General features: G+C 63.6%; 52 protein-coding genes and 1 pseudogene (1 of these 53 running past the window's edge). 36 read left to right on the top strand and 17 right to left on the bottom strand.

Annotation, left to right across the window (positions count from 1 at the left end):
- Nucleotides 1–453 precede the first annotated feature (453 nt).
- The 4 genes from M1K48_RS04570 to M1K48_RS04585 are packed head-to-tail and all read left to right on the top strand — an operon-like array spanning nt 454 to nt 3,609.
- A complete protein-coding gene (locus tag M1K48_RS04570; protein ID WP_249504677.1) occupies nt 454–879 on the top strand; it encodes a DUF2231 domain-containing protein in 426 nt (141 codons plus the stop codon).
- Nucleotides 876–2,198 carry a PQQ-dependent sugar dehydrogenase gene (locus M1K48_RS04575; RefSeq protein ID WP_249504678.1) on the top strand — a complete coding sequence of 441 codons (1,323 nt, stop codon included), beginning with the start codon at nt 876–878 and terminating at the stop codon, nt 2,196–2,198. Before M1K48_RS04570 ends, M1K48_RS04575 begins: the two co-directional genes overlap by 4 nt.
- A gap of 11 nt (nt 2,199–2,209) precedes the next feature.
- Nucleotides 2,210–2,941: a cytochrome c oxidase assembly protein gene (locus M1K48_RS04580; protein WP_249504679.1), complete on the top strand. Its 732-nt coding sequence runs from the start codon at nt 2,210–2,212 to the stop codon at nt 2,939–2,941.
- A complete protein-coding gene (locus M1K48_RS04585; protein WP_249504680.1) occupies nt 2,938–3,609 on the top strand; it encodes a cytochrome b in 672 nt (223 codons plus the stop codon). The genes M1K48_RS04580 and M1K48_RS04585 overlap by 4 nt, the downstream gene beginning before the upstream one ends.
- A gap of 13 nt (nt 3,610–3,622) precedes the next feature.
- Here M1K48_RS04585 and M1K48_RS14395 read toward each other — a convergent pair.
- Nucleotides 3,623–4,330, bottom strand: a pseudogene (locus M1K48_RS14395) (c-type cytochrome); the annotation flags it as partial.
- On the opposite strand from M1K48_RS14395, the gene M1K48_RS14400 reads away from it, so the two are divergent.
- From M1K48_RS14400 to M1K48_RS04625, 8 genes are all read left to right on the top strand, one after another.
- A complete protein-coding gene (locus M1K48_RS14400; RefSeq protein ID WP_406697160.1) occupies nt 4,265–4,558 on the top strand; it encodes a c-type cytochrome in 294 nt (97 codons plus the stop codon). The pseudogene M1K48_RS14395 and the gene M1K48_RS14400 overlap by 66 nt on opposite strands.
- Nucleotides 4,559–4,560: 2 nt before the next feature.
- On the top strand, nt 4,561–5,499 hold the full coding sequence (gene coxB, locus M1K48_RS04595) for a cytochrome c oxidase subunit II (protein WP_249504682.1): 939 nt from the start codon (nt 4,561–4,563) through the stop codon (nt 5,497–5,499).
- Nucleotides 5,496–8,033, top strand: a complete 2,538-nt coding sequence (locus M1K48_RS04600) for a cbb3-type cytochrome c oxidase subunit I (protein WP_249504683.1) — start codon at nt 5,496–5,498, stop codon at nt 8,031–8,033. The genes coxB and M1K48_RS04600 overlap by 4 nt, the downstream gene beginning before the upstream one ends.
- Nucleotides 8,033–8,323, top strand: a complete 291-nt coding sequence (locus M1K48_RS04605) for a hypothetical protein (protein ID WP_249504684.1) — start codon at nt 8,033–8,035, stop codon at nt 8,321–8,323. The genes M1K48_RS04600 and M1K48_RS04605 overlap by 1 nt, the downstream gene beginning before the upstream one ends.
- Nucleotides 8,324–8,790: 467 nt before the next feature.
- On the top strand, nt 8,791–8,928 hold the full coding sequence (locus M1K48_RS04610) for an excalibur calcium-binding domain-containing protein (protein ID WP_249505178.1): 138 nt from the start codon (nt 8,791–8,793) through the stop codon (nt 8,926–8,928).
- Nucleotides 8,929–9,127: 199 nt separating this feature from the next.
- Nucleotides 9,128–9,388 carry a DksA/TraR family C4-type zinc finger protein gene (locus M1K48_RS04615; RefSeq protein ID WP_249504685.1) on the top strand — a complete coding sequence of 87 codons (261 nt, stop codon included), beginning with the start codon at nt 9,128–9,130 and terminating at the stop codon, nt 9,386–9,388.
- Nucleotides 9,389–9,921: 533 nt separating this feature from the next.
- On the top strand, nt 9,922–10,902 hold the full coding sequence (locus M1K48_RS04620; RefSeq protein WP_249504686.1) for a sensor domain-containing diguanylate cyclase: 981 nt from the start codon (nt 9,922–9,924) through the stop codon (nt 10,900–10,902).
- Nucleotides 10,903–11,032: 130 nt separating this feature from the next.
- Nucleotides 11,033–11,638, top strand: coding sequence for a PilZ domain-containing protein (locus tag M1K48_RS04625; RefSeq protein ID WP_406697163.1), 606 nt, complete (start codon nt 11,033–11,035; stop codon nt 11,636–11,638).
- 61 nt (nt 11,639–11,699) lie between these two features.
- On the opposite strand, the gene M1K48_RS04630 is transcribed toward M1K48_RS04625, so the two are convergent.
- From M1K48_RS04630 to M1K48_RS04640, 3 genes are all read right to left on the bottom strand, one after another.
- Nucleotides 11,700–11,894 carry a hypothetical protein gene (locus M1K48_RS04630; RefSeq protein ID WP_249504688.1) on the bottom strand — a complete coding sequence of 65 codons (195 nt, stop codon included), beginning with the start codon at nt 11,892–11,894 and terminating at the stop codon, nt 11,700–11,702.
- A 331-nt stretch (nt 11,895–12,225) separates the two neighbouring features.
- Nucleotides 12,226–12,690: a MarR family winged helix-turn-helix transcriptional regulator gene (locus tag M1K48_RS04635; protein ID WP_249504689.1), complete on the bottom strand. Its 465-nt coding sequence runs from the start codon at nt 12,688–12,690 to the stop codon at nt 12,226–12,228.
- Nucleotides 12,691–13,014: 324 nt separating this feature from the next.
- A complete protein-coding gene (locus M1K48_RS04640; protein ID WP_249504690.1) occupies nt 13,015–13,821 on the bottom strand; it encodes a Crp/Fnr family transcriptional regulator in 807 nt (268 codons plus the stop codon).
- A gap of 580 nt (nt 13,822–14,401) precedes the next feature.
- Here M1K48_RS04640 and M1K48_RS04645 point away from each other — a divergent pair.
- The 4 genes from M1K48_RS04645 to M1K48_RS04660 are packed head-to-tail and all read left to right on the top strand — an operon-like array spanning nt 14,402 to nt 18,683.
- On the top strand, nt 14,402–16,216 hold the full coding sequence (locus tag M1K48_RS04645) for a TonB-dependent receptor plug domain-containing protein (RefSeq protein WP_249504691.1): 1,815 nt from the start codon (nt 14,402–14,404) through the stop codon (nt 16,214–16,216).
- The gene (locus M1K48_RS04650) at nt 16,216–16,758 is read left to right on the top strand and encodes a YfiR family protein (protein ID WP_249504692.1); all 543 of its coding nucleotides are present in this window, start codon (nt 16,216–16,218) and stop codon (nt 16,756–16,758) included. Before M1K48_RS04645 ends, M1K48_RS04650 begins: the two co-directional genes overlap by 1 nt.
- Nucleotides 16,755–18,476 carry an ATP-binding protein gene (locus tag M1K48_RS04655; protein ID WP_249504693.1) on the top strand — a complete coding sequence of 574 codons (1,722 nt, stop codon included), beginning with the start codon at nt 16,755–16,757 and terminating at the stop codon, nt 18,474–18,476. Before M1K48_RS04650 ends, M1K48_RS04655 begins: the two co-directional genes overlap by 4 nt.
- A gap of 60 nt (nt 18,477–18,536) precedes the next feature.
- The gene (locus M1K48_RS04660; protein ID WP_249504694.1) at nt 18,537–18,683 is read left to right on the top strand and encodes a hypothetical protein; all 147 of its coding nucleotides are present in this window, start codon (nt 18,537–18,539) and stop codon (nt 18,681–18,683) included.
- 127 nt (nt 18,684–18,810) lie between these two features.
- On the opposite strand, the gene M1K48_RS04665 is transcribed toward M1K48_RS04660, so the two are convergent.
- Nucleotides 18,811–20,973, bottom strand: coding sequence for a sensor domain-containing phosphodiesterase (locus M1K48_RS04665; RefSeq protein WP_249504695.1), 2,163 nt, complete (start codon nt 20,971–20,973; stop codon nt 18,811–18,813).
- A gap of 1,630 nt (nt 20,974–22,603) precedes the next feature.
- Between M1K48_RS04665 and M1K48_RS04670 the strand changes: the two genes are divergently transcribed.
- Both M1K48_RS04670 and M1K48_RS04675 read left to right on the top strand, forming a co-directional pair.
- The gene (locus M1K48_RS04670; RefSeq protein ID WP_249504696.1) at nt 22,604–23,326 is read left to right on the top strand and encodes a Crp/Fnr family transcriptional regulator; all 723 of its coding nucleotides are present in this window, start codon (nt 22,604–22,606) and stop codon (nt 23,324–23,326) included.
- Between the two features lie 247 nt (nt 23,327–23,573).
- A complete protein-coding gene (locus M1K48_RS04675; RefSeq protein WP_249504697.1) occupies nt 23,574–23,783 on the top strand; it encodes a hypothetical protein in 210 nt (69 codons plus the stop codon).
- Between the two features lie 152 nt (nt 23,784–23,935).
- Here the strand turns inward: M1K48_RS04675 and M1K48_RS04680 are convergent, their stop codons facing one another.
- The 3 genes from M1K48_RS04680 to rffA are packed head-to-tail and all read right to left on the bottom strand — an operon-like array spanning nt 23,936 to nt 26,888.
- Nucleotides 23,936–24,718, bottom strand: a complete 783-nt coding sequence (locus M1K48_RS04680; RefSeq protein ID WP_249504698.1) for a GNAT family N-acetyltransferase — start codon at nt 24,716–24,718, stop codon at nt 23,936–23,938.
- Nucleotides 24,715–25,659 (bottom strand): glycosyltransferase family 2 protein, encoded by a 945-nt coding sequence (locus tag M1K48_RS04685; protein ID WP_249504699.1) that lies wholly within the window; start codon nt 25,657–25,659, stop codon nt 24,715–24,717. The genes M1K48_RS04680 and M1K48_RS04685 overlap by 4 nt, the downstream gene beginning before the upstream one ends.
- A complete protein-coding gene (gene rffA / locus M1K48_RS04690) occupies nt 25,653–26,888 on the bottom strand; it encodes a dTDP-4-amino-4,6-dideoxygalactose transaminase (RefSeq protein WP_249504700.1) in 1,236 nt (411 codons plus the stop codon). Before rffA ends, M1K48_RS04685 begins: the two co-directional genes overlap by 7 nt.
- 271 nt (nt 26,889–27,159) lie before the next feature.
- On the opposite strand from rffA, the gene M1K48_RS04695 reads away from it, so the two are divergent.
- From M1K48_RS04695 to M1K48_RS04705, 3 genes are all read left to right on the top strand, one after another.
- Nucleotides 27,160–28,614, top strand: a complete 1,455-nt coding sequence (locus M1K48_RS04695) for a hypothetical protein (protein WP_249504701.1) — start codon at nt 27,160–27,162, stop codon at nt 28,612–28,614.
- Nucleotides 28,615–29,683: 1,069 nt separating this feature from the next.
- Complete coding sequence (locus tag M1K48_RS04700) at nt 29,684–30,151, top strand: hypothetical protein (protein ID WP_249504702.1); 468 nt, start codon at nt 29,684–29,686, stop codon at nt 30,149–30,151.
- A 113-nt stretch (nt 30,152–30,264) separates the two neighbouring features.
- Nucleotides 30,265–31,713: an AMP nucleosidase gene (locus M1K48_RS04705; protein WP_249504703.1), complete on the top strand. Its 1,449-nt coding sequence runs from the start codon at nt 30,265–30,267 to the stop codon at nt 31,711–31,713.
- Nucleotides 31,714–31,778: 65 nt separating this feature from the next.
- Here the strand turns inward: M1K48_RS04705 and M1K48_RS04710 are convergent, their stop codons facing one another.
- Complete coding sequence (locus tag M1K48_RS04710) at nt 31,779–32,171, bottom strand: hypothetical protein (RefSeq protein ID WP_249504704.1); 393 nt, start codon at nt 32,169–32,171, stop codon at nt 31,779–31,781.
- Between the two features lie 191 nt (nt 32,172–32,362).
- On the opposite strand from M1K48_RS04710, the gene M1K48_RS04715 reads away from it, so the two are divergent.
- From M1K48_RS04715 to trmFO, 3 genes are read left to right on the top strand one after another with little or no spacing between them, the layout of a single operon-like run.
- Nucleotides 32,363–33,634: a nucleotide sugar dehydrogenase gene (locus M1K48_RS04715; protein WP_249504705.1), complete on the top strand. Its 1,272-nt coding sequence runs from the start codon at nt 32,363–32,365 to the stop codon at nt 33,632–33,634.
- 28 nt (nt 33,635–33,662) lie between these two features.
- Nucleotides 33,663–34,949 carry a sugar transferase gene (locus M1K48_RS04720; protein WP_249504706.1) on the top strand — a complete coding sequence of 429 codons (1,287 nt, stop codon included), beginning with the start codon at nt 33,663–33,665 and terminating at the stop codon, nt 34,947–34,949.
- Nucleotides 34,950–34,995: 46 nt separating this feature from the next.
- Complete coding sequence (gene trmFO, locus M1K48_RS04725; RefSeq protein WP_249504707.1) at nt 34,996–36,354, top strand: methylenetetrahydrofolate--tRNA-(uracil(54)-C(5))-methyltransferase (FADH(2)-oxidizing) TrmFO; 1,359 nt, start codon at nt 34,996–34,998, stop codon at nt 36,352–36,354.
- Here the strand turns inward: trmFO and M1K48_RS04730 are convergent.
- The 4 genes from M1K48_RS04730 to recR all read right to left on the bottom strand — a co-directional run bounded on the left by M1K48_RS04730 (nt 36,351) and on the right by recR (nt 38,570).
- Complete coding sequence (locus tag M1K48_RS04730) at nt 36,351–36,767, bottom strand: BLUF domain-containing protein (RefSeq protein WP_249504708.1); 417 nt, start codon at nt 36,765–36,767, stop codon at nt 36,351–36,353. The genes trmFO and M1K48_RS04730 overlap by 4 nt on opposite strands.
- A 94-nt stretch (nt 36,768–36,861) precedes the next feature.
- A complete protein-coding gene (locus tag M1K48_RS04735) occupies nt 36,862–37,203 on the bottom strand; it encodes an EF-hand domain-containing protein (RefSeq protein WP_319941202.1) in 342 nt (113 codons plus the stop codon).
- Nucleotides 37,204–37,380: 177 nt separating this feature from the next.
- The gene (locus M1K48_RS04740) at nt 37,381–37,965 is read right to left on the bottom strand and encodes a hypothetical protein (RefSeq protein ID WP_249504709.1); all 585 of its coding nucleotides are present in this window, start codon (nt 37,963–37,965) and stop codon (nt 37,381–37,383) included.
- Between the two features lie 8 nt (nt 37,966–37,973).
- Nucleotides 37,974–38,570 carry a recombination mediator RecR gene (gene recR / locus M1K48_RS04745; RefSeq protein WP_249504710.1) on the bottom strand — a complete coding sequence of 199 codons (597 nt, stop codon included), beginning with the start codon at nt 38,568–38,570 and terminating at the stop codon, nt 37,974–37,976.
- Nucleotides 38,571–38,619: 49 nt separating this feature from the next.
- Between recR and fmt the strand changes: the two genes are divergently transcribed.
- The 9 genes from fmt (at nt 38,620) to M1K48_RS04790 (ending at nt 49,320) form a co-directional block, all read left to right on the top strand.
- Nucleotides 38,620–39,522 (top strand): methionyl-tRNA formyltransferase, encoded by a 903-nt coding sequence (gene fmt / locus M1K48_RS04750; RefSeq protein WP_249504711.1) that lies wholly within the window; start codon nt 38,620–38,622, stop codon nt 39,520–39,522.
- Nucleotides 39,519–40,271, top strand: coding sequence for a tRNA pseudouridine(38-40) synthase TruA (gene truA / locus M1K48_RS04755; protein ID WP_249504712.1), 753 nt, complete (start codon nt 39,519–39,521; stop codon nt 40,269–40,271). The genes fmt and truA overlap by 4 nt, the downstream gene beginning before the upstream one ends.
- Complete coding sequence (locus M1K48_RS04760; protein WP_249504713.1) at nt 40,268–41,557, top strand: MFS transporter; 1,290 nt, start codon at nt 40,268–40,270, stop codon at nt 41,555–41,557. The genes truA and M1K48_RS04760 overlap by 4 nt, the downstream gene beginning before the upstream one ends.
- Nucleotides 41,554–42,480, top strand: a complete 927-nt coding sequence (gene cysK / locus M1K48_RS04765; protein WP_249504714.1) for a cysteine synthase A — start codon at nt 41,554–41,556, stop codon at nt 42,478–42,480. The genes M1K48_RS04760 and cysK overlap by 4 nt, the downstream gene beginning before the upstream one ends.
- A 92-nt stretch (nt 42,481–42,572) precedes the next feature.
- Nucleotides 42,573–45,248: a putative bifunctional diguanylate cyclase/phosphodiesterase gene (locus tag M1K48_RS04770; RefSeq protein WP_249504715.1), complete on the top strand. Its 2,676-nt coding sequence runs from the start codon at nt 42,573–42,575 to the stop codon at nt 45,246–45,248.
- 71 nt (nt 45,249–45,319) lie between these two features.
- Entirely contained in the window at nt 45,320–45,736 is a 417-nt protein-coding gene (locus M1K48_RS04775; protein WP_249504716.1) for a hypothetical protein, read from the top strand.
- 112 nt (nt 45,737–45,848) lie between these two features.
- Nucleotides 45,849–47,057, top strand: a complete 1,209-nt coding sequence (locus M1K48_RS04780; RefSeq protein WP_249504717.1) for a hydrolase — start codon at nt 45,849–45,851, stop codon at nt 47,055–47,057.
- The gene (locus M1K48_RS04785; RefSeq protein WP_249504718.1) at nt 47,054–48,073 is read left to right on the top strand and encodes an arginine N-succinyltransferase; all 1,020 of its coding nucleotides are present in this window, start codon (nt 47,054–47,056) and stop codon (nt 48,071–48,073) included. The genes M1K48_RS04780 and M1K48_RS04785 overlap by 4 nt, the downstream gene beginning before the upstream one ends.
- The gene (locus tag M1K48_RS04790) at nt 48,070–49,320 is read left to right on the top strand and encodes an N-succinylarginine dihydrolase (protein ID WP_249504719.1); all 1,251 of its coding nucleotides are present in this window, start codon (nt 48,070–48,072) and stop codon (nt 49,318–49,320) included. The genes M1K48_RS04785 and M1K48_RS04790 overlap by 4 nt, the downstream gene beginning before the upstream one ends.
- Here M1K48_RS04790 and dapA read toward each other — a convergent pair.
- Entirely contained in the window at nt 49,317–50,192 is an 876-nt protein-coding gene (dapA, locus tag M1K48_RS04795; RefSeq protein WP_249504720.1) for a 4-hydroxy-tetrahydrodipicolinate synthase, read from the bottom strand. The genes M1K48_RS04790 and dapA overlap by 4 nt on opposite strands.
- Before the next feature lie 93 nt (nt 50,193–50,285).
- On the opposite strand from dapA, the gene M1K48_RS04800 reads away from it, so the two are divergent.
- Entirely contained in the window at nt 50,286–52,241 is a 1,956-nt protein-coding gene (locus M1K48_RS04800; RefSeq protein WP_249504721.1) for a lytic transglycosylase domain-containing protein, read from the top strand.
- Nucleotides 52,242–52,250: 9 nt separating this feature from the next.
- Nucleotides 52,251–52,730, top strand: a complete 480-nt coding sequence (greB, locus tag M1K48_RS04805) for a transcription elongation factor GreB (RefSeq protein ID WP_249504722.1) — start codon at nt 52,251–52,253, stop codon at nt 52,728–52,730.
- 154 nt (nt 52,731–52,884) lie between these two features.
- Here the strand turns inward: greB and M1K48_RS04810 are convergent, their stop codons facing one another.
- From M1K48_RS04810 to aspS, 3 genes are all read right to left on the bottom strand, one after another.
- The gene (locus tag M1K48_RS04810) at nt 52,885–53,478 is read right to left on the bottom strand and encodes a PEPxxWA-CTERM sorting domain-containing protein (protein WP_249504723.1); all 594 of its coding nucleotides are present in this window, start codon (nt 53,476–53,478) and stop codon (nt 52,885–52,887) included.
- A gap of 109 nt (nt 53,479–53,587) precedes the next feature.
- The gene (locus M1K48_RS04815) at nt 53,588–54,007 is read right to left on the bottom strand and encodes a hypothetical protein (RefSeq protein ID WP_249504724.1); all 420 of its coding nucleotides are present in this window, start codon (nt 54,005–54,007) and stop codon (nt 53,588–53,590) included.
- A 31-nt stretch (nt 54,008–54,038) separates the two neighbouring features.
- On the bottom strand, nt 54,039–55,823 hold the full coding sequence (gene aspS, locus M1K48_RS04820) for an aspartate--tRNA ligase (RefSeq protein WP_249505179.1): 1,785 nt from the start codon (nt 55,821–55,823) through the stop codon (nt 54,039–54,041).
- Between the two features lie 108 nt (nt 55,824–55,931).
- Here aspS and rnd point away from each other — a divergent pair, with 108 nt between their 5' ends.
- Nucleotides 55,932–56,853, top strand: the 5' portion of a protein-coding gene (gene rnd / locus M1K48_RS04825; RefSeq protein ID WP_249504725.1) for a ribonuclease D. 260 nt of this gene lie beyond the right edge of the window; 922 of the gene's 1,182 nt are visible here — the first part of the coding sequence; the start codon lies at nt 55,932–55,934; the stop codon falls past the right edge of the window.

Below are 56,853 nucleotides of genomic sequence, written 5' to 3' on the forward strand. Positions count from 1 at the left end.
CGTTGGCTGCATGAGCAAGCCGCGTCGCCGGACCCCGCAAGGAAGTCAGCGCTCGGCCCGTATCAATTCCGCAGGCTACGCGGTGGCCTCCCAGAGCACAGTTCCAGAAGCGGCCATCAGTTTGCAAGGTCTTGCACCTGGATGGATGCTCAGCCGTTAGAGGCCTCGCACGAGCGAATGTCTGGTATTTGCCTCTACCGATCCAAAAGCAGACGGTCCGGTTCGCGCCAGCAACAGACTTCGGGTGAGCCGGCCTGAGTGGCGGCGAGTGGCCGGAAGCAGACAGTCTGCAATTGGTTGCGATCCAGCCATTGCCAACCCTGCTTTAGGCCCTCCTCAGTGCGCAGCCTTCAGCTTTCGTGACGGAACTGTCTTCGTTCGCCCGGCATTGGCAATCTGGCATGCTCTTACCGCCAGAGTTCAGAGCAAAGGCAATATTCGGAAGGGCCGACCTTGGAACAGAGTACCTACGCCACCCGCCCCATCCACCCGGTGCACGCGGCTCTCCTCGCCGGCGCGCTGCCGCTGTTCCTTGGAGCAATGATCGCAGACTGGGCCTATTCCAGAAGCTATCAAGTGCAGTGGATCAACTTTGCGGCCTGGCTCAATGCAGGGGCAATGGTGTTTGCCGGCGCAGCCCTGTTGTGGGCTGTCGTTGACTTCTTCCGTGGTGACCGTCGTCGCGACCGGAGCGCCGCGCTCTACCTGCTGGTGCTGATCGCTACCTTTGTCATCGGCTTTATCGCAGCATTGATCCACGCCAAGGATGCCTGGGCGACGATGCCAGCCGGACTGGTCCTGTCGCTGATCACCTTCGTCCTCGCGCTGACCTCGGTCTGGCTCGGCTTCGCCAGTTTTCGCTCGGGAGTTGGCCGATGAGAGCCGTCAATCTGTTCGCCACCGCTACCCTGACCATCATCCTTGCCGGATGTGGCGGTGATCCCGAGGCCCGGCAGTTCGGACCCAATCCGACCCTGCCTGACAAGCAGCGCGGCCTCCTTCCTAGCATGACCATCGCCGATCCGGCTGGCTGGGGTGATCGCCGCCCGGCCGTGCCAGAGGGCTTCACGATCACGCCGATCGCAACCGACCTGATGATCCCACGTCAAACGCTGGTGCTTCCAAACGGGGACATCCTCGTTGCCGAAGGCAAAGGCGGCGGAGAGGCACCAGCAATGCGCCCCAAGGACTTCATTGCTGGCTACTTCATGGGCACGGGGACGAGCAGCATTAAGAGCGGAGACCGGCTTACCCTGCTTCGTGACGCGAATGGCGACGGGACTTACGAAGGTCGCACGGTCTTCGCCGACAAGCTGAACGCGCCTTACGGGCTCGCGCTGGTCGGCAACCAGATCTACGTCGCCAACCAGGACGCGCTGGTTCGCTTCGCCTATGCGCCGGGGCAAACCAAGGCCAATGGAGCTCCGGTCACGGTTGCGGCGCTACCCGCCGCCATCAATCATCACTGGACCAAGTCGCTGACCGCCAGCCCGGATGGGCGCTTCCTGTACGTCGGCGTCGGTTCCAACAGCAACGTCGGCGAGCGCGGAATGGCGGTCGAAGAGGACCGCGCCACAATTCTGCAGGTCGACGCCCAGACCGGCGCTACCAGGCCCTATGCGACGGGTATCCGCAATCCGACTGCGCTCACGTTCCAGCCTGGTACCGGGCGGCTCTGGGCCGTCGTCAACGAGCGCGACGAACTGGGGCCGAACCTTGTGCCGGATTATCTGACGTCGGTCCGTGAAGGCGCCTTCTACGGCTGGCCATATGCCTATTGGGGCGCCAACCCGGATCGTCGCGTCCGCCCGTTCAAGGAGGAAATGGTCGCGCGAACGATCAAACCGGACTATTCGCTCGGTTCCCACCATGCGCCGCTTGGCGTGGCATTCTCGACGGCTGCCATGGGACCGCGTTTCTCGGAGGGCACGTTCATTGGCGAGCATGGCAGCTGGAACCGCGATACGCCGGTCGGCTACCGGGTGTCGTTCGTCCCATTTCGCAACGGATGGCCGGTCGGGGAGCCGATTCCCTTCGTCACCGACTTCCAGGTTGATGGCAAGACGTTTGGCCGACCGGTTGGCGTGACGGTGGATCCCAGGGGAGCCCTGATCGTGGCCGATGACCTGTCCAACACCATCTGGCGCGTCACGCCTTCTCAGAAGGTGGTATCAGCGCTGGCCCGCCAAACGCGGTGATCCAGCCCCCCGTGCGCGACTGGCTGCCTTATTGCGGCGCGGCCCCCGTCCCGGCAGACCTGCTCGGACGGTGGAACCTCGACCCCCTCCTCCTGCTCGCCCTTGCGTTGGGCAGTTGGGGGCTCTGGCGCTTGGCTCGGAACCCGTTGCAACGCCGACTGATCGTCGCATCGGCCGCCCTTGCACTGATCTTGTTCGTCTCCCCCTTTTGCGCGCTAAGCTCCGCGCTCTTTTCCGCGCGCGTCACGCACCATGTCCTGCTCGCCGCCGTTCTGGCCCCACTGCTGGTCTACGGAATGCCGCAGGAGCGAAGTCGCTTGCCCGGCTCCCTTGCGTTGTGGACCGGCCTGCAGGCCGCCACCTTCTGGTTGTGGCATGCGCCTGGAATCTACGCCGCGGCGCTGTCGAGCAACGCCGTCTACTGGTCGATGCAGTTAACGATCACCGGCACGGCGTTCGGGTTCTGGGCCGCCGTGCGCCGCGCCAGCAGCCTGTCGGCGGTGGCGGGACTGCTGGTCAGCACGGTCCAGATGGGCCTGCTGGGAGCTCTGATCACCTTCGCCGGCAATCCGCTCTATGCCCCGCATATCTTTACCACGGAGCCGTGGGGCTTCTCCGCACTAGAAGACCAGCAGACCGCAGGCCTGATCATGTGGGCGCCGTCGGCTGCTCTTTATTTGGCTGCAGCCTTGATCATCGCCCGTCGCTGGCTGGCCGATCAGGACCGGGAAGCGACCGCATGATCGAGCGGCTTCGGGCGTGGGGGAATAGTCACACCAGGCGGGGCCGCTACTCGCCCGTTGGAATCGCCTTTCACTGGATCATGGCGGCGCTGATCCTTTTTCAGATCAGCTGGGGCTTCTGGACCGACTGGATGATGCCGGGCGGCGACAAGGTGTTCGCCTATCAGGTGCACAGCGCGGCCGGGCTGCCGATCCTGTTGCTGGTCCTCGCCAGGATCGCCTGGCGCATTCTCATCACCGACCCTTACAACGATGCCGACCGGCAAGGCCTGCAGACCAAGATTGCGCATGTTACCGCCATGCTGTTCTACGTGACCTTCTTTACCCTGCCGCTGTCGGGCTGGGTGATGTGGTCTTCGGTTGCCAGCCCAGGCCCGCTGTATCTGGCAGGGATCGTGCCGTGGCCCCAGGTCCCGCTTGACGGCCTTGAACCTCTGACCCGCTACCGCATTCTCGATCTTGCCGAGGATGTGCACATCGCCTCGGTCATCGCCTTGCTCTTGCTGATTCCGGCACATGCAGGGGCGGCCCTGAAACACCACTTCTGGGATCGCCACGACGTGCTGCGGGGGATGCTGCCGGAGATCCCGGACTGGGAGGGCCGCCCGGCAAGCTCGCCGAATAGTCTGCCAGCGCCCGCGCTTCCGAAGGGGTCAGAAGCTGGCTGATCCGAAGCATCACATCGCCGGGGTCGTTGCGCCGCTTGCCGATCCGCCACAGCCGCAGCTGTTCGGCGAGGTAGGCGGGCGGCTGCCCGGCCAGCGGCGGATTGGCGGGGCCAAGCCCTTGCCCCTGTTCGCCGTGACAGGCAGCGCAGGCAAGCAATCCGCGACTGGCATCGCCCGAATGGTAGAGGGTGGATCGGGCAGCCGTGGCGGCCGCGACGGTCGCCGTTGGGATACTCGCATAATAGGCCGACACGGCGCGCCGGTCCTCGGCGCTGAGTTGCTCGGCTATCCAGCTCATCTGCTTCTGGTAGCGCCGCCCGTCGGCATAAGCTTCAAGCTGGCGTTCCAGATAGCCGGCATCGAGGCCGGCCAGCCGCGGCGCACCGGCGCCATTGCCCGCTCCGTCGAGCCCATGACAGGTGATGCAGGCATTGGCGGCCCCAGCTGCAGCACCACTAAGGGCGATGACCCTTCCTTCAGCCGAGAAGCGATCGAGCGATGTGGAATCGGCATTTGCGCAGCCGGTCAGCAAAGCCATCGTGGCCAGAAGGACGAAACTGCGCATACCGCCGCAACTACCGGTTTGCGGCGGTTGTTCCCCGTCGCCGCGCTCGCGCTCGCCGCCTGCAAGCCCCCGCCCGAGCCCAGCCAGTCCATGCCGCTGGCCGACGCCGCGCATGGCTTTGAGGTTATCGAACGCGCCGGCTGCGGAAGCTGCCATACCATTCCCGGCGTGCACTGGCCGCAGGGCAAGGTCGGGCCCGACCTCGGCGGCCTTGCCGCGCGCGGCCTGATCGCCGGCAGGCTACCGAACCGGCCCGACGTGCTCGCCGCCTACATCCGCAATGCGCCCGCACTGGTGCCCGGCTCGGCCATGCCGGCAATGCCGGTCACCGATGCCGAAGCGCGCGACGTTGCGGCCTATCTCTACGAACAGGGAACTGACTGAGTATGTTTGAAGGCTGGCCGCCCCCCGTGCTCGACCCCGCCGGGCCTTATGCGACCTCGGTGTCGCTGCTGAGTTGGATCCTATTCGCCATGGGCGCGGCGGTCCTGCTGGTCGTGCTCGCCGCGCTATATGTCGCCTTGTTCGGGCGTCCTGCAATGCAAGCCAAGGTCGGCGGCAAGACCGCGATCTGGGTCGGCGGAGTCGCTTTTCCTCTGGTCGTTCTGACGGCGCTGCTGATCTATGGCCTTTCCCTCACACGCCACCTGTCGGCGCCAATCGCCGGCAACGAGATGCGGGTCCGGATCACCGGAGAGATGTGGTGGTGGCGGGTCGCCTATCTCGATGCGCAGGGCCGCGAAAGCGTTCAAGACGCCAATGAACTCCATATCCCGGCCGGTCAGCCGGTAGTGCTGGAACTGCAATCGGCGGACGTCATCCATAGCTTCTGGGTGCCGCGCCTGTCGGGCAAGCTCGACATGATCCCCGGGCGGCGCAATTTGATGCGCATCCAGGCGGACAAGCCGGGCATCTACGGCGGGCAATGTGCCGAATTCTGCGGCGGGCCGCATGCGCTGATGGGATTCACCGTCATCGCGCATGAGCCAGCGCAATATTCCCGCATGATGCAGGCGCGGCAACAGCGCGCGGCTGCACCGGTGATGGCAGGCGCTGCCGGTGCACGATTGTTCGAGGAAACCGGCTGCGCGGCCTGTCACCGGATCGCCGGCACGGGCGCCAACGGTCTGGCCGGCCCCGACCTCACCCATGTCGGCAACCGCCGCACCCTTGGCGCGGGCATCCTGCCCAACAATCGCGGCACGCTGATGGGCTGGATCGGCAACAGCCAGGCGATCAAGCCCAACAACCGGATGCCGCCCTACACCAACCTGACCGGGCAGCAGCTGACCGAAATCGCCACCTATCTTGAGGCCCAGAAGTGATTTCGGAAACCGGCTTCGACCCGAAGCTGTTCGATCGTTTCCCGACAGCCGAGGCCCGTCCGGACAGCGAACGGGCAGAGCTGGAGCGGATATGGAAGGCCCCTACCGGCTGGGCTCGCCTGACCATCGTCAACAACAATTACGTCGGCCTGTGGTACGTCGCCACGGCCTTCTTCTTCTTCCTGCTGGCGGGCGTGCTTGCCCTCGCGATCCGGGCCCAGCTGTCGCTGCCTCTGCTCGGCGTGCTTCCACAGGAAACTTACAATCAGTTCTTCACCATGCATGGCACGGTGATGATGTTCCTCTTCGCTGTCCCGATCATGGAGGCGATCGGGGTCATGCTATTGCCGCAGATGCTGGCCGCGCGCGATCTCCCGTTCCCGCGCCTCTCGGCCTATGCCTTCTGGGCCTATTTCGTCGGCGGGCTGTGCTTTTTCGCCTCGATCTTCTTCGGTCTCGCGCCGAACGGGGGCTGGTTCATGTACCCGCCGCTGACCAGCACCACCTACTCGCCCGGGATCAATGCCGACTTTTGGCTGCTCGGCATCGGCTTTATTGAGATAAGCGCCATTGCCGGTGCGATCGAAATTTTGGTCGGTATCCTGAAGACCCGCGCGCCGGGCATGACGCTAGCGCGGATGCCGGTGTTCGCCTGGGCGATGCTGGTGTTCGCGGGCATGATCCTGATCGCCTTCCCAGCCGTCATCCTCGCCACCCTGCTGCTGGAAATGGAGCGAGCCCTGAACTGGCCGTTCTTCGATGCGGCTCGCGGCGGCGACCCAATGCTCTGGCAGCACCTCTTCTGGTTTTTCGGGCACCCCGAGGTGTACATCATCTTCCTGCCCGCGGCCGGTCTCGTCTCGATGATGGTCGCCGCCCTCGCGAAGACCGAGCTGGTCGGTTATCAGTTGATCGTCCTTGCCCTGCTCGCCACGGGCTTCATCAGCTTCGGCGTGTGGGCGCACCACATGTTCGCCACCGGCATGCCGTCACTCTCGACCGGCTTCTTCTCGGCCGCGAGCATGGCGGTCAGCATCCCCGCCGGGATCCAGGTGTTCAGCTGGATCGCAACGCTCGCCATCGGCAAGCCAAGTCACAATGTGCCGACGCTCTTCGTTATCGGTGGGCTGGTGACCTTTGTGATGGGCGGCCTGACCGGGGTGATGGTGGCGATGGTGCCGTTCGACTGGCAGGCCCATGACACCCACTTCATCGTCGCGCACCTTCATTACGTTCTTATCGGCGGCGCGGTCATGCCGGTGTTCGCGGCCTTCTATTACTGGTTCGGAATGACCAGCAAGCGGCCGCTATCCGAACGGCTTGGCCGATGGGTGTTCTGGCTGTTCTTCGCCGGCGTCCACATCACCTTCCTGCCGATGCACCTGACCGGCCTGATGGGCATGCCGCGCCGGGTCTACACCTACCTCCCCGGCATGGATTGGGAGTGGACCAACCTCATCTCCACCCTCGGCGCGGTTGTGCTTGCGATCAGCATTGTCCTCTTCCTCGTCGATCTCGCCCGCAATTTCCGCTTCACGGTCGATGAGGACGCCGGGAACACCTATGGCGGAGGCACCTTGGAGTGGCTTCCGACCGGGCTTTATTCGACGCGCAGCATTCCCGTGGTCCGCAGCCGCACCCCCTTATGGGACAATCCCGATCTTGCCAGAGAAGTAGAGGAAGGTCGCCACTTCCTCCCTTACTCCGCGACCGGCCTTCGCGAGACCCTGATCACCAGCCCGATCCGGGCCGAGCCGCAATATCTGCAGATCATGATGGGTCCGTCTGTCTGGCCGCTGCTGGGGGCCGTCTTCACCGCCGGCTTCTTCCTGTTGCTGACCGTGCAGGCCTACTTCCTCGCGGTCGCCTGCCTGCCGCTCGCCACCTTCTCGATCCTGCGCTGGCTATGGGATACCGACCGGCCGGTCGAGCAGAAGGAAGTAGACGTCGGCGCCGGCATCATGCTCCCGACCTATGTCACCGGCCCGAGCAGCCATGGCTGGTGGGCCATCATCTGCGTGCTGGTGGTTGCCGGCATGATCTTCCTCATGGCGATTTTTGGCTATCTGTTCCTGTACGGGATCCACCCCGGCTACTGGGTCGAGCCGACCCAGCGCTGGTGGGCTGCACCGATCGCGGCAACCTATGCGCTGGCCGCCTTGCTAGTGCTCTATGGCCGCCACCTGCTCGCCCGTGAGGGATCGAGCATCTGGAGCCCGACCGCCGCCATCCTCTTCGCCTCGGTCCTTATCCCCGCCGCACTGGCGACCGACTGGTTCAGCTGGCAAGCGCAAGGTATCGATCCCGAAGTCACCGCGCAGGGTGCTTTCGCCGCGGCCATGCTCGCGCTGCAGGGCCAGTTGGTCGCGGTTGTCGTCCTGATGGGCGTCTACCTCGCAGCCCGCACCTCCCGTGGCCTCGTTACCCGTCCGCGCAACGTCACCTTCGATGTGGTCAGCCTATTCCTGGTTTACACAGCAGCGCAGGGCGCCGCGACAGCACTCCTATTGCGCCTTTTCCCGGCGAGCGTCTGATGGACGCGTGGCGACATCTTCTCGGCGGCATGCTGCTGTGGACGGTGCATTTCTTCACCGTCTATGGGATTGCCAGCCTATTCCCCGGCACCAAGCTTGCCGCAATGCTCGTGCTTGTCGCTACCGGTCTGGCGCTGGCGTTGGCGGCATATCTGCTCGCCGCCACGCTTCGACATCATCGCACCGAGGAAGACAATCTCAAGCGCTGGCGCAGCAAGGGGAGTGCTATTCTCTATGCGCTCGCCGGTCTTGCAATCCTCTACCAGGGATTGCCCGCACTTCTGCAGTGAAATCCCCGATCTGCCTGCAGGTTGGGCCGACCGCTTCTGACACCTGCTGCAAAGCTAATGGGCAAAGGTTTTCACGTTCGCTTATGGGTTGGGACGCAGATTATCCGAAGTACCGGCTTGGGTGCTAAGGCGGCTCCCGGCTAAGCAAGGACGGAGGTCCGGATCCCGCCGGTTCATACCCGAAAGCTGCCGTTCCGCTTTCCACCAGTCGCAGACAGCCGTGAGGCCTGGGTGTTAACCATTGGAGTGGCGCATTGCGAGCGTCTCAGAGTGACTGGTATCTTCCCTCCATGCGCTTCGGGAAGCCATTCCAAGCACAACCGGTTAAGCTCGGCCCCTACTGGCGTGCCAAAAAGCGAAGGGCGCAACGGAAGCGAGTATTACGTTTGGCGGTGATACTGACCGCCGTCTCGCTCGGTACTTTCATAGTCGGCATGACGCTCACGAACCGGACGGCACTGCGGACGATGTTCCCGACCTATTATCCAAGCTGCTCCTGGGCGCGGTCGGCAGGCGCACCCATAGCTCGCGGCTCGCCAGGTTATCGCCCTCAGCTGGATGCAGACAACGCTGGCATCGCCTGCGAGGGATTCCAGCAGGATTGAGCATCACGGCTCTCTGCACGAACGACTGGCTCTGGCCGGAAGCAGAAAGTCTGCTTCTCGGCATTGCGCCGACTTTCTGCCCATTCGTTCATGCTCCCCTCTTCTATCGGAGCGTACCCTGCGCGGACGCCCGTTAAGTTATCAACTGGGATGGCCCACAGGACCTCCGCTTCCCATATGTCTTTTAAAGGAGAGGCAGATGGCTGGCGGGTGGACGCGCGATGGAGCGGTGCAAGATCAGATTGACGATACGGTGGCGGACGCGGTCCTGGCAGCACGGGCAAGCATGCCCAGCGGAGCGAGTGAGCCGTTTTGTGTAGTGTGCGGCGACGACATCCCTGTGGGGCGCCGTAGTGCGCTGCCTGGGGTGCGCACCTGCGTGTCGTGCCAAAGCAGCCGCGACCGCCCGATGGGCGCAGCGTTCAATCGGCGCGGCAGCAAGGACAGTCAGCTCCGGTGATCGCGGCGGCAAGGCCCGTGATGTAAAGGGGCTTCGCTTGTTGACATGCATGCCTGCAAGGCTGGCCCGAAGAGCGGACGTACGTTCCGGCACGGCAGTCGTCGTTTAGCGGCAGCAGATTGTCAGAATTCCATAAGGTCGACAACGAAGCAGGCCTTATGAGTAAAGCGAGCAAATCCGCGCCATCGGCGAGCGAGTGCGAGCTTCAGTTCCATCATGGAAACAAAGTTCAGAGTTAGGCGATAACTCTCCGCCTACCTGCGAACCCATGCAGCATCTTGATCAACCTCGAAGACATGCAGCCGCTCGAGAATACTATCAGCGAGGAGATCCCCTTACCTATCTGCAGGTAAGGATTCCGCCCGAATGGCAAGAGGCAGTGATCCGTCATCACGAACATCTCAGTGACTTGGCTTCTTCCCTCTCTGACTGCGGAGTAACTCCAGAAGTAATCAAGGCACAGGTCGGAGTAGCAGTCGCCAGCTATCGCGAGGCCTTGCTAACGGCCATACAAAACAACAAGGGGTACTCAGATGCCGCCTAAACTGCGCCTTAGTGACGAGCCGGGGCGAATCGCTGCACTCAATCGGCTTTGTGTTCTCGACACCTGCCGGGAAGATCAGTTTGATAGTATCACTTCGTTGGTTGGCACTGTACTGAATGCTCCCGTCGCGGCAGTGTCGCTGGTCGATGTCAATCGGCAGTGGTTCAAGTCTATCAATGGTCTTGCCATTACCGAGACACCCCGTTCCCTATCTTTCTGCGATCATACTATCCGGGGTGGCGAGCCAATGAACATCGCAGACACCCGTCTCGATGCTCGTTTCGCAACAAATGACCTCGTCACCAGCGAACCGTTCATCCGGGCATACCTTGGTGCGCCGTTGACCATGAACGACGGATACAATGTCGGCGCACTTTGTGCTCTCGATCATAGACCAAGGAATTTCACGAGCGAACAGGAAAGGATTCTTACGAAGTTCGCTCGGCTGGTTGTTGATGAGCTCGAACTTCGGCACATGGCGGATCACGATCATTTGACCGGGGCGCTGACCAGGCGGGCATTTCTTGAACGCCTTGGCCAACTCCGCCGTGAAGATGACCAGCGATCCGTCTTGGCAATCTTCGATCTCGATCACTTCAAAGCGGTGAACGACCGCTTTGGACATCCGGTCGGTGATGAGGTGCTCTCAGCCGTTGCCCAGGTGTGCAAGTCTCGCCTGACTCGTGGAGACGTCTTTGGACGGGTTGGTGGCGAGGAATTTGGCCTCTTGTTGACTGAGGTCAGTCTCGTTGAGGCATTCACTCGTATCGAGTCGATGCGGGTAGCCATCGGCCGCCTAAGCTTTGCTGCTTCCGAAGAGTTGACGATGACAGCAAGTTTCGTATTGCTTGAACTTGACGAGCATTCTCCAAGTTCAGCGATGGCGATTGCGGATGCAGCTCTGTATTCAGCAAAACGATCTGGACGCAACCAGAGCGTAAATGCGGCCGACTTGCTGGTCGCCGCCTGAGGCTCGTCCCTCTGCGATGAGTTGAACTTGTTTACGTCGAAATTCGCGCCTGATCATGTTCGAAATACCAAGCGAGTGAGAAAGAACTATCGCCGCTGGATCATCTAGCGGCTGAACCGAGGGATCCGTGATGCAAGTTCTTTCGCCCCTACCATCACCCCCGCGAAAGCAAGCCGGTCATGACCGACGCGTTTCCTCGAGGCAAAAGCTAGTCATGCGCGTTGGCATACTCACGCTTGGCCAACAATCGACCTTCTGTCTCATTCGCAACATTTCGGCCAGCGGCGCTCTTGTCCGACTATTTGGGCGATTGGCGCCAGGTTCGGCGGTGGGCTTCCGTGTAGGGGATGAGGATGCCATCGGTGGCCGGATCATCTGGGCCGAGAACAGCCTAGCGGGCGTTGAATTCGATCAGGAGATTTGCCCAGCTATTCTGCTCCGAGTGGCGCAGAAGGTAGAGATGACGAGGAGGCGCGGGGCGCCACGCCTCGCTGTTGAGCTGGCGGCAGTTGTGCGCACTGGCGGCCGGGTCCACCGAGTCACAATGTGCGATCTTTCGATGCAGGGTGCGAGACTGAAGGCCAAGGAGCCCATTCATTTCGGGGAAGCGCTCTACCTGCACGTGGGCGGTTTGCCATGCCTGAAGGGCTTTGTGCGCTGGAAAAGCGATCAGGAGTTTGGTGTGGTCTTTGAAAACCCGCTACCGATGCAGGTGATTGCAAGCGTATTTGGGTGAGCCGCGTAGAAGAACGCGACTGCTGCGCATCAAGCGATGGTCGTGGCGAGCCTCGCTGAAGCTACTTCTCGCTCGGGATAGCCGGGTCCTCGCGCCGCGAAATATAGAAAGAGGCCAATGCGGCCTTTGGATCTTCGGCCTTAAGGATCACAGCAACTTCGTCAGCGGTTGCCGGAAGCGGCTTCAAAATGGGCTTGGACCAAAAGCGGCTGGCAGCCTGCCGATCAAAAAACTGGCGCTCATACATGATGATCATCCCGGAGCGATAAGCCCCCGGACGTTTGGCAGGCTAAGCCCCCTCAGACAAACAGCAATGGTTCCATCCTGGACCTATGCGCACTTCCTCTCCAGAGAGGTGATCAAAGTCTCCATCTCGCTGAGGCCATTGTCGATGTGGGCACCGATACGAGCAGGCGCGCTTGCCTGATCAAGCAACTCCAGCGCACGCTTCGCAGCGGCATACGCCTCTTCAAGCAATCGCATCTTATCGCTGGTCGAACCTGAATCACTCGTCATCATGGCTGCATAGGGTCCCGAACAAAGGGTCCGCCTAACCATGCCGACGATTCAATTGAATACCTCCGAAATTAGGTATCCTGCATCAGAACACCATCAATGATTCGATCCATTTTTTCGAGGGTCGTTGAAGTGAGTTCAACGAACACGGCTCGTCGATCCACAACGTTGGGTCGCCGAACTACCATCCCTAAGTCTACCAGATGCTGGAGCCAGCGCAACGCGGTCGTCTGCGGAACTCCCGCCTCATTGTAGACGGCCGTAATCGTCATTCTATATTGCGAAAGTTCAGCAACATAAAGGGATAGTAAGATGTCCCAACTCGCTTCGCCGAACAAACCTTCGCCAAATATTCCGACCCGGCTACGGCGAAGTAATAGGATGCGCTCAGCGGTTCGTAGCCTACGTTCTCGCATTTGCTGACGATCGCAACCAATAGATCTTCTATCGAAGTTTTTGGCCGCAAGTAGCTCGCGGGCGTTCGAAACGTCTTCGTCCGACGGAACGTCGTGGGTATTTGGATCCGGTACGGACATAAGAAAACCTTTTGGTGTGCCAGGTTACAGCCCCTCAAGAAGGTACGCCAAAGGCTGTAAGGTGGTCCGCACTGGAGACAAACCAACATTGCTTCCAATTTGGAACTTAGGGTTTTGATGGGGTCGCGGCACGCTGTTTACTAGCCTGCCCTGGCTCATTTCGTGCCCTTATGAAGCGATGAGTAGGAAATGTCCTAGAGTTTAAACGGTAGAAGCGCTTAGCCCGGCACTGTCGACCCCCACTTCGATATTGTCGGGCGAATATCCTTGAACGGCCCTTTCCGAACGCATTCAGGTTCGGACTATGTGCCAGTGGTTCATGAATCACGGAGTACAGACGGTCGTTCTCTCCGAGGCCTGCGCGTTGGCCATCCCGGCCTTCTGCGCTGCCAATGTGTAGCAGCGACGCGCCCGTCCAAGAGGACCAATTAGCTTGCGATATTCCGCTTCGGGCCGGCCATAATTTTCACCCGCTGCCACTTCCAGCTTGTAGCGGTCAGTGATGAGGACCCTGCCACGCCTCGACCTTAGCATGCCAGCGCCTTCCAGGACATGAAGGGTGACCGTGACGCTGGAGCGATCGGCCGAAATCATCATGGCCATGGTTTCATGGGTGAGTGCGATTTCGTCTCCGTCGATCCGGTCGTGGCACATCAGCAGCCAGCGTGCGAGACGCCCTTCGATACGCTGGTGCGCGTTCGAAACGGCGCTGTAGGCTGTCTGTGTCATAAAGGTTTGGATGTACCGCAGCAGCGCTGCTCGCAGAGTGGGGCTTTGGCTAACCGCAGCAAGAAGACAGTCAGCCTTCATCCTCAGCCCGGTGCCACCGGCAACCTGCACATAGGCGCCGTGCGGCGATAGGTCCGAGCCCAGAAGCAGGCAGGTCCCGCTAAAACCATCACGACCAAAGATCCCGACTTCGGTCGCACCAAATGCGGGCATCTGCGCTATGATTGAGACAATTCCGTCTTCGGGAAACCATACATCATCGATCGGCTGGTTGGGTTCGACCAGCGCAAGATTCCGGTCCATCTTCTCCCTTGAAAGATGCGGCTGCAGCAGACCCATGTCTCTAGGCGACAGCGAGCTCAAAAGGATATTGGTAGAGAAAGTTCGGTCGGGTCCGTGCATGAGAGCGCCCTTGATTGGGGCGAAAGCGCAGGCGTCCTCCGGCCGCTCGCGCCCTAATCGTCGGCGAGCGATCACACTGATATAAGGTCACACTCGCTCGAATGCTAGGCGTCGTTCCGCGCGCCACCATCGATAGCAGCGAAATGACAGGTCTCGAGCCCGAACATTCGATCGTTTCTCGCCGCCGGTTTGTTGGATGCACAACAGTGCGTTGGAAGGTTAGCGACGGGGGCTATTCAAACTCTCGATATCGAGGGACGTCGCATGTTGCGCTTCATTCTCAAGGACCATGTATTCTCGGCTGCGCCCAAAGCCTCAGTGGGAAGTCAGCCGCATAAGGGCTACGTGCAAATCCGTTGCCGTTCTTGGGACACTTGCGTCTGACGGTGCGCAACCATGTCGCTCCAGCGAGCCTTGGCGAGCAATCGCCTCCGAAGGTTTTACCAATGTATCTTAGCCATTCAGTGCTGCGTTGATCCCGGGAAACCAAATGCAAACAGTGACGGTGTCGGTAGCGGGTAGGTTGTTGCTGTCGGCTAGTATCGTCGTAGCTACTCCCGCGATTGCGAGGTCAGACGGGGTGACTCCGCCTGAATCGGTGGAAGAACTCGCAAAGCTCAGCATCGAGGAATTGGCGCAAGTCGAGGTGACATCTGTCTCGAAGCGTGCCGAGCCGTTGGCGTCCGCCCCTGCAGCGCTCTTCGTCATCACGCAGGAGGAAATCCGCCGCTCCTCCGCTACGTCGCTGCCCGAAGTGCTGCGCAATGCACCCAACCTCGACGTTCAGCGCATCAACGCACGCCAGTACGCTATCAGTGCGCGCGGTTTCAACGGGTACGAAACCGCCAACAAGCTGCTTGCCCACATCGACGGTCGAAGCATCTATTCGACGCTCGCGGCCCAGGTATTCTGGGAGCTGCACAACCCGATCCTTGACGATCTGCAGCAGATCGAGGTCGTTAGCGGGCCTGGCGGAACCTTGTACGGTCCCAATGCCGTCAACGGCGTCATCAACATCACATCGAAAAGCGCACTCGACACGATTGGCGGTCTTGCCAGAGGACATATCGGTGCGACCGATCGCAATGCCGGCCTTCGTTATGGTGTGGCGCTCGGCAATGATGGTGCCGGGCGCATTTACGCGAACTACTTCAGGCGGAACGGGCTTCCAGGCGGCCCTGCTATCGATGCTGACGATGATTACAGCGGCATTCAAGCTGGCTTTCGTGCTGACTTCGATGCCGGTCGGGATCGCTTCACAGTCCAAGGAGATTTCTTCGACACCGACACAGACCTAGTAAAGGGTGACGGCGAGAAGGGCCGAAATGTTCTGCTGCGCTGGGGGCGGACACTCAGTGCCGAGTCCGGCTTTCACGTCCAAGCCTATTACGACCAGTTTCAACGTGACTACCTGCTGGTGCGCGATCGGCTTGAAACATTCGACGTTGAAGCTCAGTTCAATGCCAAAGTCCGCAATCACACGATCATTGCGGGAGCGGGAGTCCGAACGACCAAGGATCTCTTCCTCAACAACCTGAATCCGTTTCGCCTGACACCGAACAGTGAGCGGCTTTGGATCGTGAATGGGTTTCTGCAGGACACCTGGGCAATCGGGCCCACGCTCGATCTGATCGCAGGCGTTAAGCTTGAGCGCTCATCCTTCTCGGGGATTGAAGTACTTCCGAACGCTCGAATTGCGTGGCGACCGAGCAAAGCCGATTTCTGGTGGGCGTCGATCTCGCGCGCCGTTCGCGCTCCAACTCGGATCGACCGCGATCTCAACTTCCTGCCCCTCCTTGCCACTGCGGACGACTTCAAGCCCGAGAAATTGTGGGCGGTGGAGGCCGGCTATCGCGGACAGCCGACAACGCGCACGCAAGTGTCCATCAGTCTGTTCTTCAACCATTATGACGACTTGCGCACCACTGAGTTGACAGCGGGAGCCCTGCCAATCCGTCTTTCCAACGGTCTGAAAGGGAATAGTTGGGGGATCGAAGCGTGGGCAACGCATCAGCTGCTGCCTTCATGGCGCTTGCAATTCGGGATCGCTACGCTCCGCAAAGAATTCAAATTTAAGGAAAATCGAGTCGATCTCGCCAAGGGCGAGTCGCTCGGGAATGATCCGCAATATCGCTTGATGGCACGCTCCCAGATCGACCTATCCCCCAACGTCGAACTGGATTTCGGAACGCGCTTCGTCGATGGTCTGAAGCGGCCGGCGGTCAAAGGCTATGTTGATGCCGATGCTCGGCTTGGTTGGCGCATCACTGACCAGGTCGAGCTGTTCGTGGCCGGCGCAAACCTGCTTCATGAAAGTCGCGCCGAGAGTGCTTACAAAAATGGCGGACAGTTGGTGGAGCGCAGCGTTGTCGCGGGCACGCGCGTGCGATTTTGATGGTTCATCAACTTTCCCGATGGCCTGCCATCTTCGGCCTCGCAGCTTGCGTCCTTGTTGCGACCAGCACGCAGGCCCATGCTCAGGCGATTGAGCAATCCGTGAAGGCCGCCTTCCTGACGAAGTTTCCGCGCTATGTGGAGTGGCCCGCATCTGCGCGTACCGGGACGCGACCGATCGATCTGTGCGTTGTCGGCAGCGACCCATTTGGGCGGCTTTTGAATCAAGCAGCACGAAGCGATCCCAACCCGATCATCATTCACCACCTGGTGCGTGCCGAGCAGGCACGATCGTGCGCCATTGCGTTTCTCGGCGGCACTCGCCAGCAATCGGTAGGACAAATGGTCGCAGTGCTTCAGGGTGCACCGGTTCTGACGGTGACGGATGCGCGGCATGGGTCATCCCAGGGTATGATCCATTTCGCCATTCATCAGGGAAAGGTAGGCTTCCACATCAATGATGCGCTTGCCGCGCGGAACCGGCTGTCGATCAGCTCGCGGCTGCTTCAGCTGGCACTGAGCGTAAGGCAGAGAGGCGGATGAGCCTTACCTCTCGATTAGCGGATCGCTGGAAGTCGATCCCGGCGGCAACGTCCATCGCGGCCGTTATGCTGCTGCTCGCGGGCCTTGTCGTGATCTACTTCAACGAGGTGAATTATCGGACGGCGAAGGACCGGGAAACTCAGGTTCAAGCGGAAATTCTTGCAGCAAGTGTCGCAGCCGCGTTGGACTTCTCCGACGCAAGTGCCGCGCAGGAATCGGCTGATGCCTTACGAGTAAATCCCTCGGTGCGGATGGCCGCAGTCTACGATCACGAAGGCAAATTAGTCGCGGGGTTTGTTCGCGACAGGGCCAGTCTTCCCCCGCGTCTGGAAATTGCCAACAGCGATCTAGAGCGGTCAGCGCAGGCGCCGGTACAAAGTGCCGCCACGCGTATCGGCACCGTTCGCCTCGAGGTATTGGCAGAGCCTCTATCTCGCAAGGTGACCCGCTACACCATGATTGCGCTGCTCGCCGTTCTGGCCGCGCTGGTGGTGGTGGTGCTTGGCGTTGCCCACAACCTTGTTCAACGCACCAACCGCCGGCTCAAAGCGGCCAACCTCGAACTCATCGTGCAAATGGACGAGCGCGAGAAGGCAGAGGAGCAACTTCGCCAGGCGCAGAAAATGCAGGCACTCGGCCATCTGACGGGGGGCATTGCTCACGACTTCAACAATCTGCTTACGGTTATTCAGGGCTCTGCCGACGTACTGCAGCGTCCAGACTTGAGTGAAGAGCGGCGAGTTCGCTTCGCGGCCGCCATCTCGACATCCGCGGCGCGCGCCGCCAATCTGACCAGCCAGCTCCTCTCCTTTGCCCGCCGGCAGCCGCTTCGGCCTGAGACGATCGATATCAACGAGCACATGCTTGAAACAATCGATCTGCTCGACCGCACGTTGGGCGAAACCATCGAAATCAAAGCACACCTTTGCGAGAACACGTGCATTGTCGATGCAGATCCGGCGCAGCTCGAGGCGGCCATCCTCAACATCGGCGTCAATGCGCGGGACGCCATGCCGGGGGGAGGCTGCCTTACGCTGAAGACGAGCAAAGCACCCGAAGACTGGGGCATGGGTAACGCCATCCTGATCTCGCTGTCGGATACCGGCACCGGTATGGATAGCGAGACGCTATCGCGGGTCTTTGAACCGTTCTTCACGACCAAGGGCGTGGGCCACGGAACGGGACTGGGTCTCAGCCAAGTCTACGGGTTTGTCACGCAGTCCGGTGGGGAAATCAGGGTCGAAAGCGAGGTCGGTCAGGGAACAACTGTCACCTTGGCTTTGCCTTGCAGCAGCCATGCCCATTCGAGCCCTCGCGACAAGGTGAATGTCGAGGTTACCCCGGCTGGATCGGGAGTCGTGATGGTTGTGGATGACAACGAGGATGTTGGTAGTTTTGCGGAGATCCTGCTCAGTGAACTCGGATATCGAGTGGTGCGCGCGAGCTCGGGTGAGGATGCCCTGAAGATCTTCGACGAGAATATAGTCGACTGCGTTTTCAGTGACATCGTCATGCCTGGGATGGACGGGCTCGCGCTGGCAAGTGCGCTTCGCCTGAAGCAGAAAGCTCTGCCGATCATTCTGACCACCGGGTTCAGCGATCGCATCACGACCGGGGACGCGAGCCAATATCCCGTTGTCTTCAAGCCCTATCGCATCGAAACCATTGCATCGGTCATTGAGAAAGCCCTTGGGCGAGAAACATGCGAGCGCAGCTGACAGCCGTCGGCCTTGCTAGGGCCTGCTTGTCGGCGCTGATGTGACATCGGAGAAAATGGAGTGACCAGAAAGAAAATCGTGGAAAACGACAGCGCTCGCGCGAAACGGCTGGCGGAGAACACCGAGGAGAAGATCGCATCGCGCCAAGAGGAGGCGGATCTTCTGGATGAGCGCGTGCGAGAGAACCTCAGACAGTACGGAGCGTAGGGGAAGAAATTGATCGGTCGAGCACCCTAGTCAGCAACCTTCCACGGCTGACCTGAGGCTTGCCGCTTCTGCGAGCGACGGAGGCTCGCTTTCTTCGCCGGAACGTCCCGCATCGCTTAGGAAGCGGTCATGCGCATAGGCGCCTGCCATTTCGTAGCTCGAACTCGCTGGGCGGGACTGCTCTACCGTACAAATAGCCCTGCCCTTCCAGGCAGCCAAGCTCCACAAGGCGCACCTCTTGTGCCTTGCTCTCGATACCTTCGGCAATGACATCCACGCCAAGTGCACGGCCGATGGCGAGTATTCCACCAGCCACAGCGATGCTCTGTGGATTGGTACAAATGTCGGCAACGAAAGAGCGATCGATCTTGAGACGTGTGAGTGGAAACCTCTGCAGGGTCGTAAGCGAAGCGAACCCGGTACCGAAATCATCGAAGGCGATTCCGACGCCCTGGTCCATCAGGCCGAAGAGCGGGGCGAGATCCTTGTCATTGTGACGCAGGGCTATCGTTTCCGTGATCTCCAGCTCCAGATCAGAAGGCTTAAGTCCATTGCGCTCGAGCGCTGCGTTGACCCGATCGGCAATCGATCCTGTGTGAACCTGTGCCGAGAACAGGTTCACACTTACTCGTGGAACGGCGATGCCAAGCTTGCGCCACGCGGCGATCTGACGGCAGGCCTCGTCGAGTACCCAATTGCCCACGTCGTAGGCCAGCACGTGAGTTTCAAGAACGGGCATGAACGTCGATGGAAGGATGATACCCCAGGTAGGGTGCCGCCAGCGAAGAAGCGCCTCTACCCCCGTCAGACGCCCATCTTCCAAGCTATATTGGGGTTGGTAGTAAAGCTCCCATTGCCGCTTGCCGCCGGCGTGTTTTAGTTCGTTCCGGAAGGCTTTCCGGGCGGCCAATTCGTCGCCCATCGACTTATCGAAAAGCCGGTACGTCCTTCCCCCCTCCTTTTTGGCTCTGAACATGGCTAGGTCGGCTCGGACCAACAATTCATCTGCGTTGTCGGCGTGATCCGGCGCAAACGCGATCCCAACGCTTGCGCCCACCTTCAGCTGGTATCCATCGATGGGAATCACTCTGCTGAATTCCGTGATGATCTCGGAAGCTACGTCTCTAGCCACAAACAGGTCGGGTTCGTCGCGGAAGAGTAGCGCGAACTCATCTCCCCCCAGCCTTGCGATGCGCCACTGCTCCGAGCCGATCATTCGAAGTCTCAACGCAAGCGTTTGCAGGAGAGCGTCACCGAACGCATGGCCAAGCGAGTCGTTGATGCCTTTGAAGCCATCTAGGTCAAGGGTCAGAACAAGGGCCTTGCCCGTCGAGCGAAGGTGAAAGTCCAGGCAGTCGCGAAACGCCTTAGCGTTCATCAAGCCTGTCAGTGGGTCGGTCTTCGCTAAGTCTTGGAGCTCGTCTTCCCGGGCCTTGCGAGCCGTAATGTCCTGGACGTACGCTCCAAAGCACATGTCGTAACCGTCGTGCCAGGCGGCGAGAGACAGTTCGATCGGGAATTCGTGCCCATCGGCATGTTGAGCAATGACTTCGACAGCCCGGCCCGCCAATGCAGAGCCTCCGTGTCGTGCGACTTTTTGGAAGCCCTGTCTGTGCGCCTCGCGGAAACGCTCTGGAATGATCAGCGAAAGCTGTTTGCCGATGATGACACGCTGTTCGTGACCGAACATGGCCGTTGCGGCCGCGTTCCATGAGGTAATCCTACCAGCGGAATTCGCAGTGAGGATTCCCAGCTGTGACGCTTCCGCGAAGCTGCCCATCACTTTGGCTGGCTTCTCCTCGGGGCGTCTTTGAATGCGCTGAGAGGCAAGCTTCGCAAGGGAAAGGAGCAGTTGTCGCTGCTTTGAACTGAATGAACGACGCGGTCGGCTATCGATAATACAATAGGCTCCAACCCTCTCGCCCTCCTTTGTGGTAATCGGAGCACCGGCGTAGAAGCGGATGCCGGGTACGCCGATTACCAAGGGATTGGCGGCAAAACGGGGATCCTGGGTTGCGTCCAGCACGACCATCACGCCATCCGACAGGATTGTATGTGCGCAAAAGGCAATTTCGACAGGAGTACTTTCCGCGTCGAACCCGACTATTCCTTTGAAGCACTGCGATCGCTCTCCGACGATCGAGACAGCGCAGATTGAAACACCGAAGTACGACTTTCCAAGCTCTACCAGTTCCTGAAAATCTGCTTCGATAAAGGCGCCAAGCAAATCGTGTTGGATTAGTACATCCGTGCGTGATGCGCTCCGAGTACGCATTTTGGACTGTGCCAAAGTTAGGTCCTTCTGAGCCTTGCCGGTTAGAAGGAGACGACTAAGTGTCTTGAGATGAGGCCGGGTTAAGAAATGTCCCAATTTGGAGGGCTGACTTTGAGCCCTCAGATTGCATTTTAGCCTCCCAACTAACGCCTCGCCGGGTGGCCTAGCGCTTCCGATCTCCCTTGAGGGCTATGCGCTTCACTGCGAAAATCCGAGACTGCATCCCCGCGCAAAGCGGACGCGAACGGCCATTACACGGCCGTGGCAATCCCAGGTCCAGTAAACCTCATTTGCCATACGCAGCGCCTGTCAGGCGTCCGATACATCGCTTGCTACGACAAGACGCGTCGGACAGCGCGGGCTTTGCTGCCCTTAGTTGTTTGCCGCGTCTTCAACCCGGGCGTGCTCCGCCTTGTCTATAGCTGCCAGCAGATCGCTAAAGTGAGGCGCGCTCTCAACCGGCCAAGCTCGCGAGAATGCCGGCCCTAATTTGTTGAGTTCGCTTCGTGTGACGAGAGCCACGGCGTATATTGCCTCGTCTTCTTCGTCTCGGGTCATAGCGCATCCTTTTGTGTCTAACGGTCGCTGCGACAATTGGTGCCGACGGGCACCGCTCATCTGGCATGCCAAACAGAGCGCTTTTGTCTTGTGGCAAGGTTTTCCATTCCGTGATCGACAAAAGACGGTTCGGTGGTCACGGCGAAACCCCTTCAAAGGTCGAAATATCGGTCCGGCTGACGGAATGTTATTGGAGAAAGCTACTTAAATTCGTTCTGTAAACCTATGTTGCAAATCGACTGATTTGAGATGGTTATCCTCGCTCGGCGACATGAGTCGCACAGTCAGGGGAATGAGCCATGTCTTCGACGAGGGATGATTGCGACTACTATCGACAACGGGCAGTCGCAGAATTTGCGCGTGCGTCCGAGGGCTCAGATCCTCGGGTCGTGGCCTGTCACCTTGAGCTCGCTCATCGTTACGAAGTGCTTGTGCGGGAAAGAGAGCCAAATCATCTCGCGATACCGATGCTGGCCGCTTAAATTGGCGGAGAGCAGTCAGCAGTATCGCACGAAAGAGCTCGAGGAACGTCGCCTCGCCGCTCTTGCCCAAGGAGAAAAGCAGATGATCCACAGGCTCAGCGCCGAGCTTTACGCTGAGCTTTACCGGCAAGTACTCGGACAGGAATTAAGTGACTTCCACGGGTCTTTCAGTCGGAAGGTCGATGGCTAGGCTCGTTCCAATCGCCTCAAGTAGTACTAGCGAGCAGGCAAGGGTTCCCGAATCTTCGCCACGATCATAGACTCCGTCCTGTGTGACCTCCGAAGCGACCGCGACGATGTCGACGGCATCTGCCGTTGCGATCAGCCTACGAGCGATCAAACCGTGGAGGAGGCTTTCCACCAACAGCAGGGCGGCCTGTCCATGAGGATCGGCTGATAGCGGGTACGAACCGTCCGTTTTGTCATTCAGCGTACTCGTCACTGATAATCTCCTCAGGCGCGAAAATTCGCGGCCGCCGGAGCTGTAAGATAAGCCGACGCATGATCGATATAGAGCCTTGTCTCCGATCCCCAATCACCCAAATCAACTTTCGACAATAACTTTACCGAATATGAAATCTGATCTTGGTGTGGGAATGTGGTCCATGCCTAATCAGTTTATCAAGAAACTCCGTGGATTCGGGAGGTTAGGCGAAGATGACGTCGGAGCGTTGGTGCGCGCCACCGCTCGGCCCCGCCGACTGCCCCAGAAGCATGACCTCATCCGCGAAGGGGACCGGCCGGGTCCAGTGTTCGTGATGCTCGAAGGCTGGGCCTACCGGTATAAAATACTCCCGAATGGCACGCGTCAGGTTCTCGCCTACCTTATGCCAGGCGACGCCTGCGATCTTCACATTGGTCTGCTCGGCGAGATGGACCACAGCATCCAGACGCTGACGGACGCCCTCGTCACAACAATTGGTCGGGACGAGATCGAAAAGATCTTCGACGACCACCCGCAGATCGCCAACGCGATGTACGTTTCGCAACTGGTCGACGAAGGCACCATGCGAGCATGGATCACGAGCATGGGCCGCCGCACCAGCGTCGAACGAGTCGCCCACCTCATGTGTGAGTTGTTCATCCGAGCCCGCAATATCGGTCTGGAGACGGATCCGGTATTCGACCTGCCGCTCTCACAGCTCCTTCTTGCGGATTCGCTGGGGATGACGGCGGTACACCTGAATCGAGTGCTGAAAGATCTCCGTCAAGAAAATGTGATGACCTTGAAACGCGGCTGCCTGTCGATCATCGATATCGGCAAGTTGACCCGCATCGCTGGGTTCGACGACAATTACCTGCATCGGCGGATTCGCACTGCTGCCTGAGACAGCGCGGACGCTATTCGGCGTTGCAATGTGATAGCCTGGACCTCGTTTAACCCGATCGAAGGCTGTTTCTTCAGCGATGGGACCCAAGCTCAGCCGCGTTCGCCTGCGCGGGTGGCGGTCGACTTCGTTTGAAGCTGCGCACCGCAGCGGTTTGGTATTGAGACCGCAGAATCCGACGGCGCGGTGCAGCCCCTGGAAGAGCAGATGGCGGACGACGCGCTTTTACGGCGCATCATCGCCGAGCATGAAGGGTTCAGCGTTCAATTTGAACCGCTTATCATCTCCTTGGCACACCGATGTCGATTTCGGACGGCGGATCGAGGTGGTTATCGACATCAGCAAAGGCCGATATGCAACCGCACTCTCCCGAACCGAGGCGACCGACGACGATGCCAGGCTCTTTGGACGCTTCCTCGCCAGCCAGGGCCTGCAATGCCAGTCGCCCGCTGACTGAGTCCGTCCGCTTCCAACCCATCGCGAACATCGATCTTGGTTCGGCGCGCTGGCTTTCAGGCGGACGGATGGACGACTTGCTCTTTTAGTGGCCGCCAAGACCAACGGCGAAAGCGCGGGACGCGCCCCGAAAGCGAACGTCCCTGCTCGCTTCTAGTCGGCCCAGCGGTGCAGGGTAAGAATGCTATGAAAGAGACGGAATCCGGCATCGGCCCAGATGCCTTGGACACGCATATTCCGCAATTGCGTGGATGTGATGACCCGATCGGCGCCCAGGATCGAGGCGTGGGTGACGTAGGCTTCGAGCAGCCGTCGATACGTCCCCCGCCCCTGCTGTGCAGGTTCGACCGCGTTGAGAATGATCTCGCTCGTTCCAGGCTCCGATCGGCCGCCAATGATGAAGCCCGTCAGGCGGCCGGCTTCGACGGCTCCGAGCGCCAGACGGCCTTCGCTGGGCTCGGACAACAGCCGCCCCGCCCAGTCGGCATAGGCGTCGGTCGCCGCCACGTCGGACAGGCGCGGGTCGGCATGGTAGCGCCCGAGATATTTGTCGAAGGCTACGCGCGCGATGCTGCTGCACGCTTCGGCGTCTTGCTGATCAAGGAAGCGAACCTCCGCCGCTTCGCCGTCCGCGCCGTTCGGCGATGCCGCCGGGCTTGGAAGCGAAAGGCGGTGATAGACCAGTGTGTCGACCAGGCGGAAGCCGAGTCCCTCCAACTCCTGGACCTGCGCGATCTCGCCGGCATCGATGCGCGCACTGAGCACCTGCACGCCGGAACGATCGGCCGACGCCACCGCGTTCCGCCACTGCGTTCGCCCGCGCCCAGTTTCCAGAATTCCGAACGTCACTCCGAAGCGGCGGCTCTCGAGTTCGCTCGGGCGCCAGCCATCGCCTTCCGGTGCGCGACCCTCGCCACCATCCTCAGTTTCGCTCAAAGGCGCTCCGTCGACATCAGGTTGGCCGTCGTTTCCATCACCCGGATCCGGGGGCGATCCTGCACTTCGGTGAAGATGCGACCGATGTAGAAACCGTGCACCCCGAGCGCCGACAGGATCAGCCCGCCGACGAACCAGATCGACAGCATCAGGCTGGTCCAGCCGGCGACCTTGATCACCCCTGACGCCCACGCGACGAAGACGATCAGCGCGATACCCGCTGACAGGCCGGACAGGGCTAGGCCCGCCAGAACGCTGAATTTCAGCGGCCGGTCGGAGAAGCGGATGATCAAAGCGACGGCCAAGCGCAGCAGCTGGCTGAGTCCGTAGGACGAGCGTCCTTCCGCCCGCGGCGCGCGCGGGACTACCAGAGATCGCCGCTCCAGCCCCGTCATCACCGTCATTGCCGGCAGGAAGACTTCCTTGTCGCGGAACGCCAGCAGATTGGTGACCATGCGCTCGCTGTAGAGGCCGAAGTTGCCGGCGTTCACTCCGACCTTCAGGCCCGTTATGGCGCGGAGAAGGGCGGCGAACAGGCGTGAGGCGGTGCGGCGCCACCAGCTGTCGCGCCACTCGCCCCGGTCGACAATGACGGCATCGCAGCCACCTTCGCGCGCCACATCGACCATCCGCAACAACATCGCGGGATCGTCCTGCAGGTCGCAATCGATGACCGCCACCCAGTCGCCCCGGGCGTGCGCCAATCCGGCCCAGATGGCGAGGTGCTGGCCGTGATTGCGCATCAGTCGCACCCCGCGCACCCGCTCGTCAGCGGCCGCCAGGGCCTCGATCACCGGCCACGGCTCGCCCGGCCCGCGATCGTCCACGAACAGCACCTCCCAGCGCAGTTCGTGCCCGTCGAGTGTCTCACGCACCCGCCGAACGATCTCCGGGAGGCAGCTGGTGCAATTGTAGACCGGAGAAACGACGCTGATCAGCATGCCGCGCCGGATCGGTCCAGCCTTGTCACGACCCGCAGGCAGGTGTCGAGGACCCGCTCGATCTCGTCTTCCAGGTCGAAGAACATCGGCAGCCGGACCAGCCGCTCGGCAGTCCTGTCGGTGTGCTCCATCGCACCGGCACTGCGCCCGAAGCGCTGGCCGCCCGGGGAAGAATGGAGCGGGACATAGTGGAACGGCGTCCCGATCCCTTCCTCACGCATCGCCGCGATAAAGGCACTCCGCTGGGCTGCGCTCCGCAGCAGGAGGTAGAACATGTGCCCGTTGCCGCGCACCGCCGGGCTCCAGCGCGGAAGGCCGATCCCGTGGCGCGCCGGGAGTATCGCGAGGCCTTCGAGATACCGGTCGAACAACCGCCGGCGCCGCCGGGTGATCTCGCCGACCTGTTCCAGCTGGCCGTGCAGGAAGGCGGCGATCAGCTCGCCTGGAAGATAGGAGGAGCCAAGGTCGACCCAGGTGTATTTGTCGACCAGGCCGTCGATGAACTGGCTACGATTGGTGCCCTTTTCGCGGATGATCCGGGCGCGGTCGACGAGGTCGGAAGTATTGAGGGTCAGCGCGCCGCCCTCGCCGCTGAGGATGTTCTTGGTCTCGTGGAAGCTGAACGCGCCCATGTCGCCGAGGCTGCCGGCCGGCCGGCCCTTGTAGGTCGAACCGAGCGCCTGCGCGGCATCCTCCACCAGCAGCAAGTCGCGCGGGCTGGCGATATCGGCGAGGGCATCCATGTCCGCCGGGAAACCGGCATAATGGACGGCGAAGATCGCCCGCGTTCGCGGGGTGACCGCCTCCGCGACCCTGGCGGGATTGAGGTTGAGCGTGGCGGGATCAATGTCCACGAACACCGGGGTCGCGCCGCGAAGCACCACCGCATTGGCGGTCGACACGAACGTGAAGGATGGGAGGATGACCTCGTCGCCGGGCTTGAGGTCGCACAGGATGGCAGCCATTTCGAGTGCCGCCGTCCCGCTGTGCGTCAGGAGCGCGGAGGCGGAGCCGGCCAGCCGAGCGATGATGGCGTTGCACTCGGCGGTGAAGTGGCCGTCCCCCGACAGCTGCCCGCGCTCGATCGCCTCCACGATGTTGTTGAGTTCGCGGCCGACGAGCGACGGGCGGTTGAAGGGTATGGACGCATTGCGTGGCGCCGCCACCGCATGCTGTTCCTCTACAGACAGGCGGTTCAACTGCACTCGCACGCTAGAATTCTGCGGCATTCCTCTCCTCCCCGAATGGGCAGGGCTATAGGAGCTGGTCAGTTAAAACAATGATGACAGTGCAAGCCCTTGCGCGGGTGCGAGGGACTTTGGATAAAGGTTTGACACCTGGGGGAGTGGAAGCGTGGCCATGGTAAGAGCAGCCAGTGGATCTGGCGGCGTAAACGACTCCGCCAGGCAGTCCGCATCAGATACCGAACGGAGGGTCGGCTTCACCCAAATTCACGTCGCCGCCCTTGCCGTGCTGGTCACAAGCTGGTTCGCCGCAAGTATGCAGCTGACGGTCGAGCCCGACGAGGCGTGGATCCTCCTCAGCACGGCCGAGACCTGGGGGGTCCGAGTACCCCAGACCATCGCGACCGGCGTTCCGACCATCACCACCGGCGGGCTGCACCTGATCACTCACGGTTTTCTGGCGCTGTTCACCCTCGACATTCTCGCGCATCGCGCGATCACGATCGCTGCCGGCACCGCCATGCTGTTCCTCGGCTTTCGGATCTTCCGAGCGGCGGAACATGATCACGGCCTGGCGCTGGCCGGAACGGTGCTGATGGCCGCAACGCCGGGCATCCTGCTCCAGGCCAGTCTTGCCCTGGGCGAAGTCATGGCGTTCACGCTGCTGCTGGCGTCAGCCGCGCATTGGACCTGGCATGGCCGCAACTCGGCCTCGGCGGCACTGGTCACCGGCCTGCTGTTGGGCCTTGCCTGCGCCACCCGGATCAATCTCCTGGTGTCGCTCGGCGCGTTTCTGCTGTTCGTTCTGGTCTTTCACTGGGGCGACTGGGCCAAGCTGCGCCATGCCGCTGTGGCCTTGGTGGTCGCCCTCCTTGCGAATGGAGCCATAACCGCGCTCCACTACTGGTCCGGCGGCGGCGGCCTGGGCGAGCGCGAGACGACGCTCCTCAGCGTCGCAACCGGCGCACGCACCGTACGCGACCTGCCGTACCTGCTCGAATCGTTTGAAGTCGCCAACCAGCTCTTTCCGTTCCTCCTTGTGGCAGGCATCGCCCTGGCCTGGCTGTTCCGCCGCACCGTCCCCAGAAAGGACGAGGGCGCCCGCGCCAGCGATCTTGCCGGGCTGCTGATCACCATCGGAGGGGCGATGTTGCTTGCGTGGGTGGTGCAGGCGCCGATCCCCCACCTGCGCTACCTATGGCCCGCGACAGCGTGCCTGTGGACCGGCGGCATCCTCGTCCTGCTCGACTGGTTCAATAGCCCTCACAAGCGCCAAACCCGGGCAATGCTGCACCTTTTGGTGGTGGTCGCTTTCTTCGGTTCCTTCGCAAGCAACGTCAGGGCCCTGCTGGTCGGTGACAGCGTGATCCTGGCCTATCAGTTCATGGGCTTGAGCCCCCGTTACGCTGCTCCAGGCCAGCCCCAGGGGTTCGACTCCATGCTCCAGAAGAAGCAGGCGCAATTGGTCGCCGATCTGCCTCCGATCGCGCGCATCGAAGCGTTGGCCCCCGAAACCGCCATGCCGACTGTCCTGTTGAGTGGAAGGTCCGTCTACCCCCTCGACCGGGCGCCAAGGTCTGGAGGCGAGCGCGTCTTGATCACGACCCCGGCGGACTACCGCATCTGGAACCCGGGCCCGCGCTTCAGTGATTGGCGGGCGCGTCATACGCGCGAGGTGTTTGCCATAGGCGGCCATGCGCTTCTGCACGTCGAACCTTCGGCTCCGCCGGCACCCCACGATCGTCGATCACTCGGCAGCCACACTTTGTAGCCATCCCCTGGCAACGCCTTGCGGAATGTCAGGACCTCGCCCCCGACTGCTCGCCGGTGATAAGGCGGCGCGGGTTCAGATGCGCCTTCGAGGTTGCTGGCCAAATCTATGATGTCGGACCAGCCGAGAGCGAACTGCTGTCAGACTTCGGCGCAATCGGAGTCGGGTGTCCCATACTCATCCGCCATCGTTCACTTCCGACTGCAATGCTGCAATGCCTCCCTAATGTCCGCAATGGGCAGACGTTCGGTCTTGATGCCTACAGTGATTGAACGAGGGACATCCGGTTCCGCTTTGGCCCGTCCTTTACCCTCTTTCCGAGGAGACTGGAGCCACCGGAGGCGGAGGCGGCGTAGCTATGCAGAACGGATCGCCACAATATGACGTGGACTTGTCTGTTCCGGGTTTTTCATAAAGACATATACGCTGATCGATCTGCCTCTGAATACAGCAGCGCTGTTAGAGGAGAGCCTCAGTTGCTGCAAAAGCTGCCGCCCGATCGCATTTTCTCTGAGCCTAGCTGGAAGCACCTCATAGATGCGGCAGTCCTGCAGCGCTCCGTCTGCCCGCGGCATGCAGTCCGCCCGGAATGTCGCCTCGTGAGGTAGCTGTGACCAAGACACAGTACCAAGACTGGTTGCTGCAGGCACCTGCTGCCAATTAGCCTGTGCGACCTCTCCGGAGACTATGGCCGCTCCGATAACTTCGAACGTCGCGGTCGTTGTAGGTTGAACTGCGGTGATCGCCGCGCCGAGCATGGATAAGAACATCAGCGTCGCCTACACCCTATATTCTTCCATGCAGACCTGCCCGCGCCGACAACCTAGTTCAGCCACCTTGCGAAACTCGACCATGTGCTCAGAGGAAACCTCTCCAGACCCACTGACTACGACGGAAACCGGTGGTCGTGGCGCCTGCGCCTGCACGGCCAAGAGGGCAGCAACGATAATCATGGGCGAACTCCTCGATAGCGGAGGTTACGATCATCACCTTGAATGGCAATCAGGTGGAAGCAGTGGATGTTGGCAATGTGTCGTAGGCAGACCTTCATCCTCGATGTCCGGAAGTCATGGAAAGCCGGCGCTCGCTGTGCCATTCCCAAATGATGATACCGAAGTGGCTTTCCGCGACCTTCACCGCCCTCGTCGCCGCGATCGGCTCGCCTTCGCACGCCGCCCAGCCGACCTACGCCGAGGGGCAGGTGTGGGAATATCGGACACGAGCGCAGGACACTGGTTCGCTGCTGAAGATACAACGGATCAGCAACCTGGGGCCTGAGGTCGTCTACCATGTGAGCGTCATTGGCCTGGGTATGCGTCGACGCGATATCCCGGGTGTCTTGCAGCACGCACCGGTCTCTCGCTCGAGCCTTGATGAGAGCGTGACAAAGCTGTCTTCGCGCAGCTTTCCGGCGACCGACTTCGAGGAAGGCGTGGCGGAGTGGCAGCGTGCCGGGGGAGGTGTGTTCACCATTCCTATCGCGAAGATCATTGACCTCCTTGAGGAGCAAACGAACAGCGTGACTGCCGAGCTCTGATCCCCGGCAGCCTCCCTTTCCTCTCGGCTAATGCCGGCGTCCCTGCCTGCTGCTTAACACCCCAAGTCCAGCCGTCCAGCTTGCTCCGCGGCGCCAATCCGCTACACGGCGCCATGCCTGATATCGAGACGATCCTCGACGAGCTCGAGACCATCTTCGACCGCTCCGTTCTCAACCTTCGCCGTGCGCTCGCCGACTATGTCCGCGACGGGATCAAGCCCGAGCCGCAGGCGCGGGCCGACGGCTGCTTCGCCTATCCCGAGTTGCGGATCGACTATGATCCCGACAGCCCGCCGCCGCTTCCGGCGCGTGCCTTCGCCCGGCTGAACCAGCCCGGCATCTACGCCGCCAGCATTGCCCGCCCCAAGCTTTTCCGCGACTATCTGCGCACCCAGCTGAAGCATCTCGCCGCCGACTATGACGTCAGGATCAGCGTCGGCCGCTCGGCCAGCGAAATCCCCTACCCCTACGTCCTCGACGCCGGCGACGACCTGAAGCTGGGCGGCATCCAGTCGGCTGAGCTCGGGCGCTGGTTCCCGACCACCGAGCTGGTCCACATCGGCGACGAGATCGCCGACGGCGACTGGGACATGAGCCGCCATTCCGCACGCCCGCTCGCCCTGTTCGACGGCCCGCGTACCGACTTCAGCCTGGCCCGGTTGCGCCACTATACCGGCACCCCGACCGAGCATTTCCAGCGCTTCGTCCTGTTCACCAATTACGTCCGCTATGTCGATGAATTCGTTCGCTTTGCCGCCGACGCACTGCGCCAGGAAGGAAGCCGGTACCAGGCGTTGAGCGTGCCCGGCGGACGCTACGAGCGGGGCATGCTGGAGAATGCCGAGGCCGAGATCGCCTCGGGTTCGTGGCGGCGTTACCAGATGCCGGCCTATCACCTGATCGGTCCCAACGGCGATGACGGCATCACCCTCGTCAATATCGGCGTCGGCCCGTCCAACGCCAAGACGATCTGCGACCACATCGCCGTCCTGCGGCCCGAAGTGTGGCTGATGATCGGGCATTGCGGCGGTCTCCGCCCGAGCCAGACGATCGGCGACTATGTCCTCGCCCACGCCTATCTGCGCGACGACCATGTGCTCGACGGCATCCTCCCTGTCGAGATTCCTATCCCCGCCATCGCTGAGGTCCAGACCGCGTTGTTCAATGCCGCGGCCAAGGTGACCGGGGAGGATGAGGACAGCCTCAAGAAGCGGCTTCGGACCGGCACCGTGGTCACCACCGACGACCGCAATTGGGAGCTTCGCTACACCGCCAGTGCGCTCCGCTTCAACCAGAGCCGGGCGGTGGCGATCGACATGGAGAGCGCCACCGTCGCGGCCCAGGGCTATCGCTTCCGTGTGCCCTACGGGACCCTGCTGTGCGTGTCGGACAAGCCGCTCCACGGCGAGCTCAAGCTGCCCGGTCAGGCCAATGCCTTTTACGAGCGGGCGATCAGCCAGCACCTGCGGATCGGGATCGAGACCCTCGCCCTCCTTCGCGAGGAAGGCGACGCCTTGCACAGCCGCAAGCTGCGCAGCTTCGACGAGCCGCCCTTCCGCTAGGCCCAGGAAAAAGGGGCCCGGCATCGGCTGCCAGGCCCCTTTTGATTACCGAAGCTGAGCGGGATTTAGCCGCGCTCGCCGGCCTGCTGCTGCTGCGGGGCAGGCGGCTGGTTGGTCGCATTGGCGAGCCAGCGGCTGGTCGCGCCACAGCTCGACGTCGCGGTTACCGGCTGACCGGCCTGGAACGGCTGGTTGTACGGGAAGCACTCCTGGGCACCGCCGGTGCTGAGGCACAACTGGCCGGCATTGGCGGTCCAGCTGGCAGGCACGACATTGCCGCTCGGAGTCGAGATACGGGCAGTGCCGCCGGGCTCGAACGTCACATTGTTCACGACCCCGTTGGTTTCCACCTGAACAGACTGACCAACGATTTCAGAGCCGGGTACGTACTGCGCGGCGGCACCGCTGGCGAACAGCGAGGCGGCGGCAACCCCTGCGATCAAAGACATTCTGGTCATCGCGACACTCCCCACCTGTTGAACGAACGTTGATATCCGTTACCCGAAGGCAAACGGCTTCTAGCCGCTAAACTCCTCACTTCCGATTGAAGTTGCAAGCGTTCTTTATTCCTTCGTTTTGCGCAGTCGTCCTTGTCGTTCCCCGGATGGTACGTATGGACAGCGCCAGTGCTGCGCGGTGGGAGTAGGGAATGTCGGATCAGCATATCGTCGTGATCGGACTTGGGTACGTCGGCTTGCCACTGGCCGTCGCCCTTGCCGGTCACCTGCGCGTCACCGGCTTCGACATCGATTCCAGCCGGATCGCAGAGCTGCGACGCCACGAGGACCGCACCCGCGAGGTGGAGCCTGCGCGGCTTGAGGCTTCGAGTCTAGCCCTGACCGACGATCCGGGACAGGCGCGCGGCGCTGACGTCTACATCGTCACCGTCCCTACCCCGGTCGACGAATCCAACCAGCCCGACCTACGTCCGCTGCTGTCGGCGACCCGCAGCGTCGCGGCGATGATCGATCCCGCCCGCCCCGCCATCATCGTCTACGAAAGCACCGTCTATCCGGGCGTGACCGAAGACATTTGCGGCCCCGAACTGGAGCGGGTGTCCGGGCTGAAGCGCGGCACTCACTTCCGCCTCGGCTACAGTCCCGAGCGGATCAATCCCGGCGACCGCGAGCATACCGTCGACCGCATCGTCAAGGTCGTCGCGGGCGAGGATGCGGAGACGACCGCCCTCCTCGGCGTCATGTACGGCAAGATGAACGGCGGACGCATCTTTCCGGCGGCGTCGATCAAGGCGGCCGAGGCGGCTAAGGTGATCGAGAATGCGCAGCGCGACATCAACATCGCCTTCATCAACGAGATCACCCAGATCTTCTCCAAGCTCGGCCTCAGCACCTGGGACGTGCTCGAAGCGGCCCGGACCAAGTGGAACTTCCTGCCCTTCGAACCCGGGCTGGTCGGCGGCCACTGCATCGGCGTCGACCCCTACTATCTCGCCCACCGCGCCCGCGAGCTGGGTCACGAACCCCGGATCATCCTCGCCGGCCGGGAAACCAACGATGGCATGGGAGCATGGGTCGCCGATCGACTTCACGAGCGCCTCGGAAACCGGGCCGGGCGGGTGCTGGTGCTTGGCCTGACCTTCAAGGAGAATGTGCCCGATCTCCGCAACAGCCGTGTGATAGACGTGGTCAATCGCCTGCGCTGGCTGGGTCACGAAGTGCTGGTGGCCGATCCCCTCGCCGACCCTGCCGAAGCCTTTCACGAATATGGCCTCGAATTGGCCGATCCTGACAGGCTGTACGACAAGGTTGATCTGGTGCTCGGCGCCGTGGCCCATGCCGATTATCGCGGCTGGAGCGAGGACAGGGTCACCGCCCTGCTCAAGGACGGCGGACAGGTCGCCGACCTGAAGCGCCTATGGCCCTGGGTTGAAGAGTCGACACGGGGCGGATGGACGCTTTAAGGTTCGCCTCTTCGTTGGGTTGTAGCTGATGGTGGCGTTAACACCCGTATCGCATGTGCGGCGCGACAGCTGGCTTGGCCGTCGGCGGGTCCAGTTGATTGGCGCCGTCCTGCTCGCCGCGTTCCTGCCGCTTGCCATTCGCCTTCTCATCCGGCCCGATACTTTGTGGATATCGAGCGTCAACGCGTTCTGGGCCAATCTGGTCGCGGTCTGCCTTGCGCTGTGGCTGCGGCTCAGCGTCGAGCCCTATCCCGGCATCCGCTCGAGCCTGGTCATCTTGCCGACCTGCGCCGCAGCGCATGCGGCGGTGCTGGCATTCTTCTTCTTCACCCGCCTGCCCTACGACCGGGTCGCCTTCATCGCCGGGTTCGGTCTTCATGTCGCCTGGTTTTATGTCGTCTATTTCATGGTGCAGCGGCGAACCATCTTGCAGATCGGAGTGGTTCCGATCGGCGACTGGCAGAAGCTCGTGGCACTGGAGGGCGTCGGCTGGATCACGCTCGACGAGCCGCGGATCGACCTCGCTTCGCGCTGCGACGCGATCGTGGCTGACTTCTCCGCCGACCTGTCGCCCAAGTGGGAGTCTTTTCTCGCCGATGCGGCGCTGGCAGGCCTGATCGTCTACCAGGTCAAGCCGCTCGCCGAATCGCTCACCGGCCGGGTCGAGATCGACCATCTGTCGGAAAACAGCTTCGGATCGCTGGTTCCGGCAAAGGGCTATTTCCATCTCAAGACCGTGATCGACTTAGTCGCGGTGCTGATCGCCCTGCCCGTGCTGCTGCCGATCATGCTGATCGCCGCGCTCGCGATCGTGGTCGACGATGGTGGCCCCGTCTTCTTCCGCCAGCGCCGGATCGGTCATCGCGGCACGCCGTTCCATGTCTTCAAGTTTCGGACGATGAGGGTCGAGATCAAGGGCAGCGGTAACGATGCGCGCCAGGCGGCGATGACCGGCGCCCTGGACCCGCGCATCACCCGGGTCGGGGGCTTTCTGCGCAAGAGCCGGATCGACGAGCTGCCGCAGGTGTTCAATATCCTGGCGGCGCAGATGAGCTGGATCGGCCCGCGTCCCGAAGCCGAAGTCCTCAGCCACTGGTACGTCGGGGAGATCCCCTTCTACCGCTACCGCCACGTGGTGAAGCCGGGCATTTCGGGCTGGGCCCAGACCAACCAGGGCCATGTCGCCGAGGTCGAGGACATCCACCGCAAGCTCCAGTACGACTTCTACTACATCAAATATTTCTCTCCGTTCCTCGACCTCTTGATCCTGTTCAAGACGCTCAAGACGATGGCGACGGGCTTCGGCGCCCGCTGACCCCGGCCGCCTTCGCAAGGGGCGCCATCGCCGCTAAGGGCATGGCATGACGCAGGATATCCACATCATTGGCGGCGGGCTGGCCGGCTCGGAAGCGGCGTGGCAGCTGGCCGAGGCCGGGTTGAAGGTCCGCCTTAGCGAAATGCGCGGCGGCGGCGATATGACGCCGGCGCACGAAAGCGATCGTCTCGCCGAGATGGTCTGCTCCAACAGCTTCCGTTCGGACGACGCGGAGAACAATGCGGTCGGACTCCTGCATCAGGAGATGCGACGGCTTGGCAGCCTGGTCATGGCCCAGGCCGACGCGACCAAGGTCCCGGCCGGATCGGCGCTCGCCGTCGATCGCGACGGCTTCGCCGCACGGGTGACCGAGAAGCTCGAAGGGCATCCCAATATCACGATCGTCCGCGAGCGGATCGATGCCCTGCCCGATCACCCCTGCATCATCGCCACCGGCCCGCTGACCGGTTCTGCGCTGGCCGAAGCGATCGCCGCAGAGACCGGCCGCGACGCGCTGGCCTTTTTCGACGCGATCGCGCCGATCGTGCACGGCGACAGCATCGACATGTCGGTGGCGTGGAAGGCCGCCCGCTGGAACAAGGGCGGCGACGACTACATCAACTGCCCGCTCACGAAGGAGCAATATCACGCCTTCGTCGAAGCGCTGAATGCCGGCGAGAAGACCGAGTTCAAGGAGTGGGAAAAGGACACGCCCTACTTCGAAGGCTGCATGCCGATCGAGGTGATGGCCGAGCGCGGGCCCGAGACGCTGCGCTTCGGGCCGCTCAAGGGCGTCGGTCTCGACGATCCCAGGACCGGGCGCTGGCCCTACGCCTGCGTCCAGCTGCGCCAGGACAATGCGAGCGGCACCTTGTGGAACATCGTCGGCTTCCAGACCAAGCTCAAGCATGGCGCGCAGGTCGAGATCTTCCGCACCATTCCAGGCCTCGAGAATGCCGAATTCGCGCGGCTCGGCGGCATCCACCGCAATAGCTTCATCCGCAGTCCCGACTTGCTCGACCGGCAATTGCGCCTGAAAAGCCGGCCGAACGTCCGCTTCGCCGGGCAGATCACCGGGTGCGAAGGCTATGTCGAAAGCGCGGCGATCGGCCTGATCGCGGCGCGGTTCGCCCTGGCCGAAGCACGCGGCGAGGACTTGGCGCCACCGCCCAATCTGACGGCGCTTGGCGCGCTGCTGGGTCACATCACGGTGGACGCCAATGTCGCGACCTTCCAGCCGATGAACGTCAATTTCGGGTTGATGCCGCCGCTTCCGGAACGCTTCCGCAAGGCCGATCGCAAGAAGGCCTACACCGACCGGGCACGGGCGGCCTTCGCCGAATGGCTCGGTGAACCCGCTCCCGCCGCTCCCCAGCCCGCTGAGGCAGACCGGATCGACGCCTAGAGTTCGACGTCTTCGCTGATCTTCTCGACCATCCCGAGAATGCGCTCGCGAACATGTTCGGGAAGCTTCGCCGGAAGTTGCGGCACGATATCTTCGTGGGCGAGGAGATAGCTGGAGCGGACCCGCATCAGCTTCATCGACCAGCCGCCGAAGACGCGCTCGTCGGCTATCCGCTCGTCACGAACCTCGATCGCGCTGTGACGCGGATCGCATCGCAGCCGCCCGACCAAGTCGTCGACGGCCTCGGGCGGGCCTTCGATCCACTGCAGGAAGTGCACGCCATTAAAGAGCAAAAGTCCACTGATCCCATCGATGCCGTTCAGTGACTGAGCGTCGTCGTGGATCGCACGCAACTGCTCGTCAGTGAGGTCCAGCGCGGCAAGGCTGGTGTAGGTTAAGCTCTTGAACTGCATGGCGACCTTCCGGACCGGAAGGCCCGCCACGATATAGGTTTCGGCTATGCCGTTGCCAAGTTGCGGGCCCTGCGATGACCCGTGGCCGGACAGCTCAACAAGTGCAGACCGCCTTGCGCTTGGGTGCCTTGGGCGCGGTCGCCGCGAACTCGGCCGCCGTCAGCCAGCCGGAACGATCGCGATCGGCGGAAGCGAACTTGGTCACGGTCTTCACCGCCCATTCGTCGAAGCTCAAGGCGCCATTCCCGTCGGCATCGAGCTTGGCGAACGCCTTGCGACGCGGTTCGAACAGCTCAGCCGAGGTGATCCGGCCGTCGTCGTCACGATCGGCGCGGGCGAAGCGCTTCTCCTCGCGGCTCTTTGGGCTGGCCAGCAGCGGCGAGCGGACATCCCTCGACGGGGTGGCGAAGGCAACCAACGGCGCAGAGCGTGCCACCGGCGGCGGAGCTGGGGTGGTCGAGGCGCGTCAGCAGATTTGCTCGTGTAGAGAAGAACGCCGCCCGAAGTGAGAAGCAGGGCAGCGACAACGCCGGCAACAAGACGGGTCATGAGCGACCTCCTCCTGGCAAACAGCGATCCGGCGCCCGTCTTGTCCCCGTTTCCGGGTTAGTCGTCAACGCCCGGTCAGGCGGTGGCGGATCAGGGTCCAGCTGCGACCCGGGGTGGCCTCGGGCTCGGGCGGCCAGAAGCGCTCCGCATCCCGCCTTCCCAGCGCATCGAGCAGCGTCACCGGGCGGACCGGTCGAGGCGCGGCCGGCACCAGCGTCTTGCGCAGCCATTCGCTGTCACCCGAGCGCCGGGCAAGGTCGGCCCGGGAAAAGGCCTCGCCTCCGGGAACGGCTTCGCGTCCGAGCAATTGGCCGAGCAGCGCGAATAGCGACGCCCCGCGAGGCTGCGGGTCGGGCTGCTCCTCGACGACCGCGGCCCAGCTCTCAGCCAGGGCGGCGCAATCGGCCCCGCTGACCCCCGCCACCATCAAGTCCGATACGACGCGCAGCAGCAGCGGCTCGGGGGTCGGCGGCTGGGTGTCGAGCGCCGCCAGCTGGTCGCGCCACCAGGCGAGCTTGATCGCCCCCAGCGCCGGCTGCGCCGCGCCCAGCGCGACGTCGGCAAGCCGGTCGTCCAGCGCCATCGCCGTGTCAAACGCCGACCGGCGCGATTCCGGCCAGTGCAGGCGGACAAGATCGCGGTCGCGCATGGTCGCCGTCAGGCAACCGGACGGCGGGCGCGCAGGGCCTGGGCCAGCGTCCCCTCGTCGAGATAGTCAAGCTCACCGCCCACTGGCAGCCCGTGCGCGAGTTGAGTCAGCCGGACCGGGAATTTCTCCAGCCGCTCGGCCAGATAATGCGCAGTGGTCTGCCCCTCGAGAGTGGCGTTCATCGCCAGCACCACCTCGTCGATGCCACCCGCGGAGACCCGCCGCAGCAATTGTTCGATCCCGAGGTCCTCGGGCCGCACTCCCTCCAGCGCCGACAACCGCCCGCCAAGCACGTGGTAGCGACCGGGGAACAGTCGCGAGCGGTCGAGCGCCCACAGGTCGGACACTTCCTCCACCACGCACAGGCTCTTGTTGTCGCGGCGCGGGTCGGCGCAGATGGTGCAGGGATCGTGGGTATCGACGTTGCCGCAGGTCGAGCAGGTGACCAGCCGCTCCGACACGGTCTGCAGCGCGGCGAGCAAAGGTTGCAACGCCCCCTCGCGCCGTTTCATCAGGTGAAGCACCGCCCGCCTGGCCGAACGGGGGCCGAGCCCCGGCAGGCGGGCGAGCGCATTGGCGAGTGCTTCGATTTCCTGGGAGGCCATCCTGGTTGCAGATAGGAAAAGCGGGAGCTTTCCGCCATAGGCCCGTGTCATGCGGCTCATCTTCATGGGATCACCGGCCTTCGCCGTCCCGACCCTCGACGCGCTGGTCGAGGCGGGGCACGAGATCGCCGCTGTCTATTGCCAACCGCCGCGCCCGGCACAGCGCGGAAAGAAGCTGCAGCCGACCGCGGTCCAGCAGCGGGCCGAGGCCCTCGGCCTTGAGGTCCGCTCACCCGAACGGCTGCGCTCGGTCGAGGAACAGCAAGCCTTTACCGCACTAGAAGCGGAAGCGGCGGTGGTCGCCGCCTACGGCCTGCTCCTGCCTCAGGCGATCCTCGATGCGCCCGCTCGCGGCTGCCTCAACGTCCATGCCAGCCTGCTCCCGCGCTGGCGCGGCGCGGCTCCGATCCACCGCGCGATCCTCGCCGGGGACGCGGAGACCGGGGTCACCATCATGCAGATGGAGGCCGGGCTCGACACCGGCCCCATGCTGCGGATCGGGCGCACGCCAATCGCCCGCAAGACCGTGGGAGAGCTCTCTGACGAGCTGGCGCGCATGGGCGCAAAGTTGATGCTCGAGGAGCTGGCGAGCCCCTCCCCGCCCCGCGTCCAGCCGCAGGATGGCGTTACCCACGCCCCCAAGATCGCCAAGGCCGAATCCCGCATCGATTGGACTCACGCCGCCGCCTTCACCGAGCGCCAGGTCCGCGCCTTTGCCCCGGCGCCCGGCGCCTGGTTCGACGCGAACGGAGAGCGGATCAAGGTGCTGGCCGCCGATCTGGTCGAAGGCGTCACCGCGCCGCCCGGCACCGTCCTCGACGACGGGCTGACCATCGCCTGCGGCACCGGCGCGATCCGCCCCACGCTGGTCCAGCGTGCTGGCGGACGGGCGATGCCGACCGCCGAACTGTTGCGCGGGTTTCCGCTGGGCGCCGGTACCATCCTTTCGTGACCCGCTGGAAGCTGATCCTCGAATGGGACGGCGCGCCGTTCATGGGCTGGCAGCGGCAGGACCATGGTCCTTCGGTGCAGGGCGCCCTCGAAGCAGCCGCTCACCGCATGACCGGGGAGACCGTCACCGCTTATGCAGCAGGGCGGACCGATGCCGGAGTCCATTCGCTGGCGATGGCGGTCCATGTCGACATCACCAAACCAGTCGAGCCGCATCGGCTGGCCGAGGGCCTGAACGCCCTGCTCCGCCCGCATCCGGTCGCGGTCCTCCTTGCCGAGCAGGTCCCCGACGACTGGCATGCCCGCTTCTCCTGCCTCGGCCGCCGCTACCTGTACCGGATCAGCAATCGCCGGGCGCCGCTCACCCTCGACAAGGGGCGCGCGTGGCGGATCGCCAAGCCGCTTGACCTCGCCCCGATGCAGGCCGCCGCCGCGCACCTCGTCGGCCTGCACGACTTCACCACCTTCCGTTCGGCCCACTGCCAGTCCGACAGCCCGCTCAAGACGCTCGACCGGCTCGACGTCGAGCGGGTCGGCGAGGAAGTGCACGTGCATGCCGCCGCCCGCTCCTTCCTTCACCACCAAGTCCGCTCGATGGTCGGCTGCCTGTCGATGGTCGGGCTCGGCCAGTGGACCCCCGCCGACATGAAGGCGGCGCTCGACGCGCATGATCGCGCCGCGCTCGGCTTCAACGCACCGGCCGAGGGCCTTTACTTCGCCGAAGCCCTTTACGAGAGCCCAATAGCTTGAGCCCGACGCCCACCTCCCCCCTGCAGATCCCCGACTTCCGCTTCTACTGGCTGGCGCGCTTCTTCGCCGTGCTTGCGACCATGGGGATGGTCGTGATCATCGGCTACCAGGTCTACGACACCGCCCGGGCCGACTACGGGATGAGCATTCGCCAGGCCTCGCTGATGCTGGGTCTGCTCGGCGCGGTGCAGTTCGTGCCGCTGGCCCTGCTGACCCCCGTCGCCGGCTGGACCGCCGACCGATTCGAGCGGCGGACGGTCGCCCGATGCGCCAATGCGGTCGACATGCTGGTCGCGCTGACGCTCGGCCTCGTCACCTACGCCGACGTCCTCAGCCTGCCGCTGCTGTTCACCCTGGCTGCGCTGCATGGTGTTGCGCGGGTGTTCGTCGGCCCGTCGATGTCGGCCATCGCGCCCAATATCGTCCCGCCCGAGTTGCTGCCCAAGGCGATCGCGCTGTCCTCCATCGCCTGGCAATCCGCTTCGGTCGCCGGCCCGGCGCTGGGCGGCTTCCTCTATGCGGTCGGTACGCCGCTGCCCTATTGGGCGGCGACCGCGCTGATGGGGTGCGCGATCCTGCTACTGACGCCGGTGCGCCGGATCATGCCGCCGCCGATGACGGCCAATCTCCACCCGATCCGCCAGATGATCGAGGGGCTGACCTTTGTCCGCCGCCGCCGCTTCCTGCTCGGCGCCATCACACTCGACCTGTTTGCGGTGCTGCTCGGCGGCGCGACTGCGATGCTGCCGGTGTTCGCCCGCGACATCCTCCAGGTCGGGACCGAGGGCCTCGGCTTGATGCGCGGGGCGCCTGCCATCGGCGCGGCTCTTGTCGCCGGCCTGTTCGCGTTCCGCCCGCTCCACCACAATGTCGGGATCAAGATGCTGTGGAGCGTCGCCGCGTTCGGCGCACTAACGGTCGCGTTCGGACTGTCCTCCAACTTCCTTCTAAGTCTCGTCATCCTGGCCCTGCTCGGCGCCGCCGACATGCTGAGCGTCTACGTCCGCTCCAGCCTGGTCCAGCTCCACACCCCCGACATGATGCGCGGGCGGGTCTCGGCAGTGAGCGGGCTGGCGATCAGCGCCTCGAACGAACTGGGCGAACTGCAGTCGGGCCTCGCCGCCGCCTTGCTCGGTCCGGTCGGTGCCGTGGTCGCCGGCGGCGCCGCAGCCATTGGTATCGCGGGCCTGTGGTCCTATCTGTTCCCCGAACTCAGGCGGGCCCGAACCTTCGACCCGCCGCCCGAAGTGCTCGCCCAAGCAGTTGAACAGGAGAAACCTGCGTGAAGGCCGACAACATCCTCGCCACTATCGGCAACACCCCCCACGTCCGCATCAATCGGCTGTTCCCCGCCAACGCCGAAGTGTGGATCAAGTCCGAGCGATCGAACCCCGCCGGCTCGGTCAAAGACCGTATCGCGGTGTCGATGATCGAAGCGGCCGAGGCTGACGGCAGGCTCAAGCCCGGCGGCACCATCGTCGAGCCGACCAGCGGCAATACCGGCGTCGGCCTGGCGATGGTCGCGGCGGTCAAGGGCTACAAGCTGATCCTGGTCATGCCCGAAAGCATGAGCATCGAGCGGCGCCGCCTGATGCTGGCGTTCGGCGCGACTTTCGACCTCACGCCGCGCGAAAAGGGCATGAAGGGCGCGATCGCCCGGGCCGAGGAGATCGTCGCCGAAACCCCCGGCGCGTGGATGCCGCAGCAGTTCGACAACCCCGCCAACATCGACGTCCACCTGCGCACCACCGTGCCCGAGATCCTCGCCGACTTCGGCGACGACGACCGCGGCTTCGATGCGCTGATCACCGGGGTCGGCACCGGCGGGCACATCACCGCCGCCGGCCGCGAACTGAAGAAGCGCTGGCCCAACCTCAAGGTGTTCGCGGTCGAGCCGACGCTGTCACCGGTCATCTCGGGCGGCCAGCCCTCGCCGCACCCGATCCAGGGCATCGGCGCGGGGTTCATTCCAACAAACCTCGACATGAACGTGCTCGATGGCGTGATCCAGGTCGCTCCGGAGGATGCCAAGGAAATGGCCCGCCGCTCGGCCCGCGAGGAAGGCATTCTGGTCGGCATCAGTTCCGGCGCGACGCTGGCCGCGATCGCCCAGAAGCTGCCCGAACTCGGCCCCAACCCGCGGGTGCTCGGCTTCAACTATGATACCGGCGAGCGCTATCTATCAGTGCCGGACTTCCTGCCCGAGTAGACTTAATTGCGGGGTAATCGTCCGCCTTAGAGAAAGCGTTAACTCGGATCGTCATAACTGGTCCTGCTCGGGAGGGGCGGCAGGAACCAGTAATGCGTCTTTCCAAATATCATTTTGCGGAAACAGCCGCTTCGGAAACGATTCCCGCTTCAGTGCGCGAGGCGATCACCTTTGACGTGCTTGTGCCCCAATGTGACGACGACAGGATCCTGCAAGGCAAGCGGATCGCGATGTGGGCCTATGCGCCCATCCTGCTTGCCGCCACGCATTTCATCGTCGGCCTGATCCTGCTCGTCCGCGAGCAGGGCAACATGCAGGGCAACCAGCTGGCGATTGCCCTGGCGCTGGTATTCACTGCCCTGATCTTCGACGGATGCGCCGGTCTCCTGCTGTTCATGCGCTCCCGCTTCGGCCTGTCGCCGGTCGCCACCGCACGACTGATCCTCGGCTGGTTCAGCCTCACGGGCGTGCTGTGGATGTTGTTCGGCTCCGCGGCCTACGGCGGGCTGCAGGACGAAAGCTTCCTGCCGTTGGCGCTGGGCGCAGGCCTGGCGATCAAGGCCATGCTCTCGATCGGCTGCCCCCCGGCTGCGATCATGAATGCCCTGCTCGCGGCGATCGGCGTCAACCTGTTCTCCGACGATCCGCTGATCTGCGCCGCCATTCCCCTCCTCGGGCTGCTCACTGCGGTCTATTCGATCATCATCACCCAAATGATGATCGCCGGCAGCCGTCGCCGCCTGGCGAAGGATTGGCAGGCGAAAAAGGCGCTGAACTTCGTCGAGGAGTTCGAGAACAGCGGCCGCGGCTGGTTCTGGGAAACCAATTCGGCCGGCACCCTGTCCTACGTCAGCCAGCAACTCGCCGACGATTTCCGGACCACGCCCGAGGCGCTGCTCGGCCGGCAATTCACCGACCTGCTGTCGGTCGATACTGGCAAGAACGACACCCTGCGCGAAGAACAAACGCTAGGCTTCCACCTCCTCGCCCGCTTCCCTTTTTCGGACGTGGTGGTGCGCCCAGCCAGCGACCAGGATGTGCAATGGTCGCTGTCGGGCAATCCCGTGTTCGACGGTAACGGCCGCTTCTACGGCTTCCGGGGGATCGGCACCGACCTTACCGAACAGCGCCGGACCGAGCATGAGATCAGCCGCCTGGCGCGTTCGGATTCGCTGACCGGCCTGCCCAACCGGGCGATGATGCGGCGCACCCTTGACGAGGGATTGCGCAACGCCAAGCACAGCCAGCGCGGCTGCGCCCTGCTGCTGATCGACCTCGACCGCTTCAAGCTGGTCAACGACACCTATGGCCATCCCTCGGGCGACGCCTTGCTCAAGCAGGTCGCCGAGCGTCTTGCCCAGGTGATCGGTGAACATGGCCGGGTCGGCCGGCTCGGCGGCGATGAGTTCAAGGCGGTGCTCCCCGGAACCACCAACGCGGCCTTGCTCGAACGCATCGCCGTCACTCTCATCGAGAAGGTTTCGGAACCCTACCTCCTTGAAGGCAACCGGGTGAACATCGGCGCTTCGGTCGGGATCGCCATTGGTGACCCCGACCGCTCCTGCGCCGATTCGATGATCCGCAATGCCGACCTCGCCCTCTACGCCGCCAAGGCTGCCGGGCGCGGCCGACATCGCTTCTACGAACCGTCGATGCACTCCAACGCCGCCAACCGGCAGATGCTGGAGAACGACCTGCGCGGCGCGCTCGAGCGTGCCGAGCTGTCGGTTGTCTATCAGCCGATCGTCCGCGCCGCGGGCGAGGAAGTCGCCGGGTTCGAAGCATTGGTCCGCTGGCAGCATCCCAAGCGCGGCCTGGTCTCCCCCACCGAGTTCATCCCGCTGGCCGAGGAATGCGGGATGATCGGACCGCTTGGCGAGTGGGTGCTGGTCGAAGCGCTCCAAGCGGTGCGCTCATGGCCCGCCGAGCAGCGCCTGGCCGTCAACCTGTCGCCGGTCCAGTTCAACGATCCCCGCCTGGTCGACCTAGTCGCGGCGGCGCTGGCCGTTTCGGGGGTGGACCCCGCCCGGCTCGAACTGGAGATTACGGAGGGCGTCTTCCTCACCGATTGCGACACCACCGAGGCGACCTTCACCCGTCTCAAGGAACTGGGCGTCCGGCTGGTGCTGGACGACTTCGGCACCGGCTATTCCTCGCTCGGCTATCTGAAAAAGGCGCCGTTCGACAAGATCAAGATCGACCGCAGCTTCGTGCGCGGTGCCGGTTCGGACCAGACCCGCAACGCCGCGATCATTCGCGCCATCGTCACCTTTGCCGAGAACCTCGGCATGGACACCGTGGCGGAAGGCGTGGAAACCGACGAGGAACTTCAGCTGATGCGCGATCTCGGCGTCAGCGAGATTCAGGGCTTCATCTTCGGCCACCCCATTGCAATCGACGAAGCAATCACCCTCGCGCAGGGCAAGGTGGTCACCACCGACGGAAGCCAGTTCCTGCGGGATCCGCGCCAGCGGATGATGCGTCGCGCCCTGATCGGCGTCGACGGCCGGGTGGCGGAGGTCCGTCTTCGTAACATTTCGGCGATGGGTGCGCTGGTGGAATGCACCGTGGCCGTCACGCCAGGCCGCTCGATCACCATGGACATCGTCGGCGTGGGGCCGGTCGTCGGAATCATCCGCTGGGCCCAGCGCGACCGCTTCGGCATCAGCTTCAAGGAAGAATTCGACCTCGACCGGCTGTCTGCCGGCGACCCGCAACCGGCACTGTCGGTGCCGGTGCCGCCGCAAGTCGGCAGGAACATGCGATGAGGCCGCTGAAAAGGCTTGGCAAAGCCCGCGTCAGCAGGCATGTCACCAAGGAATCTGGGAGTAGTTCTGACATGAAGAGTTTTGCCGCACGCATGGTCATCATGGCCGGTGCTGCCACGATGCTGGTTAGCGGACCCGCTGCCGCGGCTGCTCAGACGCAGGCTGCGGCCTACAGTCCGTGGGCCGCGCTGTCCGCTTTCGCCGCTCCGGCGTCGAGCCAGGCGCTGTGCGGTGCCGCCGCCGCTTCGGCTGCCGGCGCTGCCGTGTCGGCCCAGTCCGGCGCCCCCGGCTGCGTGTTCCCGACCCTCGATGCGCCGGTCGCGGCCCCGGTTGCCGAAACCGCTCCGATCGCGACCCCGGCCGCAGTTGCTGCCGGCGGCGGCGTCGGCATCCTGCCGCTGCTGGTCGGCCTTGCCGCTCTCGGCGGTCTTGCCGCCCTGCTGCTCAGCAATGGCGACAGCCAGACGCAGATTTCGGTCAGCCCGTAATCGCATTGGTTTGATCTCTGAATTAGTTGAGCCCCGGCCTCACCGCCGGGGCTTTTCTTTTGGCCGCGGCGCACTCTCGCCTTCCCCCACCCGCTTGGCTAAGCGTCCGGGCATGGGGCAATTCTCAAGCCAAGAACGCGAGCTGGTGGAGCGGGCCGCCGACTCCTGCAGCCTCGATGAAGTCCGGGCCTGGTGTTTGATCAACAGCGGCTCTGGCAACCTCGCCGGGCTCGAGCGCATGGCCGCTCTGCTGGGCGACCGGCTGTCGGCGCTGCCGGGTATGCTGACGCTCCGTGAACCCGATCCGGTGACGGCGCTCGACACTGCCGGGCGCGAGATACCCCTGGCCCACGGCAAGCACCTCCATCTCGTGGTCCGTCCCGATGCCCCGCGGCAGCTGCTGCTGACCGGGCACATGGACACCGTTTATGGCGCGGACCATCCCTTTCAATTCGTGCGCGACCTGCCCGATGGCCGGGTGAACGGACCGGGCGTCGCCGACATGAAGGGCGGCCTCGCGGTAATGATCGCCGCGCTGCACGCCTTTGAGCAGCACCCCGGCGCCGCCGCCACCGGCTATGAAGTCGTCATCAACAGCGACGAGGAGGTCGGCTCCACTTCCTCCGCCGCGCTGATCGCGCAGGCCGCGCGCGGCAAGCTGGCGGCGCTGACCTACGAGCCCTCCGCCCTCCCCGACGGAACTCTTGCCGGCGCGCGGCCGGGTTCGGGCAACTTCTCGTTCCACGTCCGCGGGCGCTCGGCCCACGCCGGACGCAACCCGGAGGAGGGCCGCAACGCCGTCACCGCGGCGGCCGAGCTTGCCCTCGCTCTGGAAGCGCTCCGCCGCGACGGGCTCAGCGTCAATGTCGCCCGGCTCGACGGTGGCTCGCCCAACAATGTCGTCCCCGACCTCGCGATACTCCGCGTCAACCTGCGTCCTCGCGACCCCGGCCTGGAAGCCGCGGCACGCGACGGCATTGCCGCCGCCGTCCGCCAGGTTGCCGCCGCCCGCAATGTTGCGATCGACGTCCATGGCAGTTTCGGCCGCCCGCCCAAGCCGCTCGATCCGCTCGCGCTCAGGCTGTTCGCGCTGGTCGAGCAGGCCGGCCGCGATCTTGGCCAGAGCATCGGCCGCAAGGATAGCGGCGGGGTGTGCGACGGCAACAACATCGCCGCCTGCGGGGTGCCGGTAGTCGACACCATGGGGGTGCGCGGCGGCGCCATCCACAGCGAGGAGGAATATCTGATCCCCAAAAGTCTCGGTGAGCGTGCGGCCCTGTCGGCGCTGGTCTTGGCCCGCCTGGCCGGAGGCGCGCTGTGAGCTTCCGCATTCGTCCGGCCACTCCGGACGACTTCGACGCCATCTACGAAATGGCCAAGCTGACTGGCGGCGGGTTCACCAACCTTCCCGCCGACAAAGGCACCCTGGTCGAGAAACTGGCACGCTCCGAACTCGCCTTCGACAAGACGGAGGAGGCGCAGGGCAATGAATGCTATATCTTCGTTCTCGAGGACCCCGTCGCCGGAATCATTCGCGGCACCTGCCAGGTGTTCGGCATGGTCGGCACCAGCCAGGCCTTTTACTCCTACCACCTCTCCACCCTCACCCAGTGGAGCCCCGAACTCGGCAAGACCTTCCGCAACCAGATGCTGACGCTGACCACCGACCTTGAAGGGTCGAGCGAAGTCGGCGGACTGTTCCTTCATCCGCAGCTTCGCGCCGGCGGGTGGGGCATGCTGCTCGCGCGCAGCCGTTACCTGTTCATCAAGGCGCACCGCCAGCGGTTCGGTGACCGCCTGCTAGCCGAGCTTCGCGGGGTGATGGACGAAGCCGGCAACTCGCCCTTCTGGGACGCGCTGGCAGGCCGCTTCTTTGACATGACCTTTCCGGAAGCCGACGGGTTCAACGCGGTGAATGGTACGCACTTCATTGCAGACCTGATGCCCAAGACTCCGATCTACGTCTCCCTGCTGGCCGACAGCGCCAAGGCAGTGATGGGCCAGCCGCATCCGACCGGCCGCGCCGCATTGCGCATGCTGCAGGAGGAAGGCCTCGTCTTCGATCGCTACATCGACATCTTCGACGGCGGCCCGACGGTTACCGCCCCAACCGACCAAGTCCGCTCGATCCGCGAATCCGGCGAAGAAACAGTGGTCGAGGTCGGCGGCGAGCCCGGCAAGTTGAAGGTACTCCTCGCCGCCGGCCGCCTGCGCGACTTCCGCTGCGTCCGGGCCGAGGTGCGCCGGGTCGGGCGCAAGGGGATCGCCATCACCCAGCAGGTCGCCGACCTGCTCGGGATTAGCAGCGGCGCCAGGGTACTCATGGTCGGCCGATGAGCGTGCGCGAGATCAATTTCGACGGGATCGTCGGGCCGAGCCACAATTATGGCGGCCTCAGCCTCGGCAACCTCGCTTCGGCGCGCAACCTTGGCAAGGTCAGCCAGCCGCGCGCCGCAGCGCTCCAAGGGCTGGACAAGATGCGCGCCAACCTGGCGCTGGGGCTGACGCAGGGCATCTTCCTGCCCCAGCCCCGCCCCGCCCGCGCCTGGCTGAACGAACTCGGTACCTCTCCCGAGGAGGCCGATCCCGCCCTGCTCGCCAATGCGATGAGCGCCAGCGCGATGTGGGCGGCCAATGCGGCGACGGTCAGCCCAGGCGTCGACACCGGCGATGGCCGCACCCATCTGACCGTCGCCAACCTGCGCACCATGGTGCACCGCAGCCACGAATGGCCCGCAACCCTGGCTCAGCTTCGCGTCGCATTCGCCGACCCATCCTTCACCGTGCATGGGCCCGTTCCGCCGACCTTCGGCGACGAAGGGGCGGCCAACCACATGCGGCTTTGCGCGAGCCACGGCATTCCGGGTGTCGAGGTGTTCGTCTACGGCCTGTCGGGCGGCCCCTTCCCTGCCCGCCAGCATCTCGAAGCCTGCCGGGCGATCGCCCGCCGCCACCGCCTCGATCCTGGCCGCACCCTGTTCGTCGCCCAGTCCGAACAGGCGATCGCCGCCGGCGCCTTCCACAATGACGTGGTCGCGGTCGCCAACGAGCGCGTGCTGTTCGCCCACGAACAGGCCTTCGCCGATCGCGACGCCTTCCTTGCCGAACTTGAAGGCAAATTTCCCGAAATGGAGCTGGTCGAGGTTCCCGCCGCCGAGGTCAGCCTAGAGGAGGCAATCCGCTCCTACCTGTTCAACGCCCAGCTGATCACCCGCCCCGACGGCGGCAACAGCTTGATCGTACCGGAGGAAGTGCGCGAGACGCCCGCGGTGTGGAGGTGGCTCCAGCGCCACCTCGCCGGCAACGGTGCGATCCGCGACGTGAAGGTGGTCGACGTCCGCCAGTCGATGGCCAATGGCGGCGGCCCGGCGTGCCTGCGGCTGCGGGTGGTGTGCGACCCCGCCACCGTCGATCCCCGCTTCCTGGTCGACGAGGCAAGGCTGGATCGGCTGGGAGAGGTGATCGCGCGCAAGTGGCCCGAAGAGATTGCCGTCTCCGACCTCGTCGCCCCGGCCCTGATCCGCGACATCGAACAGGCGAGGGCCGAGTTGTTGGCGGCCTGCGACCTTGGTGAATTGATCTAAACCAGTCCTGCGGCCTTCAGCCCGGCATCGACCAGTTCGCGGGCGGCGGCATCCGCTCCCAGCAGCGGCAAGCGAAGCTCCTGCGGAAAGCCCGGCCGGACGCGGCCAAGGGCATATTTGGCCGGCCCCGGCGAGGCGTCGGCGAACATCGCGTCGTTCAGCAGATACAGCCGGTCGGCCAGCTCCCGCGCATCCTCCCAGCGGCCCTCGGCCGTTGCCTGCTGCAGGTCCGCGCACATCCGCGGCGCGACATTGGCAGTGACCGAGATACAGCCCACCCCGCCATGTGCGTTGAAACCCACCGCCATGTCGTCATTGCCCGACAGCTGGCAGAAGTCCGTGCCGCAGGTCAGCCGCTGCGCCGTCACCCGCGCCATGTTGCCGGTGGCGTCCTTGATCCCGACCACGCCCCGCAACCGCGCGACTTCGGCCAGCGTCTCGACCGCGATGTCGGCCACCGTCCGCGATGGCACGTTGTAGACCACGATCGGCAGGTCGCACCCCTCGCTCAGCGCGCGGAAATGGGCGAGGATGCCCGCCTGGCTCGGCCGGTTGTAATAAGGGACCACCACCAGCGCCGCGTCGGCCCCGAGCGCCTTTGCCACCGTCATCTTGCGCAGGCTTTCGGCGGTCGAATAGCTACCGCATCCCGCGATCACCGGCACCCGCCCGGCCGCCGCCTCGATCGTCGTGCGCACCACCGTTTCATGCTCCTCGGCGCTCAGCGTCGGGACTTCGCCGGTCGTCCCGCACGGCACCAGGCCGCTCGAGCCCTCGGCCACTTGCCATTCGACCAGATCGCGCAGGGCGGCCAAATCGACCTTCCCTGCGGTGAACGGTGTCACGAGAGCGGGGATCGACCCGGAGAACATGCACGCTTCCTCTATTTTACTTGGCCGCTGCGACTAGACTGGCGCGGCGTTTGTTCAGCGGTTGATAAGGACCAATAGCCGAAGATGTCCAGCATGAGACGAGTGGCTTTCCTGCTTCCCCTGGTTCTGATCGCTCCGACCGCCGGATCCGCTCAGCTGTCCCCCCTCGTCCCGGCGCCGGCCCCGGCGCTCGCACCGGTCAACGACGTCGGCTATGCGCTGAACGACTGGCGGCGGCTTCGGCAGGGCGGCAACTGGTCGTTCGGTGACTATGCCCGCTTCCTCATCGCCTATCCCGGCTGGCCCGGCGAGACGGCGCTGCGCCGCGCGGCCGAACGGGCGATGCAGCCGGGCGAGAATGCCGCAACCGTCGTCGCTTTCTTCCGCACCCAGCAGCCGACCTCTGCCGGCGGCTATGCCCGTCTTGCCGAAGCCTATGCGGCACAGGGCCGGTCGCTCGAAGCGCTGGCCGCCGCCCGCCGCGCGTGGAGCGCATCGGGCCTGTCCGCGGTCGACGAGATCGGACTCTACCAAAGGTTCGGCGCCAGCTTCACCACCGCCGACCATGACTTGAGGGTCGACCGCCTGCTGATCGACCGCGATCCGACCGACGCGGCCCGCCTGCTCGCATCGACCAGCGCGACCCGGCGCCCGGCCTTTGCCGCGCGGATCGCCATGCAGCAGCGAGCGCCGGATACCGAGGCGCTCTACACCGCGGTGATGGGTCGGGTGACCGAAGACGCCGGTCTGATGCAGGACCGCGCGCGCTATCTGCGCGAAGCCAATTGGCAGGCCGCGGCGCGTCAGCTGCTGGCGCGGCCGCACCGTTTCACGTCGCTCCCGGTCGATCCCGGCAAATGGTACGAGTTGAAGCGGATCGTCGCGCAGGAAGCCTATGCCGACCGCCAGTTCACCCTCGCCTACGAGATTGCCCGGCAGGTGGACGATGCACTGCCCGTCGGAAGCGACCTCGCCGCCCAGCCGCTGCAGGTCCGCGACGAATATACCAACCTCACCTGGCTTGCCGGCACCGTCGCCATCCGTGCGCTCGGCCGCCCGGCAGATGCCATCTCCCTGTTCGACAAATATAGCGAAGGCGGCCGCTCGCTGCAGGTGCTGACCAAGGGCGCCTATTGGGCCGGTCGCGCCGCCGCGCAGGCGGGCCAGTTGCAGAATGCCACCGCGCATTTCAGCAAGGCCGCCGCCTACCCCGACCTTTTCTATGGCCAGCTGGCGCACGAACGTCTGGGCCGAGCGATCCCGGTGCCGCTCGGCAGGCCGCAGATGATGGTCACCCCGACGCAGCGCTCCGCCTTCCAGGTCAAGCCGCTGGTCCGTGCGGTCCGACTGCTCGGCTCGCAGGGCCGCCGAGACGAACAGGCCTTGTTTGTCCGCTCCCTGTCAGAAGCCCTCGATAACGACAGCGATCGCCTGCTCGCGACCGAGCTGTCGGCCCAGGTCGGTCGGCAGGACCTGGCGGTGTGGACCGCCCGCTCCTCGCGCAACGGGGGCTCGCCCTTCTATTTCCGCGCCGCCTACCCGACCCTGCCGGGCGGGATCAGCGAAGAATATCTGTGGAGCATCAGCCACGGCATCACCCGCCAGGAAAGCTCGTTCGACCGCACCGCGGTCAGCGGCGCCGGGGCGCGCGGCATGATGCAGCTGATGCCGGGAACCGCGCAGGAACAGTCGGGCAAGGTCGGCGTCGGCTACGACTTCGGCCGCCTGACCTCCGATCCTTCGTACAACGTGATGCTCGGCTCGTCCTATTTCCGGCGGCTGCTGAACCAGTGGGGCGGTAATTACGTGCTGGCGGTAGCAAGCTACAATGCGGGTGCCGGCAACGTGCGCAAATGGGTCAATCGCAATGGCGACCCGCGCGCGCCGGGGGCCGACGTCGTCGCCTGGATCGAGGATATCCCCTTCTCCGAAACCCGCGGCTACGTGCAGCGGGTGCTGGAGAATACCGTGGTCTACGACCGGATGAACCCGCGCGCGGCCAGCCCCCGCCAGCTCAGCCACTTCCTCGGCAAGGCACGTCTCGGCTAAGCCGCCGGGATGAGTGATCGTCCCCGCTTCATCACCGCCGAAGGCTTCGCCCGGATTCGGGCGGAATATGAGCAATTGTTCGGCAGCGAACGGCCCAAGCTGGTCGAGACGATCAGCTGGGCGGCGGGCAATGGCGACCGCTCGGAAAACGGCGACTATATCTACGGTCGCAAGCGGCTGCGCGAGATCGACCGGCGGCTCGGCTATCTGTCCAAGGTTATGAAGAACGCCAAGGTGGTCGATCCCGCCAGCCAGCCCGACCGCGACGTCATTCGATTCGGCGCGACGGTCGAGCTTGCTGACGAGGACGATGCCCGCCGCATCCTGACCCTGGTCGGCGACGATGAAGCGGATGCAGGCGCCGGCCGGATCGCCTGGGGCAGCCCGATGGCACGGGCCCTGGTCGGGGCACGGATCGGCGACGAGCGGGTCGTGCGGCTGCCGGCGGGAGAGAAGAGCTGGGAGGTGGTCGCGATCAGCTATCCGTAAGCCGCGACGGCCGCAGGATAGCTCGGTCCGCGCAGTCGGCTCGCCCCCATAAACGAAAAACCGCGACCATCGGGGCCGCGGTTTCTCTCGGAACCGATCACTACCTAGGCGGATCGGTGATGCCCCATAGAAGGCACCACCGATCCGTCCCCCCTTAGGCGAACTGGGGAATGACCGTCTCGCGGCGGCGGCGGCGCATCGCGCCACCGACAGCACCGAAGCCGACCAGCATCAGCGCCCAGGTGCCGGGCTCAGGAACGGCGGTGGTGACGGCGGTCGCACGGTACAGGACGGCGTTGGAATAGCCCCCGGTGTCGGTCAGGCGGATCGAGCCGGCCGGCACGTTGTTCCAGAGATAGAAGGCGGAAACATTGCCCTGCGGACCCGGGACGTTGCCCCAGTGGAAGCCGAGCAGAACCTGGCCACCGGCGGTCGCCAGCAGGTTGCCGAGGGCGGTCAGGTCTTTGTCGGACACTACCTTGCCGTTCGCGACCAGCGCATTGAAATCGACAGTGTAGTTGCCAGCGCCGAGAAGCGCGTTGATGGCCGACTGCTGCAGGGCGACGTTGTCGCTCTGGTTGCTGAACTGGTTGTTCGAATAGTAGCCGGCGCACTTGTCGGCCGACGGTGCGATGGGCCCTGCCGAGCAACCGGTAGTCGCGCCGGTAGTGACCTCGACGGTGGCGGAGGCTGGAGTGGCGAAAGTGGCAGCGGCGATCGCGGCAATGGAAAGGCTGAACGTCTTCATGATCGGGTTCCTTTGATCTCGGAAACCCATTAACTCGCTGTTAAATTGTTCGCAATTCAACGACTGTGGTTAATAGTTCCGCCGAGTCCCGATTCAGTACATCTTTCGATTACTGCGGCTTACATACAACAACTGGGTCAAGCGCGGCGGCCTTGCGCGTCAGTTGTCTGATCTCTTCGACAACACCGGAAGCGGAGCCCGACCAGTCATGGTCTATCACAATCTGGGTCAAGGGCATCAGTCCTACGCCGGCGAGATGCTCCCATCCCTTATCCCGGCTCAGGTCATAGCGGATGGCGCCACTCTTGTTGGGATAGGCGAGCCACAGATGTCCGCCGCGCCGATAGGAAGGCAGGACCGCGGTCGCTGCCTCGCTCAGTGCGGCGCGGTCGCACACGAAGGCGAGAATGAAACTCGGCTCCTCGCCAGGGGCAAGGGTCGACAGATTTGCGCCAAGAGACCCGGTTGCTGGCCACATCAATGCCGGCACGCTGGACTTGTAACCAAGCTTGTCGGGAAGGCTTTTCATTGCCCTCCCTATTCCATAGTCCGCCCGCCACTCAGCCTTTGGGACCGTCGCCGACGATCCGGATGCTCAGCTCCTTCAGCTGCTTTGGACTAACTTCGGCCGGCGCGTTCATCATCAGGTCTTCGGCCTTCTGGTTCATCGGGAAAACCACCACCTCGCGGATGTTCGGTTCACCGGCCAGCAGCATGACGATCCGGTCAATCCCCGGCGCCGACCCGCCGTGCGGCGGCGCGCCGAACTTGAAGGCGTTGATCATGCCTGAGAAATTGGTGTCGACCTGCTCCTGCGTGTAGCCGGCGATCTCGAATGCCTTGTACATGATGTCCGGGCGGTGGTTGCGGATCGCGCCGGAGCTAAGCTCCACGCCGTTGCAGACGATGTCATATTGCCAAGCCAGGATGTCGAGCGGATCCTTGGTCTCCAGCGCTTCCAGTTCGCCCTGCGGCATCGAGAAGGGATTGTGGCTGAAGTCGACCTTCTTGGCGTCCTCGTCATACTCAAACATCGGGAAGTCGACGATCCAGCAGAAGTCGAAGCGGTTCTCGTCAATCAGGCCGAGGCTGTTGCCGACCCGGGTGCGGGCAGCACCGGCAAGCTTGGCGGCTTCCAGTTCCTTGCCCGAAGCGGCGAAGAACAGGCCGTCGTCCGGCCCGAGGCCAAGCTCGGCGGCAAGTTTGTCCATGCCTTCGGTGCCGTGGTTCTTGGCGATCGGGCCGCCCCACTCGCCGCCCTTGCGAGTAGCATAGCCGAGACCGGCATAGCCTTCGCCGCGGGCCCAGTCGTTCATCTCGTCGAAGAACTTGCGACTCTTGTCGGCGGTGTTCGGCGCCGGGATCGCGCGCACGAAACCGCCCTTGCCGACGATGGTCGAGAACAGGCCAAAGCCCGAGCCTTCGAAGTGGCTGCCGACGTCGCTGATCACGATGGGGTTGCGCAGATCGGGCTTGTCGCTGCCATACTTAAGCATCGACTCGCGGTACGGAATGCGCGGGAACGCGCCCTCGGTAACCTGCCGCTCGCCCGCGAACTCGCGGAACACGCCGGCCAGCACCGGCTCGATCGCGTTGAACACGTCGTCCTGCGTGACGAAGCTCATCTCGAAGTCGAGCTGATAGAATTCGCCCGGGCTACGGTCGGCGCGCGCGTCCTCATCGCGGAAGCAGGGCGCGATCTGGAAATAGCGGTCGAAGCCCGCCACCATCAGCAGCTGCTTGAACATCTGCGGCGCCTGCGGAAGCGCGTAGAACTTGCCCGGGTGGACCCGGCTCGGAACCAGATAGTCGCGCGCGCCTTCGGGCGATGAGGCGGTCAGGATCGGGGTCTGGAACTCGGTGAAGCCCTGCTCGACCATCCGCCGGCGGATCGACGCAATGACGTTCGAGCGCAGCATGATGTTGGCGTGCAGCCGCTCGCGGCGCAGGTCGAGGTAGCGATAGCGAAGGCGGATCTCCTCCGGATACTCCTGCTCACCCGCGACCGGCATGGGCAGTTCGGACGCGCTGCTCTGCACGGTGATGCCGCGCGCATAGACCTCGATGTCGCCAGTCGGCAGGTTGGCGTTGCTCGTCCCCTCGGCCCGCGCCTTGACGCTGCCGTCGATGGTGACGACGCTTTCGACCCGCAGCCGCTCGAGCACGGCCAGCGCCGGGCTGTCGCTGTCGGCGACGACCTGGGTGATGCCGTGGTGATCGCGAAGGTCGACGAACAGCACGCCGCCGTGATCGCGCTTGCGGTGAACCCAGCCCGAGATCCGGACCTCGCTGCCGACGTCGGTGCCGCGAAGCTGGCCGCAATGGTGGGAGCGATAGGCGTGCATGGTGGTTCGTCCGGATGAGGTCGTCATGACGGTGAGTGGATGGCGCGGCGCTTTCCCCAGCCCTCCCCTTTTGTCAACTTGAAGACAGCCCGCTACAGCCCCGGCAACATGAAGATTCATCCCCTGATCACCGACAGCGCGGAGCTTGCCGCCCTGGTCGATCGCCTCTCCGCCCATGACTTCGTCGCCGTCGATACGGAGTTCATGCGCGAGAACACCTATTGGCCCGAACTGTGCCTGATCCAGATCGCCTCGGTCGACGAAGCCGCGGCGATTGATCCGATGGCCGACGGGCTCGACCTCAAGCCCCTGTGGGACCTGCTGGTCGACAATGAGGACGTGCTCAAGGTCTTCCACGCCGGCGGCCAGGACCTCGAGATCGTCCACAACGTGACCGGCAAGACGCCGCAGCCGCTGTTCGACACCCAGATCGCCGCCATGGCGCTCGGCTATGGCGAGCAGGTCGGCTACTCGAACCTCATCGAATCCATGCTCGGCCATGCGCTCGACAAGGGCGCGCGGTTCACCGACTGGAGCCGGCGCCCGCTCGACAAGCGCCAGATCGATTATGCGATCGGCGACGTCACGCACCTCGCGACCATTTTTCCGCGGATGGTGAGCAAGCTGCGCAAGACTGGCCGCGGCTTGTGGCTGGACGAGGAGATGGAACGGCTGGCCGACCCGTCGAGCTTCGCCTTCGATCCCGAGGATGCGTGGAAGCGCTTGAAGCTGCCCAGCCGCAATCCGCAGGTGCTGGGCCGCCTCCGCGCGCTCGCCGCGTGGCGAGAGAAAGAGGCCCGCGGCAAGAACCTTCCGCGTGGCCGGATCGTCAAGGACGACACGCTGGCCGACATCGCCGGCCACCCGCCCAAGACCCAGGAAGATCTCGCCAAGGTCCGCGGGCTGTCGGCCGGGTGGCGCAGCAACGACATCGGCGCGCGGCTGATGGGCGCGCTCGAGCAGGCCCAGCCGCTCGGCCCCGACGAACTGCCCGAGCGCGGCCCCAGCCGGCCGGGCCTGACCAAGGATG

Source organism: Sphingomonas glaciei (assembly GCF_023380025.1).
GTDB lineage: Bacteria > Pseudomonadota > Alphaproteobacteria > Sphingomonadales > Sphingomonadaceae > Sphingomicrobium > Sphingomicrobium glaciei.

Excerpts from the sequence above, each read along its gene's own strand:
- M1K48_RS04625 (WP_406697163.1), top strand. The coding sequence starts at position 11,033 with ATGCAAGTTCTTTCGCCCCTACCATCACCCCCGCGAAAGCAAGCCGGT.
- M1K48_RS04605 (WP_249504684.1), top strand. The coding sequence starts at position 8,033 with ATGGACGCGTGGCGACATCTTCTCGGCGGCATGCTGCTGTGGACGGTG.
- M1K48_RS04585 (WP_249504680.1), top strand. The coding sequence starts at position 2,938 with ATGATCGAGCGGCTTCGGGCGTGGGGGAATAGTCACACCAGGCGGGGC.
- M1K48_RS04700 (WP_249504702.1), top strand. The coding sequence starts at position 29,684 with ATGGAAAGCCGGCGCTCGCTGTGCCATTCCCAAATGATGATACCGAAG.
- M1K48_RS04675 (WP_249504697.1), top strand. The coding sequence starts at position 23,574 with ATGAAGGGTTCAGCGTTCAATTTGAACCGCTTATCATCTCCTTGGCAC.
- M1K48_RS04635 (WP_249504689.1), bottom strand. The coding sequence starts at position 12,690 with ATGTCCGTACCGGATCCAAATACCCACGACGTTCCGTCGGACGAAGAC.
- M1K48_RS04740 (WP_249504709.1), bottom strand. The coding sequence starts at position 37,965 with ATGCGCGACCGCGATCTTGTCCGCCTGCACTGGCCGGAATCGCGCCGG.
- trmFO (WP_249504707.1), top strand. The coding sequence starts at position 34,996 with ATGACGCAGGATATCCACATCATTGGCGGCGGGCTGGCCGGCTCGGAA.
- M1K48_RS04810 (WP_249504723.1), bottom strand. The coding sequence starts at position 53,478 with ATGAAGACGTTCAGCCTTTCCATTGCCGCGATCGCCGCTGCCACTTTC.
- greB (WP_249504722.1), top strand. The coding sequence starts at position 52,251 with ATGAGTGATCGTCCCCGCTTCATCACCGCCGAAGGCTTCGCCCGGATT.
- M1K48_RS04705 (WP_249504703.1), top strand. The coding sequence starts at position 30,265 with ATGCCTGATATCGAGACGATCCTCGACGAGCTCGAGACCATCTTCGAC.
- M1K48_RS04800 (WP_249504721.1), top strand. The coding sequence starts at position 50,286 with ATGAGACGAGTGGCTTTCCTGCTTCCCCTGGTTCTGATCGCTCCGACC.
- M1K48_RS04815 (WP_249504724.1), bottom strand. The coding sequence starts at position 54,007 with ATGAAAAGCCTTCCCGACAAGCTTGGTTACAAGTCCAGCGTGCCGGCA.
- M1K48_RS04715 (WP_249504705.1), top strand. The coding sequence starts at position 32,363 with ATGTCGGATCAGCATATCGTCGTGATCGGACTTGGGTACGTCGGCTTG.
- dapA (WP_249504720.1), bottom strand. The coding sequence starts at position 50,192 with ATGTTCTCCGGGTCGATCCCCGCTCTCGTGACACCGTTCACCGCAGGG.
- M1K48_RS04615 (WP_249504685.1), top strand. The coding sequence starts at position 9,128 with ATGGCTGGCGGGTGGACGCGCGATGGAGCGGTGCAAGATCAGATTGAC.
- M1K48_RS04575 (WP_249504678.1), top strand. The coding sequence starts at position 876 with ATGAGAGCCGTCAATCTGTTCGCCACCGCTACCCTGACCATCATCCTT.
- coxB (WP_249504682.1), top strand. The coding sequence starts at position 4,561 with ATGTTTGAAGGCTGGCCGCCCCCCGTGCTCGACCCCGCCGGGCCTTAT.
- M1K48_RS04775 (WP_249504716.1), top strand. The coding sequence starts at position 45,320 with ATGAAGAGTTTTGCCGCACGCATGGTCATCATGGCCGGTGCTGCCACG.
- M1K48_RS04610 (WP_249505178.1), top strand. The coding sequence starts at position 8,791 with ATGTTCCCGACCTATTATCCAAGCTGCTCCTGGGCGCGGTCGGCAGGC.
- M1K48_RS04720 (WP_249504706.1), top strand. The coding sequence starts at position 33,663 with ATGGTGGCGTTAACACCCGTATCGCATGTGCGGCGCGACAGCTGGCTT.
- M1K48_RS04655 (WP_249504693.1), top strand. The coding sequence starts at position 16,755 with ATGAGCCTTACCTCTCGATTAGCGGATCGCTGGAAGTCGATCCCGGCG.
- M1K48_RS04650 (WP_249504692.1), top strand. The coding sequence starts at position 16,216 with ATGGTTCATCAACTTTCCCGATGGCCTGCCATCTTCGGCCTCGCAGCT.
- M1K48_RS04685 (WP_249504699.1), bottom strand. The coding sequence starts at position 25,659 with ATGCTGATCAGCGTCGTTTCTCCGGTCTACAATTGCACCAGCTGCCTC.
- M1K48_RS04730 (WP_249504708.1), bottom strand. The coding sequence starts at position 36,767 with ATGCAGTTCAAGAGCTTAACCTACACCAGCCTTGCCGCGCTGGACCTC.
- M1K48_RS04710 (WP_249504704.1), bottom strand. The coding sequence starts at position 32,171 with ATGACCAGAATGTCTTTGATCGCAGGGGTTGCCGCCGCCTCGCTGTTC.
- M1K48_RS04620 (WP_249504686.1), top strand. The coding sequence starts at position 9,922 with ATGCCGCCTAAACTGCGCCTTAGTGACGAGCCGGGGCGAATCGCTGCA.
- rffA (WP_249504700.1), bottom strand. The coding sequence starts at position 26,888 with ATGCCGCAGAATTCTAGCGTGCGAGTGCAGTTGAACCGCCTGTCTGTA.
- aspS (WP_249505179.1), bottom strand. The coding sequence starts at position 55,823 with ATGCACGCCTATCGCTCCCACCATTGCGGCCAGCTTCGCGGCACCGAC.
- M1K48_RS04780 (WP_249504717.1), top strand. The coding sequence starts at position 45,849 with ATGGGGCAATTCTCAAGCCAAGAACGCGAGCTGGTGGAGCGGGCCGCC.
- M1K48_RS04770 (WP_249504715.1), top strand. The coding sequence starts at position 42,573 with ATGCGTCTTTCCAAATATCATTTTGCGGAAACAGCCGCTTCGGAAACG.
- M1K48_RS04640 (WP_249504690.1), bottom strand. The coding sequence starts at position 13,821 with ATGCACGGACCCGACCGAACTTTCTCTACCAATATCCTTTTGAGCTCG.
- M1K48_RS04695 (WP_249504701.1), top strand. The coding sequence starts at position 27,160 with ATGCAGCTGACGGTCGAGCCCGACGAGGCGTGGATCCTCCTCAGCACG.
- recR (WP_249504710.1), bottom strand. The coding sequence starts at position 38,570 with ATGGCCTCCCAGGAAATCGAAGCACTCGCCAATGCGCTCGCCCGCCTG.
- M1K48_RS04630 (WP_249504688.1), bottom strand. The coding sequence starts at position 11,894 with ATGATCATCATGTATGAGCGCCAGTTTTTTGATCGGCAGGCTGCCAGC.
- M1K48_RS04790 (WP_249504719.1), top strand. The coding sequence starts at position 48,070 with ATGAGCGTGCGCGAGATCAATTTCGACGGGATCGTCGGGCCGAGCCAC.
- M1K48_RS04670 (WP_249504696.1), top strand. The coding sequence starts at position 22,604 with ATGCCTAATCAGTTTATCAAGAAACTCCGTGGATTCGGGAGGTTAGGC.
- fmt (WP_249504711.1), top strand. The coding sequence starts at position 38,620 with ATGCGGCTCATCTTCATGGGATCACCGGCCTTCGCCGTCCCGACCCTC.
- M1K48_RS14400 (WP_406697160.1), top strand. The coding sequence starts at position 4,265 with ATGCCGCTGGCCGACGCCGCGCATGGCTTTGAGGTTATCGAACGCGCC.